This is a genomic window from Cellulosimicrobium composti, from assembly GCF_010287905.1.
Classification (GTDB): domain Bacteria; phylum Actinomycetota; class Actinomycetes; order Actinomycetales; family Cellulomonadaceae; genus Cellulosimicrobium; species Cellulosimicrobium composti.
Genome location: NZ_JAAFAN010000005.1, coordinates 55755 through 111431, shown reverse-complemented (window position 1 = coordinate 111431; position 55677 = coordinate 55755). Strand labels below are relative to the sequence as shown.

52 protein-coding genes and 1 pseudogene (2 of these 53 running past the window's edge) are annotated in these 55677 nt (G+C 76.3%); 27 read left to right on the top strand and 26 right to left on the bottom strand.

Annotation, left to right across the window (positions count from 1 at the left end):
* Nucleotides 1-56 carry the end of a group I intron-associated PD-(D/E)XK endonuclease gene (locus GYH36_RS02655; protein ID WP_162289019.1) on the top strand. The gene continues 682 nt to the left of window position 1, outside the view, so the window shows 56 of its 738 coding nt (coding positions 683-738); the start codon falls outside the window, past its left edge; its stop codon occupies nucleotides 54-56.
* Nucleotides 57-206: 150 nt separating this feature from the next.
* Here the strand turns inward: GYH36_RS02655 and GYH36_RS02650 are convergent, their stop codons facing one another.
* Nucleotides 207-1217 (bottom strand): NAD(P)-dependent alcohol dehydrogenase, encoded by a 1011-nt coding sequence (locus GYH36_RS02650; protein WP_246209129.1) that lies wholly within the window; start codon nucleotides 1215-1217, stop codon nucleotides 207-209.
* Between the two features lie 129 nt (nucleotides 1218-1346).
* On the opposite strand from GYH36_RS02650, the gene GYH36_RS02645 reads away from it, so the two are divergent.
* The 6 genes from GYH36_RS02645 to GYH36_RS02620 all read left to right on the top strand — a co-directional run bounded on the left by GYH36_RS02645 (nucleotide 1347) and on the right by GYH36_RS02620 (nucleotide 5676).
* Complete coding sequence (locus GYH36_RS02645) at nucleotides 1347-1928, top strand: TetR/AcrR family transcriptional regulator (protein ID WP_162289018.1); 582 nt, start codon at nucleotides 1347-1349, stop codon at nucleotides 1926-1928.
* A gap of 75 nt (nucleotides 1929-2003) precedes the next feature.
* The gene (locus GYH36_RS02640) at nucleotides 2004-2723 is read left to right on the top strand and encodes an Rv2135c family putative phosphatase (protein ID WP_162289017.1); all 720 of its coding nucleotides are present in this window, start codon (nucleotides 2004-2006) and stop codon (nucleotides 2721-2723) included.
* A gap of 55 nt (nucleotides 2724-2778) precedes the next feature.
* The gene (locus GYH36_RS02635) at nucleotides 2779-3327 is read left to right on the top strand and encodes an Rv2134c family protein (protein WP_024839751.1); all 549 of its coding nucleotides are present in this window, start codon (nucleotides 2779-2781) and stop codon (nucleotides 3325-3327) included.
* Nucleotides 3324-4109 carry an Rv2133c family protein gene (locus GYH36_RS02630; protein WP_162289016.1) on the top strand — a complete coding sequence of 262 codons (786 nt, stop codon included), beginning with the start codon at nucleotides 3324-3326 and terminating at the stop codon, nucleotides 4107-4109. Before GYH36_RS02635 ends, GYH36_RS02630 begins: the two co-directional genes overlap by 4 nt.
* Nucleotides 4110-4174: 65 nt before the next feature.
* On the top strand, nucleotides 4175-5152 hold the full coding sequence (gene glsA / locus GYH36_RS02625) for a glutaminase A (protein ID WP_162289015.1): 978 nt from the start codon (nucleotides 4175-4177) through the stop codon (nucleotides 5150-5152).
* Nucleotides 5149-5676, top strand: a complete 528-nt coding sequence (locus GYH36_RS02620; protein ID WP_162289014.1) for a GNAT family N-acetyltransferase — start codon at nucleotides 5149-5151, stop codon at nucleotides 5674-5676. The genes glsA and GYH36_RS02620 overlap by 4 nt, the downstream gene beginning before the upstream one ends.
* Here the strand turns inward: GYH36_RS02620 and GYH36_RS02615 are convergent.
* Complete coding sequence (locus GYH36_RS02615; RefSeq protein WP_162289013.1) at nucleotides 5624-7009, bottom strand: MFS transporter; 1386 nt, start codon at nucleotides 7007-7009, stop codon at nucleotides 5624-5626. The two genes, GYH36_RS02620 and GYH36_RS02615, sit on opposite strands and share 53 nt — an antisense overlap.
* 110 nt (nucleotides 7010-7119) lie before the next feature.
* Between GYH36_RS02615 and GYH36_RS02610 the strand changes: the two genes are divergently transcribed.
* The 5 genes from GYH36_RS02610 to GYH36_RS02590 all read left to right on the top strand — a co-directional run bounded on the left by GYH36_RS02610 (nucleotide 7120) and on the right by GYH36_RS02590 (nucleotide 11045).
* A complete protein-coding gene (locus GYH36_RS02610) occupies nucleotides 7120-7752 on the top strand; it encodes a TetR/AcrR family transcriptional regulator (protein WP_162289012.1) in 633 nt (210 codons plus the stop codon).
* Nucleotides 7749-8390, top strand: coding sequence for a hypothetical protein (locus GYH36_RS02605; protein ID WP_162289011.1), 642 nt, complete (start codon nucleotides 7749-7751; stop codon nucleotides 8388-8390). The genes GYH36_RS02610 and GYH36_RS02605 overlap by 4 nt, the downstream gene beginning before the upstream one ends.
* A gap of 254 nt (nucleotides 8391-8644) precedes the next feature.
* On the top strand, nucleotides 8645-9046 hold the full coding sequence (locus GYH36_RS02600) for a dihydrofolate reductase family protein (RefSeq protein ID WP_203231495.1): 402 nt from the start codon (nucleotides 8645-8647) through the stop codon (nucleotides 9044-9046).
* Between the two features lie 107 nt (nucleotides 9047-9153).
* Entirely contained in the window at nucleotides 9154-10425 is a 1272-nt protein-coding gene (locus GYH36_RS02595) for an AI-2E family transporter (protein ID WP_246209128.1), read from the top strand.
* Nucleotides 10422-11045, top strand: coding sequence for a DUF4334 domain-containing protein (locus tag GYH36_RS02590; protein ID WP_312028476.1), 624 nt, complete (start codon nucleotides 10422-10424; stop codon nucleotides 11043-11045). Before GYH36_RS02595 ends, GYH36_RS02590 begins: the two co-directional genes overlap by 4 nt.
* Here the strand turns inward: GYH36_RS02590 and GYH36_RS02585 are convergent.
* The 3 genes from GYH36_RS02585 to GYH36_RS02575 form a co-directional block, all read right to left on the bottom strand.
* Entirely contained in the window at nucleotides 11009-12202 is a 1194-nt protein-coding gene (locus GYH36_RS02585; protein ID WP_115942585.1) for an NAD(P)/FAD-dependent oxidoreductase, read from the bottom strand. The genes GYH36_RS02590 and GYH36_RS02585 overlap by 37 nt on opposite strands.
* A gap of 80 nt (nucleotides 12203-12282) precedes the next feature.
* On the bottom strand, nucleotides 12283-13797 hold the full coding sequence (locus GYH36_RS02580) for an FAD-dependent monooxygenase (protein ID WP_081772215.1): 1515 nt from the start codon (nucleotides 13795-13797) through the stop codon (nucleotides 12283-12285).
* 30 nt (nucleotides 13798-13827) lie between these two features.
* Complete coding sequence (locus GYH36_RS02575) at nucleotides 13828-14913, bottom strand: helix-turn-helix transcriptional regulator (RefSeq protein ID WP_162289010.1); 1086 nt, start codon at nucleotides 14911-14913, stop codon at nucleotides 13828-13830.
* A 145-nt stretch (nucleotides 14914-15058) separates the two neighbouring features.
* On the opposite strand from GYH36_RS02575, the gene GYH36_RS02570 reads away from it, so the two are divergent.
* From GYH36_RS02570 to GYH36_RS02560, 3 genes are all read left to right on the top strand, one after another.
* Nucleotides 15059-15475 (top strand): VOC family protein, encoded by a 417-nt coding sequence (locus GYH36_RS02570; RefSeq protein WP_024839740.1) that lies wholly within the window; start codon nucleotides 15059-15061, stop codon nucleotides 15473-15475.
* A 153-nt stretch (nucleotides 15476-15628) separates the two neighbouring features.
* Entirely contained in the window at nucleotides 15629-17110 is a 1482-nt protein-coding gene (locus GYH36_RS02565; RefSeq protein WP_162289009.1) for a trypsin-like serine peptidase, read from the top strand.
* A 40-nt stretch (nucleotides 17111-17150) separates the two neighbouring features.
* Entirely contained in the window at nucleotides 17151-18152 is a 1002-nt protein-coding gene (locus GYH36_RS02560) for an MvdC/MvdD family ATP grasp protein (protein WP_162289008.1), read from the top strand.
* Nucleotides 18153-18158: 6 nt separating this feature from the next.
* On the opposite strand, the gene GYH36_RS02555 is transcribed toward GYH36_RS02560, so the two are convergent.
* The 3 genes from GYH36_RS02555 to GYH36_RS02545 all read right to left on the bottom strand — a co-directional run bounded on the left by GYH36_RS02555 (nucleotide 18159) and on the right by GYH36_RS02545 (nucleotide 20260).
* Nucleotides 18159-18863, bottom strand: coding sequence for a glycosyltransferase family A protein (locus GYH36_RS02555; RefSeq protein ID WP_312028475.1), 705 nt, complete (start codon nucleotides 18861-18863; stop codon nucleotides 18159-18161).
* Nucleotides 18864-18907: 44 nt separating this feature from the next.
* Complete coding sequence (locus GYH36_RS02550; RefSeq protein ID WP_203231494.1) at nucleotides 18908-19516, bottom strand: DUF2238 domain-containing protein; 609 nt, start codon at nucleotides 19514-19516, stop codon at nucleotides 18908-18910.
* A gap of 150 nt (nucleotides 19517-19666) precedes the next feature.
* Nucleotides 19667-20260 carry a GNAT family N-acetyltransferase gene (locus GYH36_RS02545; protein WP_024839736.1) on the bottom strand — a complete coding sequence of 198 codons (594 nt, stop codon included), beginning with the start codon at nucleotides 20258-20260 and terminating at the stop codon, nucleotides 19667-19669.
* Nucleotides 20261-20474: 214 nt separating this feature from the next.
* On the opposite strand from GYH36_RS02545, the gene GYH36_RS02540 reads away from it, so the two are divergent.
* Nucleotides 20475-22118 (top strand): NB-ARC domain-containing protein, encoded by a 1644-nt coding sequence (locus tag GYH36_RS02540; RefSeq protein ID WP_024839735.1) that lies wholly within the window; start codon nucleotides 20475-20477, stop codon nucleotides 22116-22118.
* Here the strand turns inward: GYH36_RS02540 and GYH36_RS02535 are convergent.
* The gene (locus tag GYH36_RS02535) at nucleotides 22090-22809 is read right to left on the bottom strand and encodes an alpha/beta fold hydrolase (RefSeq protein ID WP_024839734.1); all 720 of its coding nucleotides are present in this window, start codon (nucleotides 22807-22809) and stop codon (nucleotides 22090-22092) included. The two genes, GYH36_RS02540 and GYH36_RS02535, sit on opposite strands and share 29 nt — an antisense overlap.
* A gap of 89 nt (nucleotides 22810-22898) precedes the next feature.
* The gene (locus tag GYH36_RS02530) at nucleotides 22899-23849 is read right to left on the bottom strand and encodes an alpha/beta hydrolase (protein ID WP_024839733.1); all 951 of its coding nucleotides are present in this window, start codon (nucleotides 23847-23849) and stop codon (nucleotides 22899-22901) included.
* 391 nt (nucleotides 23850-24240) lie between these two features.
* On the opposite strand from GYH36_RS02530, the gene GYH36_RS02525 reads away from it, so the two are divergent.
* Both GYH36_RS02525 and GYH36_RS02520 read left to right on the top strand, forming a co-directional pair.
* Complete coding sequence (locus GYH36_RS02525; RefSeq protein ID WP_024839732.1) at nucleotides 24241-25119, top strand: RNA polymerase sigma-70 factor; 879 nt, start codon at nucleotides 24241-24243, stop codon at nucleotides 25117-25119.
* 7 nt (nucleotides 25120-25126) lie between these two features.
* Complete coding sequence (locus GYH36_RS02520; protein WP_024839731.1) at nucleotides 25127-25579, top strand: sigma-70 family RNA polymerase sigma factor family protein; 453 nt, start codon at nucleotides 25127-25129, stop codon at nucleotides 25577-25579.
* Between the two features lie 58 nt (nucleotides 25580-25637).
* Here the strand turns inward: GYH36_RS02520 and GYH36_RS02515 are convergent, their stop codons facing one another.
* The 5 genes from GYH36_RS02515 to GYH36_RS02495 form a co-directional block, all read right to left on the bottom strand.
* The gene (locus tag GYH36_RS02515; protein ID WP_203231493.1) at nucleotides 25638-26792 is read right to left on the bottom strand and encodes an endonuclease/exonuclease/phosphatase family protein; all 1155 of its coding nucleotides are present in this window, start codon (nucleotides 26790-26792) and stop codon (nucleotides 25638-25640) included.
* A gap of 158 nt (nucleotides 26793-26950) precedes the next feature.
* Nucleotides 26951-27424, bottom strand: a complete 474-nt coding sequence (locus GYH36_RS02510) for an HNH endonuclease (protein WP_024839729.1) — start codon at nucleotides 27422-27424, stop codon at nucleotides 26951-26953.
* A 292-nt stretch (nucleotides 27425-27716) separates the two neighbouring features.
* Nucleotides 27717-28025, bottom strand: coding sequence for a hypothetical protein (locus GYH36_RS02505; RefSeq protein WP_115942579.1), 309 nt, complete (start codon nucleotides 28023-28025; stop codon nucleotides 27717-27719).
* A 19-nt stretch (nucleotides 28026-28044) separates the two neighbouring features.
* Entirely contained in the window at nucleotides 28045-29562 is a 1518-nt protein-coding gene (locus GYH36_RS02500; RefSeq protein ID WP_312028474.1) for an ATP-binding protein, read from the bottom strand.
* A gap of 54 nt (nucleotides 29563-29616) precedes the next feature.
* On the bottom strand, nucleotides 29617-31293 hold the full coding sequence (locus GYH36_RS02495) for an NAD(P)/FAD-dependent oxidoreductase (protein WP_162289006.1): 1677 nt from the start codon (nucleotides 31291-31293) through the stop codon (nucleotides 29617-29619).
* A 188-nt stretch (nucleotides 31294-31481) separates the two neighbouring features.
* On the opposite strand from GYH36_RS02495, the gene GYH36_RS02490 reads away from it, so the two are divergent.
* From GYH36_RS02490 to GYH36_RS02470, 5 genes and pseudogenes are all read left to right on the top strand, one after another.
* A complete protein-coding gene (locus tag GYH36_RS02490; protein WP_162289005.1) occupies nucleotides 31482-33062 on the top strand; it encodes a pyridoxal phosphate-dependent decarboxylase family protein in 1581 nt (526 codons plus the stop codon).
* Complete coding sequence (locus GYH36_RS02485; protein WP_162289004.1) at nucleotides 33059-34525, top strand: lysine N(6)-hydroxylase/L-ornithine N(5)-oxygenase family protein; 1467 nt, start codon at nucleotides 33059-33061, stop codon at nucleotides 34523-34525. The genes GYH36_RS02490 and GYH36_RS02485 overlap by 4 nt, the downstream gene beginning before the upstream one ends.
* Nucleotides 34522-36957, top strand: coding sequence for a GNAT family N-acetyltransferase (locus tag GYH36_RS02480; protein ID WP_162289003.1), 2436 nt, complete (start codon nucleotides 34522-34524; stop codon nucleotides 36955-36957). The genes GYH36_RS02485 and GYH36_RS02480 overlap by 4 nt, the downstream gene beginning before the upstream one ends.
* A gap of 1 nt (nucleotide 36958) precedes the next feature.
* Nucleotides 36959-39223: pseudogene (locus GYH36_RS02475) on the top strand (penicillin acylase family protein).
* Nucleotides 39220-39885: a GNAT family N-acetyltransferase gene (locus GYH36_RS02470; protein WP_162289002.1), complete on the top strand. Its 666-nt coding sequence runs from the start codon at nucleotides 39220-39222 to the stop codon at nucleotides 39883-39885. Before GYH36_RS02475 ends, GYH36_RS02470 begins: the two are co-directional and overlap by 4 nt.
* A 70-nt stretch (nucleotides 39886-39955) precedes the next feature.
* Here GYH36_RS02470 and GYH36_RS02465 read toward each other — a convergent pair whose 3' ends face one another.
* Genes GYH36_RS02465 through GYH36_RS02450 form a run of 4 tightly spaced genes read right to left on the bottom strand, consistent with a single transcriptional unit; the run spans nucleotide 39956 to nucleotide 43163 of the window.
* Nucleotides 39956-40318, bottom strand: coding sequence for an ACT domain-containing protein (locus GYH36_RS02465; RefSeq protein WP_024839720.1), 363 nt, complete (start codon nucleotides 40316-40318; stop codon nucleotides 39956-39958).
* A gap of 60 nt (nucleotides 40319-40378) precedes the next feature.
* Nucleotides 40379-41467 carry an NAD(P)/FAD-dependent oxidoreductase gene (locus GYH36_RS02460; protein WP_162289001.1) on the bottom strand — a complete coding sequence of 363 codons (1089 nt, stop codon included), beginning with the start codon at nucleotides 41465-41467 and terminating at the stop codon, nucleotides 40379-40381.
* Entirely contained in the window at nucleotides 41464-42027 is a 564-nt protein-coding gene (locus GYH36_RS02455; RefSeq protein WP_162289000.1) for an isoprenylcysteine carboxyl methyltransferase family protein, read from the bottom strand. Before GYH36_RS02455 ends, GYH36_RS02460 begins: the two co-directional genes overlap by 4 nt.
* Nucleotides 42024-43163: a type III polyketide synthase gene (locus GYH36_RS02450; RefSeq protein ID WP_162288999.1), complete on the bottom strand. Its 1140-nt coding sequence runs from the start codon at nucleotides 43161-43163 to the stop codon at nucleotides 42024-42026. Before GYH36_RS02450 ends, GYH36_RS02455 begins: the two co-directional genes overlap by 4 nt.
* 97 nt (nucleotides 43164-43260) lie before the next feature.
* Between GYH36_RS02450 and GYH36_RS02445 the strand changes: the two genes are divergently transcribed.
* Complete coding sequence (locus GYH36_RS02445) at nucleotides 43261-44115, top strand: UbiA family prenyltransferase (RefSeq protein ID WP_162288998.1); 855 nt, start codon at nucleotides 43261-43263, stop codon at nucleotides 44113-44115.
* Nucleotides 44116-44128: 13 nt separating this feature from the next.
* Here GYH36_RS02445 and GYH36_RS02440 read toward each other — a convergent pair whose 3' ends face one another.
* From GYH36_RS02440 to GYH36_RS02430, 3 genes are read right to left on the bottom strand one after another with little or no spacing between them, the layout of a single operon-like run.
* Entirely contained in the window at nucleotides 44129-44989 is an 861-nt protein-coding gene (locus GYH36_RS02440; protein WP_024839715.1) for a family 1 encapsulin nanocompartment shell protein, read from the bottom strand.
* Nucleotides 44986-46128, bottom strand: a complete 1143-nt coding sequence (locus tag GYH36_RS02435; RefSeq protein WP_312028473.1) for a Dyp-type peroxidase — start codon at nucleotides 46126-46128, stop codon at nucleotides 44986-44988. The genes GYH36_RS02440 and GYH36_RS02435 overlap by 4 nt, the downstream gene beginning before the upstream one ends.
* A gap of 50 nt (nucleotides 46129-46178) precedes the next feature.
* Nucleotides 46179-47111: a LysR family transcriptional regulator gene (locus tag GYH36_RS02430; protein WP_312028472.1), complete on the bottom strand. Its 933-nt coding sequence runs from the start codon at nucleotides 47109-47111 to the stop codon at nucleotides 46179-46181.
* Between the two features lie 95 nt (nucleotides 47112-47206).
* Between GYH36_RS02430 and GYH36_RS02425 the strand changes: the two genes are divergently transcribed.
* Together GYH36_RS02425 and GYH36_RS02420 are read left to right on the top strand one after the other, a co-directional pair.
* Nucleotides 47207-48187: a threonine ammonia-lyase gene (locus GYH36_RS02425; RefSeq protein WP_162288996.1), complete on the top strand. Its 981-nt coding sequence runs from the start codon at nucleotides 47207-47209 to the stop codon at nucleotides 48185-48187.
* Between the two features lie 90 nt (nucleotides 48188-48277).
* Complete coding sequence (locus GYH36_RS02420; RefSeq protein WP_162288995.1) at nucleotides 48278-48898, top strand: L-threonylcarbamoyladenylate synthase; 621 nt, start codon at nucleotides 48278-48280, stop codon at nucleotides 48896-48898.
* 154 nt (nucleotides 48899-49052) lie between these two features.
* Here the strand turns inward: GYH36_RS02420 and GYH36_RS02415 are convergent, their stop codons facing one another.
* Complete coding sequence (locus GYH36_RS02415; RefSeq protein WP_162288994.1) at nucleotides 49053-50591, bottom strand: lipase maturation factor family protein; 1539 nt, start codon at nucleotides 50589-50591, stop codon at nucleotides 49053-49055.
* 94 nt (nucleotides 50592-50685) lie between these two features.
* Here GYH36_RS02415 and GYH36_RS02410 point away from each other — a divergent pair, with 94 nt between their 5' ends.
* Nucleotides 50686-52107 carry a UTP--glucose-1-phosphate uridylyltransferase gene (locus GYH36_RS02410; RefSeq protein ID WP_162288993.1) on the top strand — a complete coding sequence of 474 codons (1422 nt, stop codon included), beginning with the start codon at nucleotides 50686-50688 and terminating at the stop codon, nucleotides 52105-52107.
* A 76-nt stretch (nucleotides 52108-52183) separates the two neighbouring features.
* Here GYH36_RS02410 and GYH36_RS02405 read toward each other — a convergent pair whose 3' ends face one another.
* The 3 genes from GYH36_RS02405 to GYH36_RS02390 all read right to left on the bottom strand — a co-directional run.
* Entirely contained in the window at nucleotides 52184-52840 is a 657-nt protein-coding gene (locus GYH36_RS02405) for a YigZ family protein (RefSeq protein ID WP_162288992.1), read from the bottom strand.
* Between the two features lie 218 nt (nucleotides 52841-53058).
* The gene (gene argG / locus GYH36_RS02400) at nucleotides 53059-54507 is read right to left on the bottom strand and encodes an argininosuccinate synthase (protein ID WP_162288991.1); all 1449 of its coding nucleotides are present in this window, start codon (nucleotides 54505-54507) and stop codon (nucleotides 53059-53061) included.
* 809 nt (nucleotides 54508-55316) lie between these two features.
* On the bottom strand, nucleotides 55317-55677 hold the 3' portion of the coding sequence (locus GYH36_RS02390; protein WP_162288990.1) for a VOC family protein. 128 nt of this gene lie beyond the right edge of the window; 361 of the gene's 489 nt are visible here — the last part of the coding sequence; its start codon lies off the right edge, out of view; its stop codon occupies nucleotides 55317-55319.

Sequence of the window (55677 nt, the reverse complement as noted above, 5' to 3'; positions counted from 1 at the left end):
ACCTGAGTGCTTATGAGCGCTTCCGGGTGCTGACGTGTCCCGCGACGCGGGAGTGAGCCGTGCTCTGCTCTAGCGCGGAGTGTCGCTGTCGAGGATGCCAGTGCGGATGCCCCCGCGTGCCGGGTCACCCTCACGACGGGTACGGGTCCAGGCCGGAGACCGGTGCCGGGGGGCGCGGCCTCCGGCTCCGGTCGGCGTACGGACCGTCACGCGCCCCTGGGGTCGACCGCCGCCGTCGACGAGACCCCAGGTGCCACGACAATCTTGCCATGCACGCCCCCCGCCTCGGCGTGGGCGTGGGCGTCCTGGATGCGCTCGAGGGGATAGACCCGGTCGGCGACGGAACGCAGTGACCCGTCCTCGGCGTAGCGTCGCAGCTCGTCGAACAGGTCGGGCACGGGGCGGCCCAGGAAGAACCGGATGCGTCGCGGGCCGAACACGGCGGACGCGGCGATGGTCGCGAGGCTGCGCCGCGGACGGTCGACGTCGAACGCGATCGCGACCATGCGTCCCGAGCGTTCCAGCTTCCGGCGCAGGCGCCACAGCTCGGTGCCACGCGTGTCGAGGATCACGTCGAAGCGGTCGAGGTCGGACAACGGTCGTCGGTAGTCGATCACCTCGTCCGCGCCGAGAGAGCGGACGAACGGGAAGCTGCGCGGGTGGGCCAGCGCGGTGACGTGCGCTCCCCAGGCCTTCCCCACCTGCACCGCGACGCTGCCGACCCCTCCTGCCGCGCCTCGAACGAGCAGCCGTTCCCCGGGCTGCAGGCGTGCCTTGTCCCGCAGGCCGATGAGCGCGGTCGCGCCGCCGGCCACGAGGGAGACCGCGTCCTGCGGTGTCCATCCCTGAGGCATCCGCGCGAGACGTCCGGCGGGGACGGCGACGTACTCGGCCGCCGTCCCGTCGGGACCGCGTTCGTCGACCGTCCCCCAGACGAGCTCGCCGGGTCGGAACGTGGTCGCACCGGGTCCCGTCTCGACGATCTCGCCGGCCAGGTCGACGCCGGGGTAGGCGGGGAGGGCGGTGCGCACGATCCATTGCAGCTTCCCGCGCCGTTGGGCGATCTCGCCGCCGTTCACCGTCGTGGCGTCGACGCGGACGACGACCTCGCCCGCGCCCGCCCGGGGGCGGTGCCGCTCCACGACGTCCAGGACGTCGGGTGCGCCGAATCGCGCGAACGAGGCGGCCTTCATCGGGTCTGCGGACGTGTCGGTCATCGAGGGCTCCTTGGGTGCCGTGGTCGTGCGTGTCTCGGCGACGCTAGGACGGAAAGTGGGCACCATCGCCCGTTTCGCGGTGAACTGAGAGGCCGAGCCTCGTGATCCTCTCGGATGGGAGCACCTGCCATGCCTGGTCCGTCGCGACGGGACGTCGTCCGCAACCGCGCTCGGCTCCTCGCCGCGGCCCGTGAGCTCTTCGTCGCCGAGGGGTTCGACGTGCCCGCGGCGGCGATCGCGCGCCGCGCGCACGTGGGCACCGCGACGCTGTACCGCCACTTCGCGACGCGGAGCGATCTCGTGGACGCCGTCTTCGACGCCGAGGTGCGTCACTGCCTCGCGCTGCTCGAGGAGGCGGTCGAGGTCGACGCGCCGTGGGACGGCGTGCGCCGGGCGCTCGAGGCGGTGGCCGAGCTCGAGGTCGCGGCGCCGGGGTTCGCCGGGTCGTTGCTCGCCGAGAACCGCGAGACACCCCTCATGACGACGTTCCAGCGCGCGGTGCGCACGCACCTGTCGACGCTCGCGGAGCGGCTCCGGGGCGAGTCCGACGCCCGCCCCGACCTGGGCGGCAGCGACCTGCTCCTGGCGCTGACCGCCGTGCGCGCCGTCGCGGTCGCCGACCGCCCGGAGGCCGTCCGGCACGCGCGACGGTTCGTCGACCTGATCGTCGAGGGGATGCGGACGAGCAGCGCGGGTGGGGCATCGGGCTGACAGCGGCGCTCGCGCCGTCCAGGAACCCGTCACGCCGGCCCGCGCCCGCCGTCGACGGGCGACTACGCTCGGGCCATGCCGACCGTCCTCCTCGTCCGTCATGGCCGCACGACCGCGAACGCGGGCGGGATCCTCGCCGGCCGCGCGGGCGGGGTGCGGCTCGACGCCACGGGCGAGGACCAGGCGGTCCGGGCTGCGAGGCGTGTCGCGGCCATCCCCCTCTCACGCGTCGTGACGAGCCCGCTGGAGCGGTGCCGCCAGACCGCGCAGGCGCTGGTCGAGCAGCAGCCGGACGTCCCGGAGACGACGACCGAGCACGGCATCACCGAGTGCGACTACGGGAAGTGGCAGGGGCGCGCGCTGAAGGACCTGGCCGCCGAGCCGTTGTGGTCGGTCGTGCAGACGCAGCCGTCGGCGGCGGTCTTCCCGGGCGGTGAGTCGCTGGCCGCGATGCAGGCCCGGGGCGTGGAGGCCGTGCGGCGCCACGACGCGGAGGTCGCGGAGCGGTTCGGGGCGGACGCGGTGTGGGCGGCGGTGTCGCACGGCGACGTCATCAAGTCCGTCCTCGCGGACGCGCTCGGCATGCACCTCGACCTGTTCCAGCGCATCGTCGTCGGCCCGGCCTCGATCTCCATCGTTCGGTACGGGCCGCACCGCCCCGAGGTCGTGGCGGTGAACACCGACGCGGGCGATCTCTCGTGGCTGCGCGGCGCCGCACCGGTCGGCGACGCCCCGGTCGGGGGCGGCGCCGGACCGGCCCCCGCCGACGACCCGACGGAGATGCGCCCCTCCTGACGTCCGACCCGTGACCACCCTCCACGGGCGGCGGCGCCGCTCGTAGAGTGAGGACATGCCCACTCTCGTGCACGAGTACGACTGGCCGGACCGCGTCGTCGTGGGGACCGTCGGCATGCCGGGGTCCCGCACCTTCTACCTCCAGGCCCGCGCGGGGACGCGGACGACGAGCGTCGCCCTGGAGAAGGAGCAGTCCGCCGTCCTGGCCGAGACCATCCAGCGCCTCCTCGACGAGCTGATGGAGGCGCCCGACAACCGGTACAGCGTCCCCGCGGACGTGCCGGCCGAGCTCGTCGACGACGACCCGCTGGACCTCCCGCTCGAGGAGGAGTTCCGCACGGGCTCGATGCGCCTCTCGTGGGACCCGCGCACGGCGCAGGTCGTCGTCGAGGCGTTCCCGCTCGTCGACGACGACGACCTCGACCCCGAGGCGGACGAGCCGGAGCCGGAGGAGGCGCTCGTCGTCCGGATGCCCGTCGGCACGGCGCGCGCGTTCGCGCAGCGCACGCGCGCCGTCGTGCGCGCCGGACGCCCCGCCTGCCCCCGGTGCGGCCTGCCCGTCGACCCCGACGGGCACGAGTGCGTGCTCCCCGACGAGGAGTGACGGTCCCGCACGCCGACCTCGACGCCGCGCCGCTCGAGGTCGTCGGCCGCATCCGCGCCGCGTCCAACGCGACGTTCCTCGCGCGCGTCGGCGACGTCCCCGTCGTCTACAAGCCCGTCGCGGGCGAGCGGCCGCTGTGGGACTTCCCCGACGGCACGCTTGCGGGACGCGAGGTCGCGGCGTACCTCGTCTCGGAGTCGACCGGCTGGGGGATCGTGCCGCGCACGTGGCTGCGCGACGGGCCGCACGGGCCCGGCATGGTGCAGCTCTGGCAGGAGGTCGACGCCGCGCAGTCGCCGGTGGACGTCGTCCCCACCGGCGAGGTGCCGGCCGAGGGCGTGCGCACGGTCCTCGAGGGCGTCGACGACGCCGACCGGCCCGTCACCCTGGTGCACGAGGACTCCGCGGCGCTGCGCCGCATGGCCGTGTTCGACGCCGTCGTCAACAACGCCGACCGCAAGGGCGGGCACGTGCTGCCGCTCGCCGACGGCCGCCGCCTCGGCGTGGATCACGGCGTCACGTTCCACGTCGAGCCCAAGCTCCGCACGGTCCTGTGGGGCTGGCTCGGGGCGAGCCTCGACGACGACGAGCGCGCCGGCGTGGCCCGGGTCCGCACCGACCTGGGCCCGGACCTCGACGGCGACCTGGCGCGCCGCCTCGCCGGGCTGCTCACGCCCGACGAGGTCGCGGAGCTCGCGCGACGCTGCGAGCGGCTGCTCTCCGCGGCCCGGTTCCCGCACCCGGAGGGGGACATGCCCGCCGTCCCCTGGCCGCTCTTCTAGGCCCCGGGGGACGGCACGCGCCGGTCCCGCGCGAGGCCGCAGGTCCGCGGGTAGCGTCGCTGAGGATGAGCCACGACACCCCCACCACGGTCTCGACCGGGTCCCTGCCCGGGCACGACGACGTCGAGGCGGCGCTCGACGCCGCCTACGAGCGGTTCCGCGACCTCGACGACGGCGTGGTCGTCGAGGACGTCCCGGCGCTCGCGGACGCAGACCCCGACCTCTTCGGCGTCGCGCTCGTGGACACCGCCGGCGCCGAGCACGTACGGGGCGACGCCCGGCACCGGTTCACGATCCAGTCGATCTCGAAGGCGTTCGTCTACGCGCTCGTGTGCCAGGAGATCGGCCACGACGCCGTGCTCGAGCGCGTCGGCGTGGACAACACGGGCGTGCCGTTCGACTCCGTCCTGGCGATCGAGCACGACGAGGGCCACCCCATGAACCCGATGGTGAACGCGGGCGCGATCGCCGCGACCGGCCTCGCGCCGGGGGAGTCGCGCGCGGAGCGGTGGGACTTCCTGGTCCGCGGGCTGTCGCGGTTCGCCGGTCGCGACCTCGCGGTCGACGACGCGGTGTACCGGTCGGAGTCGCAGGCGAACCAGCGCAACGAGGGGCTCGCGCTGCTCCTCGAGGGGCACGGGCGGCTGAGCGGTGACGCGCTGGGCGTCGTCGACGCGTACACCCGGCAGTGCTCCCTGCTCGTGGACGCGCGCGACCTCGCCGTCATGGGTGTCACGCTCGCGAACGGCGGGGTCAACCCGCTCACGCGCGAGCAGGTCGTCGACGCGCCCATCGCGCGGGACACCGTCAGCGTCCTCACGTCGACCGGGATGTACGAGCGGTCGGGCGAGTGGCTGTTCGAGGTGGGGGTGCCCGCCAAGAGCGGCATCTCCGGGGGCATCGTCATGGTCTCGCCCGGCAAGGGCGCGGTCGGGACGTTCTCCCCGCGCCTCGACGACGCGGGGAACTCCGTGCGGGGCCGGAGGGCGTGCTCGCACCTCGCGCGGTCGCTGGGTCTCGACCTCTTCGCGTCCCGGCCGTGACCGCCGTCCGGGTGCGCCGCGCGTCGCTCGACGACGCCGACGCGATCGCGCGCATCTGGCACGACGGCTGGGCCGACGGCCACGCGGGCCACGTGCCCGACGAGTTCTACCGGCACCGGACCGCGGCGAGCTACCCGCCGCGCGTGCGCGCCCGCCTCGCGAGCACGTGGGTCGCGGAGGCGGGCGGCGCGGTGCGCGGGTTCGTGGTCGTCGTCGACGCCGAGGTCGAGCAGGTGTACGTCGACGCCGCGGCGCGGGGGAGCGGCGTGGCGGCGGCGCTCCTGGCCCGCGCCGAGAGCGTCGTCGCGGACGCCGGTCACGACCGGGCGTGGCTCGCGGTCGTGGCGGGCAACGCGCGCGCCCGCCGGTTCTACGAGCGCTCCGGGTGGGTCGACGCCGGCCCTCTCGACTACGCGGCCGAGGTCGCCGGGGGCGTCGTCGTGGTCCCGTGCCGCCGCTACGAGAAGCCGGTCACCGGCGCGGGAGCAGGAGGACCGCGATCACGCCCGCCACGAGCGCGGTGAGGGCCGCGAACCCGAACCCGGCCTCGATGCCGCTCGCCGCGCCGCCGGCGACCCCGGCCGCCGCGACGCTCGACACGACGGCGGCACCGAGCGCCGCGCCGAACTCGTGGAACGTGCTGACGATCCCTGACGCGATCCCCGCCTCGTGCGGCGCCACCCGGCCGAGCGCCGTCGCGGACGCGACGACGAACAGCGCGCCGATCCCCGCGGCCGCGACCGCCATGCCCACCACGGAGACGAGCGTGCCGTCGAGGGTCGCGGGGAGCGCGAGCCCGCCCGCGACGACGACGGCGGCGACGAGCGCGAGCGGTCGCCCGCCCGTGCGGCCGAGCACGGTGCCCGCGAGCTGCGACCCCGCCATGGTCGCGAGCGCGACGGGCAGGAAGAGCAGGCCGGTCGCCACCGGCCCGAGGCCGTGCACGCGCTGCAGCAGGAACGAGCCGAGGAAGAACACCGCGATCATGAGCGCCGTCGCCACCAGGACGAGGAACGTGCCCGCGCGCACGGCGCGCCGCGCGAGCAGGCGCAGGTCCATGAGCGGCTCCGCGGCCGTGCGCTGCCGCCTCGCGAACGCGACGTACAGCAGCACGCCGACGCCGACCCGCACGAGGGTCGCGGCGTCCGTCCAGCCGCGGTCGCCCGCCCCGACGAGCGCGGAGATCACCGCGCCGGTGGCGGCCGTGACGAGTACCGCGCCGAGCAGGTCGAGCCGACGCCGGTCCGCGCCGACGACGCCGGCGGGCAGGAGGCGCACGAGCGCGACGAGGAGCGCCGCGCCGACCGGCACGTTGATGAAGAAGATCCACGGCCAGCCCGGGCCCCCCGTCAGGAGACCGCCGAGGAGCACGCCGATCGCGGCGCCGCCGCCGCTGAGCGCCGACCACACGCCGAGGGCGCGGTTGCGCTCGTCGCCGTCGAACGTCGTGACGACCGCGGACAGGGCCGCGGGTGAGAGCAGGGCCGCGCCGACGCCCTGTGCCACGCGCCCGGCGAGCAGGAGCCCGGGGCTGCCCGCGAGCCCGGCGAGGAGCGACGCAAGCGTGAAGACGGCGAGCCCGGTCAGGACGAGGCGCCGGGACCCGAACCGGTCCGCGAGCCGTCCGCCGAGGAGCATGAGCCCGCCGAAGACGAGCGTGTAGGCGCTGACGACCCACGTCAGCGCGCCACGGTCGAGCGCGAGGTCGTTCCCGATCACGGGCAGCGCGACCGTCACGACCGTGACGTCGAGGACGAGCATGAGCTGCGCCGCCCCGAGGAGCGCGAGGATCCGCCAGCGTCTCGGGTACGGGGTGGTGCGCGGGGTGGTGGTGACGTGCACGTCGGGATCTGTCATGACCGCCTCCGAGGTGAACACCCGTGTTCGGGTTGAGAGTGCAGCACGCTAACGCGTACAGTGCTGTTCGACAAGAGCTCGTACAGTGCTGTTCGACAAAGGAGGTCGACATGCCGAGCCACGGGGGACAGCGCCAGGCCAAGCGCGCCGACGCGCGACGCAACGTCCGGGCGATCCTCGACGCCGCTGCCGTGTGCCTGAGCCGGGACCCGGACGCGAGCGTCGCGGAGATCGCGAGGACCGCGGGGGTCGGTCGGGTCACGCTCTACGGGCACTTCGCGAGCCGGGCCGAGCTCGTCGACGCCGTGGTCACCCGCGCGATCGAGGAGGGCGACGCCGCGCTCGACCAGGTCGACCTCTCGGGCGACGCGCGCGACGCCCTGGTCCGCCTCGTCGAGCAGAGCTGGCTGACGATCGTGCAGATCGGCTCGCTCGTCACCGCGGCGTTCGACGCGCTGTCGGAGGAGCGGATGCGCGAGCTGCACGCCCGGCCGATGCAGCGCGCCGAGGGTCTCGTCGAGCGCGGGCGCGCGGAGGGCGTGTTCCGCACGGACCTGTCCGCGACGTGGTTGGTCGGCACGCTGCACCGGCTCATGCACGGCGCCGCGGCCGAGATCGAGGCCGGTCGCCTCGCGCCCGCGGAGGCGGCGACGACCATCGCCGCGACCGCCCTCGCCGCGTTCACCCCGCCCGGCCGGCCGGTCCCGGAGGTCGGCGCGCTCGCGACCCGGGAGCGGTCGTGAGCGCCGCCGGCCGCGACGCCGCACGCGACGCCGCACGCGAGGCCGAGCGCGAGCCCGAGCGTGAGGCGGAGCGCGACCGCGACGGGCGGGCCGCGGGGCGCCCGCGGCTCTGGCCGCTCGCCGCCGGGGTCCTGTTCGGCGCGGCGCTCGCCGTCGCCCTGGCGGTCGGGGTCTCCGACCTCGACCAGGTCGCGCGCGTGCTCGTGGCCGCCGCCTTCGTGTACCTGGGCTCCGCCGCTCTCGGCCGGCGCTCCGCAGCGTGGCCGCTGTTCGGCCTGACGTTCGTGCTCATCGGTCTCGGGTACGCCCTGCCCGGCGTCGACCCGCTGTGGGCGATGGTCGCGCTCGTCGCGGTCCTCGCCGTGTACGGGCTCGCCCGGGGCGAGATCCGCCCCGCGTGGGGGCTGCCCCTGCAGCTCGTCGCCCTCGTCGCGGCGGTCGCCGTCGCCCTCGCGGTCGCCGCCCTCGGCCAGCCCTGGGCAGGGCTGCTCGTGGGCGCAGGGCTGCTCGGGCACGCCGCGTGGGACGTCCACCACCTGCGGACGCGACGCGTCGTCGCGCCCACGCTCGCAGAGTTCTGCTGCGCGCTCGACGCGGTCCTCGGCGTGGCCGTGATCGCCCTGTCCGTGACCGGCTGATCGCCTCCCCGGCAGGTGCGTCCCGACCGACGAGAACGGCGTCCGCCCGGAGTCAGGACCTCGTGCACCCGATCGGAGGAGACGACCCATGCGCGACGTGACCTACTCGATGAACGTCTCGGCGGACGGCTACGTCGCCGACCCCGAGGGTGGGATCGGCTGGAGCGACCCGGCGCCCGAGGTGTTCCGGTACTGGACGGACGAGATCCGCGGGGCCGGGGACCCACCTGCTCGGACGCCGGCTCTACGAGACGATGAGCTACTGGGAGGACCCCGAGGCGCAGGCCACGTTCGACGAGGCGGACCGCACCTGGGCCGAGCTCTGGAAGGCGCTGCCCAAGGTCGTCTTCTCCAGGACCCTCACGGACGTGACGGGCACGAACACCCGCCTCGCCACGGGCACCGTCGCCGACGAGATCGCGCGCCTGCGCGCCGAGCCCGGCGACGGCGAGATCGCGATCGGCGGGGCGATGCTCGCCGCCGAGGCCGCCCGGCACGACCTGATCGACGAGTACCGCGCGATCGTCCACCCCGTGCTCGTGGGGGGCGGCCTGCCGTTCTTCCCGCAGGAGGCGCGCCGCGTCGACCTCCGCCTCGTCGAGGCCCGCACGATCGTCGACACGGTCGTGCTCCTGCGCTACCGCGTCCAGCGCTAGCGGGGCGGCCCCTCACCTCGGGCGTCCTGTCACCGGCACGACGACGCCCGGCGGGTGAGCCGTGATCGTGCCACGCTGGCGGTCACGCGCCACGGGAAGGAGACGGGATGGGTCTGGGCAGACGCCGGTCGGGGGAGTCGGGGGGACGCGACGCGGACCGGGTCGACGACGCGGCCGGGACGCGCACCGCCGACGACGGGCCCGAGCCGTCCGAGCCCGGCGCGGGGGCGCCCGTGACGGACGCGCCCGACCCGGCCGCCCGGGCGCCGCGCCCGGCCGGTGCCTCTGCGCCGTGGTCCGACGGCCTCGGCCGCGCGGGCACGCGCTCGGTGCAGGTCCTCGCCGTCCTCGCGCTCGTGGCCGTCGCCGTGTTCGTCGTCACCCGGCTGACCCTCATCGTCATCCCCGTGCTCATCGCGCTCGTGCTCGCCGCGGCCATCTCGCCCCTCGTCGGACTCCTGCGGCGCCGCGGCGTGCCGTCGTTCCTCGCGACGGTCGTCGCGCTTCTCGCGCTCGTCGCCGTGCTCGCCGGGGTGCTCTGGCTCGTCGTCGCGGCCGTCGTCAGCCAGTGGCCCGCGCTGCGCGACCAGGCCGTCGAGGGCTTCGACGAGCTCCAGACGTACGTGCAGGACCTGCCGTTCGACATCACCGAGGAGCAGATCGCCTCCGTGCGCGACTCCCTCGTGGGCCTCCTCCAGTCCGACGCCGTCGGCGCGGGGGCGCTCGCCGGGGCGTCCCAGACCGTCGACTTCGTCGCCGGGTTCTTCGTCATGGTCGTCGTGCTGTTCTTCTTCCTCAAGGACGGGCCCGCGATCTGGGAGTTCCTCCTGCGCCCGTTCGAGGGCCACCGGTACGAGCGCGGCCGACGCATCGGCGAGACGACGGTCCGCACGCTCGGCGGCTACGTGCGCGGCACCGCGATCGTCGCGGCGGTCGACGCCGTCGCGATCGGCATCGGCCTCGCGCTCGTCGGCGTCCCGCTCGTCGTGCCGCTGTCCGTCCTCGTGTTCCTCCTCGCGTTCATCCCGCTCGTCGGGGCCACGCTCGCGGGGGTCTTGTGCGCGCTCGTCGCGCTCGTGGCCGTGGGGCCGGTCGAGGCGCTCGTCGTCGTCGCGATCGTCATCGGCGTGAACCAGCTCGAGGGCGACCTGCTGCAGCCCGTCGTCATGGGCCGCACGCTGCGCCTGCACCCGCTCGTCATCCTCGTCGCGCTCACCGCGGGCACCGTGCTCGCCGGGCTCACCGGCGCGGTGCTCGCCGTGCCGATCGCCGCGTCGATCTGGCGCGCGATCCAGGTGTGGGACGGGCCGGACCTCCCGGCACGGTTCGCGCGCCAGAAGCGGCACGAGACCGTCGACGGCGCACCCGCGTCCACGTGACCGACGCCGCGGAGGAGCCGATGACCGACCCGGACGACGCCCCCGCGGCACGCCGCGCCCGCCTCGCCGCGCTCGAGCGCGGCACCTCGCTCGCCGCGGCGCTCGCGTTCTTCGACGCCCTGCCGCCCGCCGACCCGGCCGGGCTCGCCGGGCGCTGGCGCGGCTCCGGCGTGCCCACGGGCCACCCGCTCGACGGCACCCTCGAGGCGCTGGGCTGGCTCGGCAAGCGGTTCGAGCCCACCGGCGACGCGCACCCGCTCCTGCTCGCCGGGCCGCGCGGCGTCGTCGTCGACCTCGACCCCCGGGTCGTGCCGCTCCGGCTCGCCCTGCGGTGCGCGCCGCTGCTGCGCCGTGGGCCGGTCGCACGGGCCGTGCGCGCGCTCCTGCCGCTCGCCGGGACCCGCGGGCCCCGGGCGCGGGTGCGCGCCGTCGTGCACCGCGGCGTCACGACGGCCGCCATGACCTACGACGCGCTGCCCGTCGAGGACGCGTTCCGCGCCGTCGACGACGACACGCTGCTCGGCCTCATGGAGGCCAGGGGCATGGACCGCCCGTACCTGTTCGTGCTGCGCCGGGTCCCGGCTCAGGACACCTTGCCCTGCAGCAGCCGGCGCCAGTAGATCTCCGGCTGCAGGTAGCGGTCGAACAGGAGCAGGCTCCGCCGGGGCCGGGCAAGGTCCACCACGGGGAAGCCCGGGTCAGGACGGCGCTCGCGGTCGAACTCGGCGAGCAGCAGCGCGTCCCGACCCGTCGTCACGGGTGCGACGGAGTAGCCGTCGTACCGCTGCATCGACCGGCCCGTCCGGCGCGCCTGGACGTTGCGCGCCACGACGGGCACCTGACGGCGCAGCGCCCCGCCCGACGGCATCGCCTCGGCCGCGGCCGCGTCGCCGAGACCCCACACGCGCGGGTACGCGACGTGCTGCAGCGTGCCCGGGTCCACCGCGACGAAGCCGTCGCTGCCGGGCGTCGCGAGGCCGCTCTCGGCGATCCACGCGGGGGCGCGGTGCGGCGGGGCGAGGTACAGGGCGTCGTAGGCGACGTCGTCCGTGCCGTGCGGACCGCGCAGCCGCGCCGTGCGGCCCGCGGCGTCGACGGACTCGAGCGTCGTGCTCGTGCGCACGCGCACCCCGTAGCGCCGGGCCGCGGCGCGCAGCGCGGGCTCGGCGCGCGGGTCGTCCACGAGCCGCGGCGACGCGACGGCGAGCTCGACCCGGATCGCGTCGAGCACGCCGGTACGACGCCAGTGGTCGGCGGCGAGGAAGAGCGGCTTGAGCCCGACGGGCGCGCACGGCACGTGCCGGTCGGAGATCGCGAACACCGCGGTGCCCGACGTGAGCGCCGACAGCATGTCCCACGTGCGGGGCGCGAGATCGGGCACGTAGCTCGTCGCGGCGTGCGGCGTGCGCACGGCCTCCGCGGCGCCCGGCACCGCGTCCCAGTCGACCTCCGAGCCCGGGCACACCGCGAGGTCTGCGTACCCGAGCGTCTCGCCGCCCGCGAGGTGCACGAGCGAGCGCTCGGGGTCGACCGCGACGACCCGGTCGGCGTACCGGCGCACGCCGTCCGGCACGACGTCGTCCTGAGGTCGGGTGAGGTCGTCGAGCGTCGCGGTGCCGCCCGCCACGTAGGACAGCAGCGGCCGGTACCGGTGGACGGGGCTGGGCTCCACGACGGCGACGTCGCGGCAGCCGTCGCGGCGCAGGCGCCCCGCGAGCGACAGCCCGGCGTTGCCGCCGCCGAGGACGAGGACGTCATGGAGCACGGGCGTGGTCATGGCGGGCCGATCTGCCGGGGACGGGAACGACCCACGCTACGGCCGGCCGTCGCCGCACGCCGCCCGGGCGCCGTGCGGGCTCAGCCGTCGAGGAGGGCGAGGTACTGCGCGACGCCCGTCTTCGGGTCGTCCCCGACCAGGCCCACGTAGCCGTCCGGGCGCACGACGACGATCCCGCCGTGCGTGAGCCCCGTCGCCTCGGTGAGCGCGTCCTCGTCCTCCTCGGTGACGACGAGCTCGGTGACGCCCTCGGCCAGGTGGCGCGGCCAGCCGCGCGGGAGCACGACCGCGAGGTGCCCGGGCGTGCGCGCGAGCGCGTCGGCGACCTGCGTGCGCGGCAGGCGGAGGAAGTCGCCCGGGTGGACGGTGCGCCCGTGCCCGGCGACGACGGGGCTCCCGGCGTACCGGACGCGCTGCTGCTCGACCCGTGCGGCGAGGCGCTCGTCGAGCGACGTCGACTCGAGGCCCAGGTGCAGGACAAGGTTGCGCACGCGCTGCGCGACGGGGTTGCGCAGCGTGCCGAGGCGCGTGAGCCGGGTCGAGAGCGCGATGACGTCCGCACCCACGGGGTGCCGCTCGGCCTCGTAGCTGTCGAGGAGCGCGCCCGTGCGGCCCGACGCGACCGCGAGCGCGAGCTTCCAGCCGAGGTTCACCGCGTCGTGGATGCCGGTGTTCATGCCGAGGCCGCCCGCCGGGCTGTGGATATGGGCGGCGTCGCCCGCGAGGAAGACGCGGCCGACGCGGTAGCGGGGCACCTGCCCGTGCTTGAGCCGCAGCCGCGTGAGCCAGTGGGCCTCACGGACCCGCAGACGCACGCCGCGCTCGTCGAGCGCCTCCTGCAGCCACTCGACGGTGACGGGGCGGTCCGGGTCGACGCCGGGCGGCAGCTGGGCGAAGACGCGCGCCCGGTCTCCCGGCAGGGGGAACAGCAGGCCCGTCGCCTCGCCGGGGGAGAAGAACGTGTGGAAGCACGACGGGTCGTAGTCGTGGTCGCCGTCGACGTCGCCGAGGAGGAAGTCCTCGCCCGCGAACGACCCCTCGAGGCGCAGGCCGAGGAGGTGGCGGACGGTGCTGCGCGCCCCGTCGGTGCCGACGACGAACGCCGCCTCGATCGTCGCGCCCGTCCCGTCGGGCGCGGTCACGGTCGCGACCACGCCGTCGTCGCGCGCGTCGAGCGCCGTGAGCGTCGTCGACCGCTCGACGTGGACGCCGAGCTCGGCGAGGCGCGCGGTGAGCACGGCCTCGGTGTCCGTCTGCAGGAGCGACACCGAGTACGGGTGGACGGCGTCGATCCCGTCGAACCCCACGTGCGCGAGGCGGCGGCCGTCCGCGTAGAGCTCCATGCCGCGCGACACGACGGCGCGTTCCAGCACCGCGTCGAGCACGCCGAGCGCCTGGAGGTGGTCGAGCGTGCGCGAGTGCACGACGATCGCGCGCGACTCGGTGGTGGGCGCCGCGAGCGTGTCGACGACGCGGACGGCGACGCCCCGGCGGGCGAGGTCGACCGCGAGCGCGAGGCCGACGGGCCCGGCGCCCACGACGAGCACGTCGGGCGTCGGGGCGGGGGTCGGCAGGGCGGCGGGCTGCTCGGGCATCGGGACCGTCCCGGGGTCGGAGGTCGGACGCTACGACGGTAGGGGCTCGGGGGTCGTGCCGCGACCGGGTGCCCCCGCGTCCGGGCGGGCGCTCGCGGGCACGGCGCCCAGGCGCCGGGCGACGGCGGCGCACGCCGCGATCAGCTCGGCCGGGCCGGCGGCGAGCACGTCCGCGTCGAACGCGGCGACGCGCGCCGCGAGCCCCGCCCACGACCACGACCCGAGGCCGATCCGGCACCGGTCCGGGCCGAGCGCCTCGACCGTGCCGTCCTCGACGAACGGCGCGACGGCCGTCGCGGGCGCGGCGAGCTCGACCCAGCCGGTGCAGGGCCACGCCGCGCGGTCGGGACCCGCACCCGCGGACCCCGGGTCGCCGTCGGGCACCGCCGCCCCGGCGAAGCGCGCCGCGACGAACGCGCGCACGTCGCCGCCGGGCAGCGTGCGGGGCGTGAACCGGGGCCCCGCCGGGGTCCGCGGCGTCATCCGGTCGAGGCGGAACGTGCGCCAGTCCTCGCGGTCCAGGTCCCACGCGAGGACGTACCAGCGCCGGTCGCGCACCACGACGTGGTGCGGCTCCGCCCGCCGGGGCGGTGCGACGTCCCGCGCCGCGTGGTGCGTCCCGTCCTGCGCGTAGTCGAAGCGCAGCACCTCGTGACGGCGTGCGGCCGCGCTCACCGCGAGCAGCGCGTCGAGGTCGACGGGCGCGGGCGAGCCGCCCGGTGCCGAGGAGACAGGCGTGACGTCGACGGCGTCGACGCGGTGCCGCAGGCGCGCGGGCAGCACCTGACGCACGGTCGTCAGCGCCCGCGCGGACGCCTCCTCGATCGCGTCGCCCGCGCCGGCCGCCGCGGCGGTGCGCAGGGCGAGCGCGAGCGCGACCACCTGCTCGTCGTCGAACAGCAGGGGCGGGAGCTCCGCGCCGGCGTCGAGACGGTAGCCGCCGTCGCGACCGCGCGTCGCGACGACCCGGTACCCGAGGTCGCGCAGGCGCTCCACGTCGCGGCGCACCGTGCGGGGGTCGACGCCGAGGCGGGCCGCGAGCTCGCGGCCCGTGCGGTCGGGGCGCGCCTGGAGCAGCGCGAGGAGCAGAAGCGTCCGGCGCGACGTCTCGGTCATGGACCCATCCTCGCGCGCAATGCGGACACCATCCGTCCTCATCGAGGGAGAGGGTCGAGGGGCGCTCGGGTCACCGGCCCGTGCGCCGCGGCGCTCCGGGGAACCGGGCGTCCACCACGACCACCACGACCTCAGGGAGACCACCATGTCCGTCCGGACCACCCCGCACCTCAACTTCCGCGGCGACGCGCGCGCCGCGCTCGAGCACTACCGCGCCGTGTTCGGCGGCGACCTCGTCGTCACGACCTACGGCGACCTGGGGCAGGCGGGAGACCCCGCCGAGGCCGACCTCGTGGTCTGGGGCCAGGTCGCCGCGCCGAGCGGCTTCCGCGTCATGGCGTACGACGTCCCGGCCGACCGCCCCTGGAGCCCGGGCGAGGCGCCGTTCTTCGTGTCCGTGCGCGGGGACGACGTCGAGGAGGTCCGGGGGTACTGGGACGCGCTCGTCGAGGGCTCGACCGTCGTCGCGCCCCTCGCGTCGTCGGCCTGGGCGCCGCTGTACGGGATGCTCACGGACCGCTTCGGCGTGACCTGGGTGCTCGACGTCGCGGCGGCCCGCTGACCCGCTGGCCGGTGCGCGCCGCCCGCCGCGGCGCGCACCGGCCGGCGACCGGCCGCGCCGCAACTCACCCGTTCCGGGACCCGCGATCACGGCACGGGCGCCTCCTCGCGCGCTCCCTCCAGGTGCAGGGGGACCGATCCGAGGGGGGAACCCATGCCTGGAACCAGGAAGCCGTCGTCCAGGAAGCCGGCGCGCCGCGAGGTGCCGGTGACTCCGGACACCGTCGACGCGCTCTTCCCGCCGCTGCCCGAGCGGATCCCGCTGACGCTGGAGTCCGTCGCGGGCGACGAGCCCACGTACGCCGAGATGCTCGAGTCCATCTGCGGCGCGACCGACGACTCCCAGCCCGTCGAGCAGTACGACGGCACGCTGGGCGTCACGCAGGCGTTCGTCGCCGCCCACCAGAAGCAGGCCGTGCAGGTCCAGTGGAACAGCGGGCTGGGCGGCGTCTTCACCAACCCCGGGAACGTCGACGGCGTGCGGTGGGGCAGCGGGACGCTCATCGCCCCGGACCTCGTCCTCACGTGCGGGCACCTGTTCGACCAGAGCGCCGACGGGTGGGTCCTGCCGCGGCAGAACGGGTCCATGCAGGTCATCACGCCGCAGCAGATCGCGACGAGCATGCACGTCAACGTGCTGTACCAGGTGGACCCGAGCGGCACCCTGCGTGCCGAGCAGAGCTTCCCGATCGTCGCGCTCGTCGAGTACCGACTGGGCGGGCTCGACATGGCGGTCGTGCGGGTGGGCGGGAACCCAGGGGACACCTACGGGTTCACGGCCGTCGCGACCGCCAACCCGAGCGTGGGGGACATGCTCGCGATCATCGGTCACCCGGCCGGGATGCCGAAGCGGGTCGAGGCCGGTCCCGCGACGGTCGTGACGACGAACCAGATCCGCTACGACGACATCGACACGCTCGGCGGCAACTCGGGCTCGGGCATCCTCGGGCCCGCGGGCGAGCTCGTCGGGGTGCACACGAACGGCGGCTGCAACGCGCAGGGGACCGGGTCGAACTTCGGCACGGCGATCGCCGGGATCCGCGCGGTGTCGCCCACGCTGCAGGCGCTGCCCCACGGGGCGCGCACCGCGACCGCCGACGACGGGTTCACCGACCTCGCGAAGGACGTCATCGCGACCGTCAGGGCCGCCGACCAGATCGGCACGCTCCTGGCCGCCGACACGGCGCGCGCCGTGGACGTCCTGACGATCCGGCAGGCGGACTCCCACACGGTCGCCGACCAGGTCGGGACCTCCTTCTTCCGGGACCAGCCCGGGACGCCGCGCGCGCTCGACTCGATCTTCCAGGCCGACACGCGGTTCGCCGCCGACGACCCGGTCGCGACCGGGTTCCTCGGCGACGCGGGGGGCACGGGACCGGCGGACACCCGGGTCGAGGGCGTGCTCGACCCGGGCGACCTGTTCGACCCCGTGGTGAACCCGGCGGTCGCGCGCCTCGCGCAGGCGGGCGCGCTCGTCGGTGCCCGGCCGTTCGTGCAGGGCGCGGAGTCGCTCGTCGACGAGGGCGAGGCCGCCGAGGGCGACGTGGTCGGAGCGCTCGTCGAGGCCGTCGCCGAGGCGCGCGCGACCCTGGAGGCGGTCGAGGCCACCCTCGCCCGGCTCCGGGCGGGGCGGTGAGCGCCGTGGACCGGACCGCGGACCGCGCCGGGAGCCTCCGATGATCGGCATCGTGTCCCACGCGGACGACCTCCACACCACGGAGGTCGTCCGCCACCTCGACGCGCTCGGCGCGTCGCACGTGCTCCTCGACACCGGCCACGCCCCGCGGTCGGTCTCGCTCACGTCCACGCAGGACTCGGGCGGGTGGCACGCCGACTGGGTCGACACGAGCCCGGACGGCGTGGCCGCCGTCGACGCGACGTCGCTGCGGGCCGTGTGGTGGCGACGCCCCCAGCCCTTCGTGGTGCACGACGACGTCCGCTCGCCCCAGGACCGCGGGTTCGCCGTGGGCGAGATCGCCGCCGCGGTGGCCGGGCTGTGGTCGTGCCTGCCCGCGACGTGGGTCAACGACCCGGACCGCGACGAGGCCGGCTCGCGCAAGATGTGGCAGCTCCAGGTCGCGGCGCGTCTCGGCCTGCGCGTGCCGCGCACGTGCATGACGAACGACCCGGCCCGGGCGCGCGAGTTCCTGCACCGGGAGCCGGGGCGGGTGATCTTCAAGCCCTTCGGCGGCACGCCCGCGACGTGGCGCGAGACCCGCCCCGTGCGGGAGGCGGACCTCGACCTGCTGGAGAGCGTGCGGTACGCGCCGGTGATCTTCCAGGAGGCGGTGGCCGGCTCCGACGTGCGCGTGACGATCGTCGGGACCCAGGTGTTCGCGGCGGAGCTGCGGACCGAGGAGTCGGGGTACGCCTACGACTTCCGCGTCGACACCCACCACTGCCCGACGGCGGCGCACGACCTCCCGGCGCCGGTGTCCGCGGGGCTCCTGCGCCTCATGGAGGTGCTCGGGCTCTGGTACGGGGCGGTGGACCTGCGCTGCACGCCCGAGGGCGACTACGTGTTCCTCGAGATCAACCCGGCCGGGCAGTGGCTGTTCGTCGAGTACGCGACGGGCCAGCCGATCGCGGCGGCGCTCGCCGCGCTGCTCGCACGGCTCGACCGCGAGGAGGACGCGGGCACGACGCGCCGCCGGGCGTGGCGGGCGGGCACCGGGTGAGCGGGCTCAGCGCCAGCGGTCGCGCCACCGTTCCCACGGTGGCGCGACCGTCCAGTTGAGGCGCAGGGTCCGCCACGCGCGGTCCATCCGCCGGCGGCGCTGGCGCCGCCCGCGCAGCGAGCGCGCCGACACGCCGACGCGCCACGACCGGTCGAGCACCGCGCGGCGGCGCGGGCCGAGCCGGAACGACAGGTCGAGGTCGTCGTGCACCTCGGGGTCGTCGCGCACGACGGCGTCGCGCACCGCCGCCCACGCGGTGCGGCGCAGCGCCATGCACGAGCCCCACAGCGCGGTGTGCCCGAGCGCGAGGTGGCACAGCACGTAGTACGCGCCGAGGTACGCGACCGCGACGGCGGTCCGGACGCCGCGCGGCAGGTCGTGGAAGACGCCCGTCCCCGTCATCGCGTCGAGCGACGGGTCGCCCGCCATCCGGTCCACGACGCGCTCGACCCACCGCGCGTCCGGCTGCGAGTCGGCGTCGAGCCGCGCGATCACGTCGCCGCGCGCGGCGTCGTACCCGGTCGCGGCCGCGGCGGGGATGCCCACGTGGTCCTCGTGGACGATGACGGCGCCCCACCGGCGCGCGACGAGCGCCGAGTCGTCGCGCGACGCGTTGTCGACGACGACCACCTCGAGCGGCGCGACCGTCTGGCGCGCGAGGAGGGCGAGACAGCGGTCGAGCGCCACGGCGTCGTCCCGGACGGGGACCACCACGGACACCGTGGGGACCGCCCCCGTCGCCCGCGCCGCGCGCGTCACGCGCGCACCCGGGCCCGCGTCCCCGCGAGCGCGAGGACCACGCCCGCGACCAGGGAGCCGAGCAGGCCCGCGGCGAGGTCGGTCACGGTGTCCGCGTACCCGACGCCGATGCGGTCGTCGAGGAACGTGTGCCCGGCCCACTCGCCGATCTCCCAGAGGATCGCGAGCACCGCGCCCGTGCCGGTCGTCGCCACGAGCACCCCGGCGCGGGCCCGCCCGGTCCGGGCGGCACGCGGGTCCGGGACGACCCGCGTGCGGACGAGGAGCACGCCCGCGAGCGCCGCGATCAGCCCCGTGCACGCGGCGTGCACGGCGAGGTCGAGCCAGGGGACGGCCTGGTACCAGTCGAGCTGCGCGGCCCAGGTGGCGACGACGAGCGTGCCCCCGTACGCGACGTCGAGGGGCGTCGCGACGCCGAGCGCGCGCGGCACCATGGTGCCGCCGAGCACGAGCAGGAAGAGGGCGACCGCGACCGGGTCGAGGCCCACGACGGCGAGCAGCAGGCTCGCCGCCGCACCGGCGCGCACCGCGTCCCCCGGCACGAGCGCGGCGCCGGGCGCCCGTACGTCCGCGCGCTCGGCCGTGCTCGGGGCGGTGTCGTGCATCCGTGACTCCTCGGCGGTCGTGCGGCGGGGCTCACAGCGTCACACCGGCAGACCGCGCTCGCACGCCCCGTCACGCCCCCCGCGCTGTCGCCCGCGTCACCGTCGGAGACTGCTCCCGCGCCGCCGGCGCGCTCCGACGCCGCGTCAGGGTCACGCCGCGCGCCACTCCTCGGCCAGGAGCGCGTACGTGACGCCGTCGACCCAGCCGAGGTCGCGGTGGAGCGAGTCCCGCACGCTCACGCCCTCGCGCCGCATGCCGACGCGCTCCATGAGGCGCCACGACGGCTGGTTGGCGAGGAACGCGTTCGCGACGACGCGCCGCAGGCCGAGGTCCTCGAAGCACACGCGCAGCAGCGCGCGCACCGCCTCGGTGGCGTACCCGTGGCCCTGGTGGGCGGGGGAGAGCGCCCAGCCGATCTCCGCCTCGTCGAGCCGGGGCCGGTCGGGGACGTCGCGCTGCGCCCACCCGTCGCGCACCGCGAGGTACAGGTCGCCGACGACCTCGCCGTCGTGCTCGACGACGAGGGTCGTGGCGAGCCGGTCCGGCTCCGCGTGGTGCTCGCGCCACTCGTCGACGTCGGCGAACCGCTGCGTGAGCCAGCGGTCGACGTCGGGCAGGCGGCGGTAGGCGAACAGGGCGTCGGCGTCGTCGGGGCGGGCGCGGCGCACGGACAGGCGCGGCGTCCCGACGGGCCAGGCGACCTGGCCGAGGACGTCCGGACGGGTCTCGGTGGTGTCGGCCATGGGCACCACCCTGGCACGCGCGGCGACGCGGATCGAGGGGTTTGCGCGCCGGACGTCCGTGCCCGCGCGTCACACGCCGGGCGGGCTCGCGGTCGACAGGGTGACAGGGGCAGGCGCCGGCCGCACGCAGCGGGGGCACCGCGAGAGACCGCCGAGACCCGGCGGCGCGGCCCGGCCGGCGCGCGACGACCACCCGAGACGACCCGAGGCGCGCATGGACACCGAAGCGCTCGGTCCGGCGGTGCGGCGGTTCCGGCTCGCCGCCGACCTCACGCTCGAACGGCTCTCCGAGCTGTCCGGGGTGAGCGACCGTGCTCTCAGCGACATCGAGCGTGGCGCGGCGCTCGGCCCGCAGCACCGGACGATGGTCGCCGTCGTCGACGCGCTCGGCCTCGACGACGAGGACCGGGCGCTCGTCCTGCGCGCGGCGCGCGAGGGCCGCCGCCGCTCCCGGCCGGAGCCGGGGTGGCGACTGCCGCTGCCGCGCGGGGCCGCGGACTTCACGGGTCGCGAGGCCGAGCTCGCGCGCGTCGCCGCGGCGCTGCGCGCCCGCCCGGGTGCCCCGCCGCCCGTCGTCCTCGTGACCGGGCCGCCCGGGTACGGCAAGACGAGCCTCGCCGTCCGCGCCGCGCAGCACCTCCAGGCGGAGTTCGACGACCTGCTCTTCCTCGACCTCGCGGGCACGACGCCCGACGCGACGACGCCCCGTGCCGTCGTCGCGCGGCTCGTGCGGGCCCTCGGCGGGACGGGGGCGCGCGCCGCGGACGACCCGGCGCGGCTGCGCGCTCTCCTCGGGCACCGGCGCGTCCTCGTCGTGCTCGACGACGCGCGCGACGAGGCGCAGGTGCGCGCGGCGCTGCCCGCGGACGGCCCCGCGGCGGTGCTCGTCACGAGCCGGCGGCACCTCGAGGGTCTTGAGGACGTCGTGCGCCTCGACCTGGAACGGCTGCGGCCCGCCGACTCGCGCGCGCTGCTCGAGCGCATCGTGCCGCGCCACCAGGCGTCCCGCGCCGACCTCGCGCGCCTCGCCGCGCTGTGCGACGACGTGCCCCTCGCGCTGCGGATCGCGGCGAACCGGCTCGCGAGCCGCCCCACGTGGACGGTCGACGGCCTCGCCGAGCGGCTCGCCGTCGCCGACCGCCGCCTCGACGCCCTGGCCGCGGGCGACCTGTCGGTGCGTGCCGCGATCGCGCTGTCGTTCGACCAGCTCGGGCCCGCCGCGCAGCGGCTGTTCCGCCGGCTCGCGCTCGCGGACGGGCTCGACGTCGGCGCCGGGCTCGCCGCGACGCTCGCCGAGGAGTCGTTGCGCACGACCGAGGAGCTGCTCGACGAGCTCGTCTCCCTCAGCCTGGTGCGCGCGGTCGAGCGCGACCGGTACGCGCTGCACGACCTGCTGCGCCTCTACGCGCTGGGCGAGCTCGCCGCGGCCGAGACCGCGCAGGAGAGCGCCGCGGCCCGTCGTCGCGCGGACGCCTGGCTCCTGCGCACCACGGCCCGTGCCGCGCGCTGGCTCGAGCCCGGTGACCCGGGCGAGGGTGCGGCGGACCCCGGTGACGTCGCGGTGCTCGCGACGCGCGAGGAGGCGCGCGCGTGGCTCGTCGACGAGGCGCCGAGCTGGTTCGCGGCGCTGCGGCGCGTGGCCCGTGGCGGCGACCCGGCGACCGTCGTCGAGGTCGCCCGGACCCTGCACCGGTTCCCGGGGCTGCGGCACGCCTGGGGCCGCGGTCCCGGCGCCGCGCGCGTCCTCGACGACCGCGCGACGCCCGCGCGCGCCGCGGACGACGGCGGCCCCCGTCGCCGGGACGACGGGGGCCGCGTGCGTCGGCGTGTCAGGCGACGGCCTCGACAGCCTCGATGATCGTCGCCGCGACCTCGGCGGGGTGGGAGACGGACAGCGCGTGCGAGCCGCCGGTGACGCCCGTCGTGCTGCGCGACCCGGCGCGCTCGGCCATGAAGCGCTCGAGCTCGGCGGGGATGTTCCTGTCCTCCTCGCCGTAGACGAACCACGACGGGACCCGGCGCCACGCCGCCTCCGCGCCGGGCAGGCCCTCGCTCAGGGCGAGCTCGGTGACCGGGCGCTGTTCGGCGGCCATGACGACCGCACGCTCGGTCGGCACGTCGGCCGCGAACTGGGTCGGGAACGCGTCGCCGCGGATCCGCAGCTCGTTGCCGCCGCTCGTGAGCGGGTAGCCGATCAGGGTCTCGCCGAGCGTGCTGCCGGGGAACTTCTGCGACAGCTGGAGCGCGGACTCGCCCGTGTCGGGCGCGAACGCCGCGACGTAGACGAGCGCCTTCACGGCGTCGTTGTCCGCGGCCGCGCCGGTGACGACGATGCCGCCGTAGGAGTGCCCGACGAGCACGACGGGACGGCCGATCGCCGCGATCACGTCGCGCACGTACTCGGCGTCGCCCGTGACGGAGCGCAGCGGGTTGGCGACGGCGACCACGTCGACCGACCGCGCGAGGAGGCGCTCGACGACGCCGTCCCAGCTGTCGGAGCCGGCGAACGCGCCGTGGACCAGGAGGACGATGGGCTGGGTGCTGGACATGAGGGTCCTTCTCTCTTCGGGATGGTGAGGGTGGTGCGGGCGCGGCGCCACGGCGGGCCCGCGGCACGGCGGCGCGGGTGCGCGGCCGGTCAGAGGGTGCCGAGCGCGGTGCGCAGCACGTGGACGGCCTGCTCGACGGCGGCCGTCGCGGCCTGCGTGGGGCGCAGCGGGTTGAGCATCATGAAGTCGTGGATCGTGCCGTTGTAGCGCAGGCTCGTCGTCGGGACGCCGGCCTGGAGCAGGCGGCGCGCGTACGCCTCGCCCTCGTCGCGCAGCACGTCGTTCTCGTCGACGACGACGAACGCGGGCGGGAGCCCGGCCAGGTCGTCGAGCGACGCGCGCAGCGGTGAGGCCGTGATCTCCTCGCGCCGGTCGCGGTCCGGCAGGTAGCTGTCCCAGAACCAGGCCATGGCCCGCGCGGTGAGGTGCGGGCCGTCCTTGAACTCCCGGTAGCTCGCCGTGTCCTGCGCGGCGTCCGTGACGGGGTAGTAGAGCGACTGGTGCACGAACGTCACGTCGCCGCGCTGCTTGGCCAGCAGCGTGAGCGCCGCCGTGAGGTTGCCGCCCACGGAGTCGCCCGCGACGGCGAGCCGCGACGCGTCGAGACCGAGCGCCGCGCCCTGGGTCGTGATCCAGCGCGCCGCGGCGTACCCCTGCTCGAGCGCCACCGGGTAGCGCGCCTCGGGGGAGCGGTCGTACTCGACGAACGCGACCGCGGCGCGCGCGCCCACGGCGAGCTCGCGCACGAGCCGGTCGTGCGTGACGGTGCCCCCGAGGACCCAGCCGCCGCCGTGCATGTAGAGCACGACGGGGAACGGGCCGCTCTCGCCGCGCGGCGTCAGCACGCGGACGCGCACCGACCCCTCGCCGGCCGGGACGGTCACCCAGGTCTCCTCGACCATCGCCTTCTCGACGAGCTGCGACTGCAGGTCGTCGAGCACCTTGCGGGCGCGCTCGGGGCCGAGCTCGTCGACGAACGGGGGCGTCGCGACGGCGTCGGCGAACGCCTGCGCCTGCGGCTCCAGGACTGGTTCGCTCATGGTTCTTCTCCTTCGGTGCGGTTGCGGTGATCCCCTGCTCCTCCAGCGTGGGGACGCCCGGCCGGGGGCACCACGAAGAACCCACGCAGGAGTCGGGGCCGGGCGGCGTCGTGTCACACACGCGCCGCGCGCGCGGTCGGACGGGGTGCGGCACGCGCGCCGGGCGGGTCCGGTCGAGTCGCGAGGCAAGAGCGGGAGCACCGGGTTTCAGGCGGCCCCACCCGGGGGTACGCGCCCAGCAGATCGCGGCTGGTCCCATACGCCGCCGGACCCGCCCGGCCGTCGCCGCGCCCGGCGCTGTCACAGATCGGGACGCTGCCCGGTCGCACGGGTGAGCCTCGTCCGTCCGGCCGGGGTGACGACGGCGCGAGGGGCGACGAGGATGACAGGCGTGGACGGACCGACGGCGGACCTCGCGACCGCGGAGCAGCAGTTCAGCGCCGCGCGGCGCCGCCTCTTCGGGATCGCGTACCGGATCCTCGGCAGCGCCGCCGAGGCGGACGACGTCCTGCAGGACGCGTGGCTGCGGTGGCAGACCTACGACCGCTCCACGGTGCGCAACCCCGACGCCTTCCTCACCACGACGACCACGCGTCTCGCGATCAACGTCGCCCAGTCCGCGAGGGTGCGCCGCGAGACGTACATCGGCCCGTGGCTGCCCGAGCCCGTCGACACGAGCGCCGACCCGACGCTCGGCGCCGAGCGCGGCGAGGCGCTCGAGGTCGCGCTCCTCATGCTGCTCGAGAAGCTCACCCCGACCGAGCGCGCCGCGTACGTGCTGCGGGAGGCGTTCGACTACCCGTACGAGCAGATCGCCGAGATCATCGGCCACACCCCGGCGAACGTGCGCCAGCTCGTCAGCCGTGCCCGCCGCCACCTCGGCGAGGAGCGCCGCGCGCCCGTCGCGCCCGAGGCGCAGCGCCGCCTCCTCACCGCGTTCGTCGCGGCCGCGAAGGCGGGCGACGTCGCCGTCCTCGAGCGGCTCTTCGCCGAGGACGTCATCTCCTACTCCGACGGAGGCGGCGTGGTCCGCGCCTCGAAGGTCCCCGTGGTGGGCCGACCGCGCGTGGCCAAGTACCACCACGCGTTCGCCGAGCGCTTCTGGGCGGGCGTGGACGTCGAGCCCGCGGACGTCAACGGCTACCCGGCCGTGCGGCTCTCGCGCGACGGCGAGCTGTTCGCGGTGCTCACGGTCCGCGCCACGACCGCGGGCATCGACCGCGTGCTGTGGATGATGAACCCGCGCAAGCTCGCGGCCCTGTCCGCGTAGGCGCGGCGTGAGCTCACGTCGCAGCGGACGAAGGGGTCGGCGCGACGCCGACCACGCGACGCACCAGCGCGTCGTCGAGGCGCTCGCGGCCGCGTCGCGCGCCCAGGACCGGGACGGGGTGCGCGGGCTGCTCGACGGCACGGCGACCCTGTGGGTCGACGCCACGGGGAGCGACGAGGCGACCCCGGGCGTCGTCGAGGGCGCCGACGAGACCGCGCGCGCCCTGTGCCGGGTGCTGCGCCCGGGCGAGGGCACGGACGTCGTCGTGCGCTCGGTCAACGGCGTCGCCGGGCTCGTGGTGCGCCACCACGGCCGCGTCACCGGCGTGGTCAGCGTCGCCGTGCGGTCCGGCCGCGTCGCCACGGCGTGGGCCGTGCTCAGCCCGGCCAAGCTCCGGGCCTGGAACCGCGGCGACCAGGGGCCGGGCGTCGCCGCGACGGGCGGCGACACCGCGGTCTAGGGTCGCGTGCCTCGACGTGCTCGGCGCGCTCGACGGCCCTGACGCCGCCCGCGCCGGCTCACACGAGGTCGACGTCCGCGAAGAGCGCGGCGTGGTCGGACGCGGCGTGCGAGGGCGCGGTCATCGTGTCGTAGTGCGGGAACAGGGTGCCGTGCGTGCCGCCCCACACGCCCTTGCGGAAGACCGACCCGCCGACGGTGCGCTCGAACAGCGCGGGGGAGAGCAGCACGTAGTCGATCTTCTGGCTCGCGGTGCCGTTGCCGTACGTGCCGGGCCGGCCGTCGCCGCGGAACGCGGGGTGCTCGCTGACGTCGCGCAGGTCCGTCCCCCGGAGCAGGGGGCGCAGCGGCGTCGAGCCGGGCGTGTCGTTGAGGTCGCCCACGACGACGACGTTCTCCTCGCCGCGCGCCCGCAGCGCGGCGTAGATCGCGGCGGTGCGCGTCGCCTGGCGGCGCCGGGTCGCGTCGGACTCGGACTGCGTCCCGTACCCCTTGGACTTGAAGTGGTTGACGAGCACGGTGAGCGTGCCGCCGCCCGGCAGCTCGACGACGTACTCGGGGCAGTCGCGGCCGAACACGAGGCGCCCGCGCGAGTCGCGGTCGTCGACGTGCGAGCGCACCGACCCGATCCGGTACGGGCGCGTGGTGAGGACGCCGACGTCGATGCCGCGGTCGTCGTTGCCGTCGATGACCATGACGTGGGGGTAGCGCGGACGCCCCGCCCGGGTGACGCCCGCGTCGGTGAAGTGCTTGAGCGCGACCCGGTTCTCGGCCTCGACGACGGCGAGGACGTCGGCGCGGACGTCGGTGACGACGCGCGCGGTGTGCACCATGGCGAGCTCGTCGACGCGGTCCTTGACGAGGTCCACCCAGCCGACCCAGTCGCCGCGCCCGTGCGCCACGACCTCGGTCCGCGCGGTGCCGGCGGCCACGGACCCGGTCCGCCGCACGAGCCGCCCCCGGACCTGCCGCAGCACGGCGAGCGCCGCGGCGTCGGAGCGCAGGAGGCCGAGGGTGCCCAGGTGCTCGAGGATCTCCGCACGCACCTCGGGCCCGTACGTCTCCTCGGCGAGGAGGGCGTTGACGCGCGCGTGCGCGGCGAGCACCGCGTTGCCGCCGGTGAGCGGTCCCGCCATCGCGCGGGGGCGCTCGAAGAGGTTCTCGACGTTGAACGTCCCGATCCGGACCGTCGCCATCGTGGTCTCCCGGTGCACGGCCCGGGCTCCCGGGTGGTCGCGGACGCGGGCCGGCTCTACCGGGAGGGAGGGCCGTGCGGCGCGGTCCGGGACACGCCGACGGCGGCGCCCGGCCGGTGTCACCGCCACCGGCGGGGCGGCTCGGGGCCGGGCCGGCGGACCGGCCCGGCAGCTCGTCAGCGTCGGCGCGGGGCGGGCGCCGACGGGTAGATGTCGCGGAACGCGGGCTCGAACGGGCGTCTGAGCAGGCGCAGACCGGCCTGCTCGGGCGTGCGTCCGCCCTTGGCGGCGTTGCACGGCTCGCACGCCGCGACGGCGTTGAGCCACGTCGTCGTGCCGCCCTGGCACCGCGGGACCACGTGGTCCATGGTCGTCGCGGTCCCGCCGCAGTACGCGCACCGGTACCGGTCGCGGCGCAGGAGCGCGGCGCGCGAGTACGGCACCCGGCCCTGGCGCTCGTACACCCAGCGCGCGTGCACGTACCGCACGAGGGCGACCGACCGCGGGCGCTGGTACGGACCGAACGTCTCGCCCTCGACCGCCTCGAGCACCTCGGCGACGCGCCGGTGGAGCATGCGGATGGCGTGACGCAACGACACGCGGCCGAGCTCCTGGCTCCCGCCGAGGTTGTAGATGACCACCTCGCTCATCGTCGCGCCTCCTGTCGTTCACGGGCCGGGACGACGAGAGCCGTCCCAGGACGGTGCCCCAGGACGGCTCAGCAGGTGGACGACGCGCGTCGTCTACCTGGAGAGCGGCCTTCGGGACGGGTCGACGGACCACGGGTTCCTCAACGGGTCCACCTTCCCTCACCGGTCGTCATGGTCGAGCGTCCGGGCGATGTCGACCGGACGCCATGAGGCTATGCCCGCGAGCGCGCGACGTCCACGGTTTTGCACCGGCACGTCGCGGGCGCGGCGGTGCCGGGTCGGTCCCGCCGGGTCAGGAGCGGCGGCCGCGCAGCGCGATCACCGGGCCGGAGAACAGCGCGATGCCGAGCACGAAGCCGACGTCGTACCAGTTCCCGTCGTTGTCGACCTCGTAGATGCTCACCGTGTCGGTGAAGAGCGACACGACGAAGCTGACCGGCAGGATGATGCCGTGCCACAGGCCCCACCAGAACCCGTAGCCGGCGGGGTTCTGGTCGGGGTTGGGCCCGGCGGCGCAGGCTCCCAGGAGCAGGAGCCCGCCGACCACGAGGGCGGCGACGGCGAGGCCGCGGGGTGCGCCGCGGCGCGCGGGTGCGTTCATCGGTGCCACGTCCTTCTCGTCAGTCGAGCGCGGGGGGTGCGGCGGCCGGCGGCGCCGGCTCGAGCGGGAGGTGCACGACGAACCGCGTGTCGCCCGGGACGGACGTCACGGTGAGGTCGCCGTGGTGCTTGTTCACGACGATCCGCCACGAGATGTCCAGGCCGAGCCCGGTGCCCTGCCCGACGGGCTTCGTCGTGAAGAAGGGCTCGAAGATGCGTGGCCGGACGTCGTCGGGGATGCCCGGCCCGGTGTCGGCGATCTCGACCTCGGCGTGGTCCTCGACGCGGCGCGTCGTGACCGTGAGCGTCCCGCTGCCGCCCATGGCCTGCGCGGCGTTCTCCACGAGGTTGGTCCACACCTGGTTGAGCTCGGCCGCGTACACCGGCACGGGCGGGAGCGTCGGGTCGTAGTGCCGCACGACGTCCACCCCGGTGAGCACCTGGTCGAGCATCGTCAGGGTCGAGTCGAGCAGCTCGTGCAGGTCGACGGGCCGGAACGGCGCGCGGTCGAGCTGGGAGTACTGCCGGGCGGCCCCGACGAGGGAGGAGATCCGCACGGTGGCGTCCTCGATCTCCGCCATGAGCTGCTCGGTCTCGATGGTGTACGCGATCCAGCTCACGGTCCCGGGGAGGGCGCCGGCGTCGACGCGCTCCGCCGCGCGGTCGAGCCACACCTCGTCGATCCCGGCCTGGACGAGCGCGGGCGAGACGCGCCAGCCCTCGGGCAGCCCGTGGTCGTCGAGCCAGTCGGTGAGGCGGTCCTCGAGATCGGACGTCTCGAGCGCGCCCACGGCGTCCGCGGTGCGCGTGTCCTGGTAGCGCTCGAGGGCGGCCTCCTGCAGGCGGATGACCTCGGCGAGCGTCGCCCGGTCGAACGGGCCGTCCGCGATGAGCGCGAGCTTGTGCCGCATCGCGGCGACGCGCTCGCGCAACGTCCCCGTCGCGCGCACGGCCGCGGCGGCGGGGTTGTTGAGCTCGTGCGTGAGGCCCGCGGACAGGGACCCGAGCGCGAGCAGCCGCTCGCGCTGCCCGACGACCTGCTGGGCGTCGCGCGTGCCCCAGAACACGCCCTCGAGCAGGTGGACCGCCATGGGGAACCACTCGGTCATGAGCTTGGCGAAGTCGTGCGCCTCGAGCACGAAGAACCGCGACGGCTCGAGCGCGCGGGCCGAGTGCAGGTAGGTCTGGGGGAGCCGGTCGCCGAGGTAGGCGTTCCACGCGCCCAGGTACACCCCGACCTGGCGGGTGCGCGAGACCTCGACCTCGTCCTGGCCCACGCGCCGGTAGAGCGCGACGCCCCCGTCGAGCATGACGTAGAACGCCTCGGCGGGCGCGCCCTCGTGGAAGAGCCAGCCGGCGTCGTGCCGCTCGACGTGCCCGGTCGCGCACAGCCACGCGAGCTGGTCGTCGGTGAGGTGCTCGAACAGGAACGTGGCGCGCAGCTCGTCGACGTCGCACGGCATCCAGCCCCGCGCGGCCGCGGCGGCGCGGGTGCCCGCGGCGGGCGGGGTGGTGGTCGGGTCCTCGGTGCTGGTCACGGTGCGCCTCCGGTGGTCGGGTGCGGGTCGCTCGAGGGTCGGTGCGGTCGGGGGTCAGAGCTGTTCGAGGTAGCGGTGCACGAGCATCACGGCCATGGCGCCCTCGCCCACGGCGGACGCGACGCGCTTGGCGGACTCCGAGCGCACGTCGCCCGCGGCGAACACGCCGGGCACGGACGTCTCGAGGTGGTACGGGGGACGGTCGAGCGTCCACCCCGACGGCGGGGCGCCGTCGTGCAGGAGGTCCGGCCCGGCGAGCACGTACCCGCGCGGGTCGCGCGCGACGACGCCGTCGAGCCAGTCGGTGCGGGGCGCGGCGCCGATGAAGACGAACGCCCAGCCGCACTCGACGAGCGTGGTCCGGCCGGTGTCGAGGTCGTGGAGCTCGAGATGCTCCAGGTGGTCGTCCCCGGACGCGGCGACGACCTCGGTGCGGGTGAGGACGCGCACGCGCGGGTGCGCCTCGACCTGCTCGACGAGGTACGACGACATGGAGCGCGCGAGGGTGCCGCCGCGCACGACGAGCGTGACGCGCTTGGCCTCGCGCGCGAGGTAGAGCGCCGCCTGGCCCGCGGAGTTCGCGCCCCCGACGACGTACACCTCCTGGTCGTGGCACGCCGTGGCCTCGGTGAGCGCCGACCCGTAGAACACGCCGCGCCCCACGAGGTCGCCGAGACCGGGACCGTCGAGCAGCCGGTAGGACACGCCGGAGGCGAGGATGACGGTGTGCGCGTCGATCGCCGTGCCGTCGGGGAAGCGCACGCTGCGCGCGGGCCCGTCGACGTCGAGCTCGACCGCGTCGCGCGTCGTGACGATCTCCGCGCCGAACCGCACCGCCTGGCGCCGGGCGCGCTCGGCGAGCTGGGCCCCCGAGATGCCGTCGGGGAAGCCGAGGTAGTTGTCGATGCGCGAGCTCTGCCCGGCCTGCCCGCCCGTCGCGGTGCGCTCGACGAGCACGGTGCGCAGGCCCTCCGACGCCCCGTACAGCGCCGCGCTGAGCCCGGCCGGCCCGCCGCCCACGACGACGAGGTCGTAGAAGTCGGCGGTCGGGCGGGTCGCGAGCCCGACGCGCTCGGCGAGCGTGGCGTCGTCGGGCGCGACGAGGGCCTCGCCGTCGGGCGTGACGACGAGGGGGAGCGTCGCGGGGTCCGCCTGCGCGGCGGCGAGCAGCCGCGCGCCCTCGGCCGACTCGGACGGGTACCAGCGGTAGGGCACGCGGTTGCGCGCGAGGAACTCGCGCACCTGCGACGAGCGGGCCGACCACCGGTGCCCCACGACGACGGTCTCCGCGGGCCGGCGCCGGTCCGTGGCCGACCACGCCTCGAGCTGGGCGTCGACGACCGGGTAGAGCTTCTCCTCGGGCGGGTCCCACGGCTTGAGCAGGTAGTAGTCGAGGTCGACGACGTTGATCGCCTCGATCGCCGCCTCGGTGTCCGCGTAGGCGGTGAGCAGGACGCGGCGCGCGGCGGGGAAGAGGTCCATCGCCTGCTCGAGGAGCTCGACGCCCGTCATGCCGGGCATCCGGTGGTCGGCGAGCACGAGGGCCACGTCCTCGCCGCGCAGCGCGAGCTCGCGCAGGGCGTCGAGCGTTGCGGGGCCGGACTCGGCGCGCACGATCCGGTAGCGGTCCCCGTAGCGGCGGCGCAGGTCCCGCGCGACCGCGCGCGACACCCCGGGGTCGTCGTCGACGGTGACGATCGCGGGGCGGGTCGTCGCGACGGTGGGTTCCACTCGGCCTCCTCGGCAGCCACGGACGGGCGAGTGCCATCCTCCCGCCGCGGGGCCGCCGCGTCCACGGGCGGCGTGGCGCAGGTCACTCTTGACGCCGGGGCACTCTCCGCTAGGTTAGGTGAGGCAAACCTCAGGTCTGCCCCGTCGCGCTCTGCGGCGGTCCTCTCCCCGTCCCTGGAGCCTTCGTCATGCTCTCAGCACGCCCCGTCGCGCCCGCGACCGCCCGCCCGACCGCCGCCCCGCCCGTCGAGGCGCTCCTCACGAGCGCGACCGCGGACGCCTACGCGAGCGCCGTGCACGCCGTGGTGGACGACGTCGCGGCGCGGCTCGGGGCCGTGCGCCAACCCTGGTCGGGCGCGAGCCGCGCGCACCTCGCGGAGCTCGTCGACGCCGTCGACCTCGACGCGCCCGGCGTCGGGACGGACGCGGCGCTGCGCGAGTCGGGCGACCTGTACGCGACCCACGCGGTGTGGTTCCACGACCGCGCCTACGCGGCGCACCTCAACTGCCCGGTCGCGCTCCCGGCCGTGGGTGCCGAGGCGATGCTCGCGGCCGTCAACACGTCCGTCGACACGTACGACCAGTCGACGGTCGCGACGCTCATGGAGCGGCGCGTCGTCGCGTGGACCGCGCGCCGCGTCGGGTACGCCGCGGGCGACGGCGTCCTCACGTCGGGCGGCACCCAGTCCAACCTGCACGCGCTCTTCCTCGCCCGGGAGCGCGCCGTCGAGCGCGCGGCCCGCGCGGGCGGACCCGGGCGGGCCGCCGTGCTGCCCCGCCTGCGCGTCCTCGCGGCCGCGTCGAGCCACTTCAGCGTGGCCCGCTCGGCCCTGCTGCTCGGCCTGGCCGACGACGCCGTGGTCCACGTCGGGGCGGACGCCGACGGCCGCCTCGACCCCGCGGCGCTCGCGGCAGCGGTCGGCGCGGTGCGCGCGGCCGGCGACGTGGTCATGGCGGTCGTCGCGACCGCGGGCACCACGGACCGCGGCTGCGTGGACCCCCTCGCGGCGGTCGCGGACGTGTGCGACGCGACGGACGTGTGGCTGCACGTCGACGCGGCGTACGGCTGCGGCCTGCTCGTGTCGCCCACGCGCCGGCACCTGCTCGACGGGATCGAGCGCTCCCGCTCCGTCACCGTCGACTACCACAAGGCGTTCTTCCAGCCCGTGTCCGCGAGCGCCCTCCTCGTGCGCGAGCGCGCCGACCTCGAGCGCGCCGCCCACCACGCGGACTACCTCAACCCGCGCGAGAACGCTGAGCCCAACCAGGTCGACGTGTCGCTGCAGACGACGCGCCGCTTCGACGCGCTCAAGGTCTGGGCGACGCTGCGCGCGCTCGGCCCCGACGGCGTCGGGCGCCTCGTCGACGCCGTGTGCGACCTCGCCGCGGCCGTCCACGCCGACCTCGCGGACGACCCGGACCTGCGCGTCCTGGCCCGCACGGACCTGTCGACGGTCCTGTTCCGGTACGAGCCGCCGGGCCTCGCGCCCGAGCGCGCGGACCGGCTCGTCCCGCTCGTGCGGCGCGTGCTGTTCGAGTCCGGGCGCGCGGTCGTGGCCAGGACCGTGCTCGACGGCGTGCCCTGCCTCAAGCTCACGCTGCTCAACCCGGCCGTCACGCTCGCGAACGTGCGCCGCGTGCTCGACCTCGTGCGCACGACCGCGCAGGCCCTCGTCGAGCGCGACGAGCTCCTCCACGACGACGACGTCGCGACGCACGCCGCGGACCTCGTGGCGTCCCTCGCGACCGCCGGGGCGGTGACCCGATGACCGCGACCGCTCCCACGACGGGCGGCCCCGCCCCGGCGCCCCACGACCCGGAGCACGTGCGCGACGTCGTCGGCGTCGGGATCGGGCCGTTCAACCTCGGCCTCGCCGCGCTGTCCGCGCCGCTCGACGACGTCGACGCCGTGTTCCTCGACGCGGCCCCCGAGTTCCGCTGGCACCCCGGCATGATGATCGAGGGCGCGACGATCCAGGTCCCGTTCCTCGCCGACCTCGTGACGATGGCGGACCCGACGTCGCCGTACTCGTTCCTCGCGTTCCTCAAGGCCACGGGCCGGCTGTACCCGTTCTACATCCGCGAGTCCTTCTACCCGCTGCGCGCCGAGTACGACGCGTACTGCCGCTGGGTCGTGGCCCGCCTGGGCTCGCTGCGCTGGTCGCGGCGCGTCGTCGCCGTCGAGCACGACCCGGCCGCCGACGCGTTCGTCGTGCGGGCCGAGGTGCTCGCCGCCGACGGCACCGTGACGGGCACCGAGGAGCACCGGGGCCGCCACCTCGTGCTCGGCGTCGGCACCGCGCCGGTGCTGCCGCCCGCGCTGCGGGCGCTCGCGGACGAGGCCGCGCGCGGCGAGCACCGGGGTGCCGGGCCGCTCGTGCACAGCGCGCAGTACGTGCCGCACCGCGACGCGCTCGCCGCCTCCGGGTCCGTGACGGTCGTCGGCAGCGGGCAGTCGGCCGCGGAGGTGTACCGCGACCTGCTGGACGGCGTGCACGGCGACGACGACCGGCCCGGGTACCGGCTCGACTGGGTGACGCGCTCGCCGCGGTTCTTCCCCATGGAGTACACGAAGCTCACGCTGGAGATGACGTCGCCGGAGTACACCGACCACTTCCACGGCCTGCCGCTCGAGCTGCGCCAGCTCCTCGGGCGCGAGCAGCGCGGCCTGTACAAGGGGATCAGCGGCGACCTCGTGGACGAGATCTACGACGCGCTGTACCGCCTGAGCCTCGACCGGCCGGTGCCGACGACGCTCCTCACGGACACCGAGGTCGTCGCGGCCCGGTACGAGCCGGGCGAGGCCGGGGACGCGGGGGAGTACGTGCTGCGCCTGCGCCACGCGCAGCTCGGGCGCGAGGTCGAGCGCCGCACGCGCGCGCTCGTCGTCGCGACGGGGTACGCGGCGTCGGTCCCCGCGTTCCTCGACCCGGTGCGTCACCTCCTGCGCTTCGACGAGCTCGGCCGGCTCGACGTCGCGCGCGACTACACGGTGGACGACGCGCGGCGCGTGCACGTGCTCAACGGCGAGGAGCACACGCACGGGGTCACGGCGCCGGACCTCGGGTTCGCCGCGTGGCGCAACTCCGTCGTGCTGCGCACGATCACGGGCCGCGAGGTGTACCCGGTGGAGGAGCGCATCGCGTTCCAGACGTTCGGGCTGCCCGACGACGCGGCGACCCGCCCGGCGCCCGTGCCCGCGGGCGAGCGCGCGGGAGGGGAGGCCCGATGACCGCCACGACGACCGTCCCGGTCTCGACCGCAGAGTTCGCGGTGCGGGTCCGGCTCGGCGCCGGGCGCGCGGACGTCTCCTTCGAGGCCGTCGACCCGGCGCGCGACGCCGCGCTCGTGCAGGGCTGGCTCGCCCACCCGCGCTCCGCGTACTGGCAGCTGGGCCACCTCGACGCCGACGGCGTGCGCGCCTACCTCGCGGGGGTCGGGTCCGACCCGCACCAGGACGCGTGGCTCGGCCGGGTCGACGGCGCGCCCGCGTTCCTCGTCGAGACGTACGACCCGGCGCGCGTCGCGCTCGCCGACGTCCCGGCCGCGGCGGCGCTGCTCGAGCCGGGTGACGTCGGGATGCACCTGCTCGTCGCGCCCCCGGACGGCCCGGCGCGCCGCGGCTTCACGTCCGCGGTCATGGGCGCCGTCGTGCGGTTCTGCCTCGACCCGGCCGGGCGCGGGGCGCGGCGCGTCGTCGTCGAGCCCGACGTGCGCAACACGGCGGTCGCGGCGAAGAACGCCGCGGCCGGGTTCCGCGTGCTGCGCGAGGTCGCGCTGCCGGGCAAGACGGCGCACCTCGCCGTCGCGACGCGCGCCGACCTCGACGCGAGCCCGCTGGGCGACGGCGTCGACCTCGCGCCGCACCTGCGCCCCGACCTCGCCGAGCGCGCGCACCGCCACCTCGTCGCGAAGACGATCGCGGAGCTCACGCACGAGCGGCTGCTCGCGCCGCGTGCCGTCACCCGGCCCGACGAGCCGAACGGGCGGGGCGAGTACGTGCTGCCCGTGGCTGGCGGCTCGGTGGAGTACCGGTTCGTGGCGCGGCGGTACGCGCTCGAGCACTGGGTGCTCGACGAGGCGTCGATCCGGCGCACCGGGCTGGCCCCGGGGTCGTCCGGGCGGGCAGGCGCACCACGCGGCCTGCCGGTCGACGCGCTCGACCTCGTCGTCGAGCTCCAGCCGGACCTGCGCATCCCCGACGACCTGCTCGCCACGTACCTCGAGGAGGTCTCCTCGACGCTCGCGAGCGCGACCGCGAAGCTCGAGCGGTACGAGCGCACCGGCGGCCCGAGCGCGACCGACCTCCTCGACGCGTCCTTCCAGCAGGTCGAGGCCGCCATGACGGAGGGGCACCCCGCGTTCGTCGCGAACAACGGGCGCCTCGGGTTCGGCCTCACCGAGTACCGCGCGTACGCGCCCGAGAACGGCGGCCGCGTGCGGCTCGTGTGGCTCGCCGCGCGGCGCGCGCACACCCACCTCGCGCTCGGCGCCGGTCTCGACGAGGCGACGCACTACGGCGCCGAGCTCTCCGACGACGAGCGCGCCGCGTTCGCGGACCGGCTCGCCGCGCGCGGCCTCGACCCGGCCGACTACCTCTACCTGCCCGTGCACCCGTGGCAGTGGGAGCACCGCGTGCCCATCACGTTCGCGGCCGACGTCGCGCGCGGCGACCTCGTCCCGGTCGGCCAGGGTGCCGACGAGTACCAGCCGCAGCAGTCGATCCGCACGCTGTTCAACCTCACCCGCCCGGGCCGCCACTACGTCAAGGTCGCGCTCGCGATCCAGAACATGGGGTTCCTCCGCGGGCTGTCGCCCGCGTACATGCGCGACACGCCCGCGATCAACGACTGGGTCGCCGACCTCGTCGCCGCCGACCCCGAGCTCGGCGGCCGCGGCTTCACCGTGCTGCGCGAGCTCGCCTCCGTCGGGTACACCGGCGACGTCTACCACCGCACCGCGACCCCGTCGGCACACCGCAAGATGCTCGCCGCGCTGTGGCGCGAGAGCCCCGTGCCGCGCATCGCGCCCGGGGAGCGCCTCGCGACCATGGCCTCGCTCTTGCACCGCGACCCCGACGGCGCCGCGCACGCGACCGCGCTCGTGCGCGCCTCCGGGCTCGACCCCGCCGACTGGGTGCGCGCCTACCTCGACGCCTACCTGCGTCCGCTCGCGCACGCCCTCCTCGCGCACGACCTCGCGTTCATGCCGCACGGCGAGAACCTCGTCCTCGTGCTCCGCGACCACGTCGTGGTCCGCGCGATCATGAAGGACGTCGGCGAGGAGGTCGCCGTCCTCGGCGACGCCCCGCTCCCGCCCGGCGTCGAGCGGGTGCGCGCCGTCGTCGACGACGACGAGAAGGCGCTCGCGATCTTCACCGACGTGTACGACGGCGTGCTGCGCCACCTCGCCGCGATCCTCGCCTCCGACGGCGTGCTGCCCGAGGACCGGTTCTGGCGCCTCGTCACGGAGTGCCTCGACGCCCACCGCGCGGACCACCCGGACCTGCGCGGCGGCGTCGACCTGCGCGCGCCCCGGTTCGCGCACTCGTGCCTCAACCGGCTCCAGCTGCGCAACACGCTCCAGATGGTCGACCTCGCCGACCAGTCCGCGTCCCTGCTGTACGCGGGCACGCTCGCCAACCCCGCGGGCCGGGGCGACTGACGTGCGCGCGCCCACCCCCGTCCCGCCGGGCGGGTTCGCCGTGCACCGCGACGCGTGGGGCGTGCCGCACGTGCGCGCCGCCGACGAGCTCGCGCTCGCGCGCGGCCAGGGGTACGTCACCGCGCTCGACCGCGGGTGGCAGATCGAGGTCGACCGGTGGCGCGCCGAGGGGCGCCTCGCCGAGCGGATCGGCGAACCGGGCCTCGCCTGGGACCGGTTCGCCCACCGCGTCCGCCTCGCCGACACCGCGCGCCGCGCCTACGCGGCGCTCGCGGACGACGACCGCGCCTGGGTCGACGCCTACACCGCGGGCGTCACCGAGGGCCTGGGACGCGGGCGCGACGTGCCCGAGATGCACGCCCTCGCCGACCCCGCGTGGCCCGGCGGGGGCGACCTGCCGCCGCACGAGCCCTGGCCCGTGTGGGCGCCCCTCGGCGTCTTCCTCGTCGCGCACGTCCTGTTCTCCGGCTTCCCGCACGTGCTGTGGCGCGACCACGTCGCGCGCACGCTCGGGTCCGCCGTCGCACGGTCGCGGCCCGACGTGCCGGTCACCGACGTGCTCGACCTGCTCGCCGTCGACGGCGGCCCCGGCTCGGGGTCGAACGCGTGGGCGCTCGCGGGCACCCGGACCCGTAGCGGGGCGCCGCTGCTCGCGGGGGACCCGCACCGCCTGCTCGAGCTGCCGGGCGTCTACCAGCAGGTGCGCCTCGCGTGCGACGCGTACGACGTCGTCGGTCTCGCGTTCCCCGGCGTGCCGGGCGTGCCGCACTTCGGGCACGCGGGTGCCGCGGCGTGGGGCGTGACGAACGCGATGGCGCACCACGTGGACGTCGTCGCGGAGCGCCTGCGCCGCACCCCCGACGGCGGTGTCGAGGCCCAGGGCCCGGACGGGCCGGAGCGCGCCGACGTCGTCGTCGCGACCGTGCGCGTGCGCGCGGCCGGCGGCCCGGTCGAGCACCGGGTCGAGACGGTCGAGACGGCGCGCGGCGTCGTCGTCACGGGAGGGCCCGACGAGCCCGACCGGACGTTCGCGGTGCGCCTGCCCGCGCGCGTGGACGCCGACCTCGGCGTCGCGGTGTGGCGGCGGCTGCTGCACGCCCGCTCGGCGCGCGACGTCACCGACGCCTTCGCGACCTGGGTGGACCCGGTCGACTGCGTCCTCGCGGCGGACCGCCACGAGGTGCTGTCGGTCACCGCGGGGCGCGTGCCGCGCCGGGACCGCGCCGAACGGGCCCTGCCGCTGCCGGGCTGGACGGACGCCGGGCGCGTTCGTCCATGGGTCGCGCTGCCCCCTCCCGTCGTCGTGCACGACGTCGCGGTCGACGCGAACGAGCGCCCCGAGCGACCCGGCACCGACCTCGGCCACACCTACGCGCCCCCGCACCGCGCGCGCCGCGTCCGCGCCCTGCTCGACGCGACCGGACCCGCCGCGGGCGGCCGGGCGGGGAGCCCGGCGGACGGCGCCGCGTACGCGGCGGACGGCGCCGCGACAGCCGCCGACCAGGCACGCGTGCACGCGGACACGCTGCTCGGCGGCGCGGACGACCTGCTGCGATGGCTCGACGACGACCCGCGCGAGGGCGGCCCGGCGAACGTCCGCCGCGGCGCCACCGTGCGGGCCGCGGCCCGGCTGCGCGCGTGGGACCGGCGCATGGACGCGGGCAGCACCGACGCGGCGCTGTTCGCCGCATGGAGGTCGGCCCTCGTGCGCCGGGTCGCGGCGCACCCGGCGCTCGCACCCCTGCACGCGCCGCACGGCCTCGACGAGGTGTTCGCGCCGTGACTGTCCGTCCCGGGGCGCGTCGCCGACGCCCTGCCCGCGCTGCTCGGCGCGGCGCGGCTCGGGATCGACGGCCCCGCCGAGGCGTGGGCCGCGCTGGCCGAGGTGGCCCACGCCGACGACGGCCGCACGGGACCGGCGCCGACGTGGGGCGACACGCACCGCGTGCTCGGACTGCACGTGCTCCTCGACGTCCCGGGCGCGCCCGCGCCGCGCGTGCCGGCCGTGCCGCTCGGCGGCGACACCGACACCGTGCGCTGCACCGCGAGCGCGCCCGGCACGACCGACACGTGCGTGCGCGGGTCGGTCGCGCGGTGGGTGTGGGACCTCGCCGACCGGGACGCGAGCCGCTGGGGCGTCCCGTTCGGCGCGAGCGGCGACCCGCGCTCGCCGCACTTCGCCGACCAGCTCCCCGCGTGGGCGGCTGCCGCGACCGTGCCCGTCGTGACCGACTGGACCCTGCTCACCCCGGAGGAGACCCGATGACCGCGCCCACCACGCGCGCCCCCGACCCGGCGCGCGGCCTGCCCGGCCCGGGGGAAAGCCCCCTGCGCACGGGCGCGCCCGGCGAGCTCCTGCGCACGCACGCCGCGCCCGACGGCGGCGAGCTCACGCTGCGCGTCCTCGACCCGGAGGCCGACCTCGACGTGCTGCACGCGTGGGTGGCCCGGCCGTCGGCACGGTTCTGGGGCCTCGGCGGACTGACGCGGTCCGAGCTGCGCGACCTCTATGCGCACGTCGGGTCGCTGCCCACGCACCACGTGTTCCTCGTGCGGTGGGACGCGGATCCCGTCGCGCTCCTGCAGACGTACGAGCCCGCGCACGACCCCGTCGCCGACGCCTACGCCGTGCGGCCGGGCGACGTCGGCGCGCACTTCCTCCTCGGCGGTCGCGGCCCGCGCGGGTCGCGCCTGTGGGACGCGCTCGGCCCGCTCGTCGTCGGGTTCTGCCTCGACGACCCGCGCGCCGACCGGGTCGTCGTCGAGCCCGACACGGCGAACGACCGCGCCCACGCCCGCATGCGCACGCTCGGGTTCGAGGTCGCCGAGCCCGTGCGCGTCGGCGACAAGGACGCACTGCTCGCGTTCCTCACGCGCGAGCGCGCCCGCCCCCTGCTCGACGCCGCCGCGGCCGCCGTGCGCGGCTGAGCGACGTCGGGGTCCCGGCGCCCGCCGCCGACCCGACCGAGCGTCTCGCGCCGCGCGGACCTCAGGGACCTCAGCGCGCGCCGGCGACCGCGTGCCCGGCGTCGCGCAGCGCGCGCGTCGCAGCCTCGAGCCGCCCCTCCGGGACGAGCACCAGGTCCGCGTGGAACGTGGACGCGACGAACACCGGCACCCCGGCCTCGGCGAGCGGCCCGACGACGGACGCGAGCACCCCCGTCGTCTCCAGCCCGTGCGCGGACCCGTAGAACCCCGCCCACCGCTCGGCCTCGTCGAACGGCGACGCGTGCCGCACCACCGTCAGCCCCTCGGGCGCGCGCACGAGGGCGACCCACTCATCGTCCTCCGGGAACGTGGCGCCCGGGACGTGGGCGAGCAGGAATCGGTCGGGGACGACGTGCAGGTCCAGCGAGGTCATGCGCCGCACCGTAGCGGTCCGCGCCCACACCCCGCCCGCGTCGTCGGGTGCGGAGGTCGATCACCGCGCCAGGCGCTCGACGACCGCCCCGTACAGCCACGGCGCGGCGCTCGCGGCGGGCACGATCGCGCGGCGCGCGGGGCTGCCCGCCCAGGCCAGGAGCCCTGCGGTGAGCACGCGGTAGTCGCGCGTGGCGCGCGCCCACGCGCGCTCGTACGCCGCCGCGTCGTCGAGGTGGCGCACCGCGGCCTGCGCCTGCGCGAGCCCGACGCGCACGCCCTCGCCCGTGAGCGCGTCGACGTACCCCGACGCGTCGCCGACGAGCCGTACGCGCCCGGCGGTGCGGCGCCGGGCGCGCTGGCGCAGCGGCCCGGCGCCGCGCACGCGCCCGAGGACGGGCACGTCCCGCACGCGGTCGGCGAGCCCTGGGAACGCGTCGAGGCCGGCCCGTGCGTCGCGCCCCGCGTTGCGCGACGCGTCGCGGTGGGTGAGGACGGCGACGCCGACGACATCGGGCGCGACCGGCGTCACGTACGCCTCGGCGTGCGGCGCCCAGTGCACCTCGACGAGGTCGGTCCAGGGCGCGACGCGGTAGTGAGTGCGCAGCCCGAACCGGGCGCGGCCGCGCGCGGGGGCGTCGAGACCGGCGAGGCGCCGCACGGTCGAGTGCAGCCCGTCGCACCCCAGGACCCAGTCGGCCCGCACGACGCGCGTCCCGTCGCCCTGGTCCGGGGTCGCGTCGTCGTGCGGGTCGAGCGTGACGTCGACGCCGCGGGCGTCCTGCGTGAGCGTGCGCAGCGTCGCGTGCTCGACGACCACGCCCTCGGCGAGCGCGCGCTCGCGCAGCGCCGCGTGCAGCGCGGTGCGCCGCACGCCCCGGCCCGGTCCCGCGGCGAACGGGTGGTCGGCGTGGCGCGTGGCGTCGCGGTAGCTGATGCCGGCGAGCGGGTGCCCGGGCGGGTCGACGCCCAGGTCGAGGACGGCGGCGAGCGCGCCGGGCAGCAGGCCCTCGCCGCACGCCTTGTCGATGACGCCCGCGCGGCGGTCGACGACGACGACGTCGTGCCCGGCGCGGCGCGCGTGCAGCGCGGCGGCGAGCCCGACGGGCCCGCCCCCGACGACGAGCACGTCGGTGCGCGTGCGGGTCACGGCGTGCCCGCTCCGGGTGCGTCGGCGCCGGGGCGGTCCGCGGTGGTCGCGAGCGTGAGGGCGCGCTCCTCGGCGGGGATGCGGAACCGGGCCAGCAGGACGGCGTTGAGCACGGTGAACGCGATCGCCGTCACCCAGCACGAGTGCACGAGCGGCAGGGCGAACCCCTCGACGACGACGGCGACGTAGTTGGGGTGGCGCAGCCACCGGTACGGCCCGCGCGCCACGAGCGGCAGGCCGGGCACGACGATGACGCGCGTGTTCCAGCGCGGACCGAGCGTCGCGATGCACCACCAGCGCAGGCCCTGGCTCGCGAGCACGAGGACGAGCATGGGCCACCCGAGCCACGGCAGGAACGGGCGGTCGGCGAGCCACGCCTCGGCGACGCACGCGAGGAGCAGGCCCGTGTGCAGGGCGACCATGGCGGGGAAGTGCCCGCGCCCGGACTCGACGCCGCCGCGCGCGAACGACCAGCGCGCGTTGCGGGCCGAGACGACGAGCTCGGCGACCCGTTCGAGCGCCGTCGCGCCGACGAGCGCGACGTACCACGCGAGGCTCATGCCCGTGCCCCCTGCCGCGCCGAGGGTGCGCTCCCGGGCGCGCGGCCGTCGAGGCGCAGCAGCACGAGCTCGGTGCTCACGCCCGGGCCGAACGCCATGAGGACCGCGGGGACGCCGGGCGGGGCGTCGGTGCGCGCGAGCGTCGCGGCGAGCACGTGCAGCACGGACGCCGACGACAGGTTGCCGGTCGTGCGCAGGGCGTCCCGGCTGGTCGCGAGGTCGTCGTCGTCGAGGCCGAGCGCGTCACGCACCGCGTCGAGGACGCGAGGGCCGCCCGCGTGCACGACCCACGCCCCGACGTCGGCCGGTTCGAGGTCGTGCTCGGCGAGCAGCGCCTTGACGTCGCCCAGCAGGTGCGCGCCGATGAGCTCCGGCAGGCGCGCGGACAGCACGATCTCGAACCCGGTGTCGCCGACGCGCCAGCCCAGGTCGCCCGTGGTGCCGGGGTGCAGGTGGGAGCGCGACCCGACGACGCGGGCGCCGGGGCGGCGGCGCGGCGCGCCGTACGCGCCGGGGCGCCGCGCGAGGCGGTGCTCGTCGCCCACGAGGACGGCGGCGGCGGCGCCGTCGCCGAACAGGCCGGACGCGACGAGGTTCGCCGTGGACGGGTCGCCGCGCTGCAGCGTGAGGGAGCACAGCTCGACCGCGACGAGGAGCGCGACGTCGCGCGGTCGCCCGCGCAGCAGGTCGTCGGCGCGCGCGAGCCCGGCCGCGCCGCCCGCGCACCCCCACCCGAACGAGGGCGTGCGCCGCACGTCGGCGCGCAGCCCGAGCCGGGCGGCCAGGAGCACGTCGAGCGTGGGCGCGCCCACCCCGGTGACGGTCGTCAGGACGACGTGGTCCACCTCGTCGGCGCGCAGCCCGGCGTCGTCCAGCGCGGCGCGGCACGCGCGCTCGGCGAGGTCGGTGCCGTGGGCGAGGAACGCGTCGTTGGCGGACCCGAACGACAGCCCGCCGTAGTCGGCGAGGGGCAGGGCGAGGTGACGGGTCTCGACGCCCGCGTGTGCGTGCAGGCGGCGCGTGAGCGCGCGGCGCACCGGGTCGTCCGTGAGCAGCTCGCTCGTGACCCGGGAGATCTCGTCCTGACGGTACGCGTGCTCGGGAAGCGAGGTCCCGACGGCGACGACTCGCGACATGCCCGCATCGTCGCACCGGCCCGGCCCGCCCGCGCGGGGTGCGGCGGGTCGCGCCGGTAGGCGGGCGCGCGGCGCCCGGTCGGGCTAGGTTGCGCCCATGGTGACCGGTCGCCCGGGCGGGCTCGTGCGGGCCCTCGTCGTCGCGAGCCACTTCCCGCCCACGGTGATGGTCACCGCGTTCGCGCTCGCGCTGAGCGCCGGCATCGGGGCCGGGGCGCGCACGACGACGCTCGTCGCCCTCGCCGTGCTCGCCGGCCAGCTCTCGGTCGGGTGGTGCAACGACTGGCTCGACGCGCGCCGCGACCTCGCTGTCGGGCGCGCGGACAAGCCGGTCGTGGCGGGCCTCGTGACGCCCGGGGTGCTGCGGGCCGCGGCGTTCGTCGCCCTCGGGGCGTGCGTGGTGCTGTCGTTCGCGACGGGCGTCGTGCCGGGGGCCGTGCACGTCGTCGCGGTCGCGAGCGCGTGGTCGTACAACGCGGTGCTCAAGGCGACGTGGTGGTCGTGGGCGCCGTACGCGCTGTCGTTCGGGCTCCTCGCGGTGTTCGTCGTGCTCGCGGCGCCCGGCGGCGGGCGGCCCGCGCCGTGGGCGGTCGCGGCGGCCGCGCTGCTCGGCGTCGGTGCGCACGTCGCGAACACGCTGCCGGACCTCGAGGACGACGCGGCTACGGGGGTGCGGGGACTGCCGCACCGCCTCGGCCGCCGGGCGAGCACGGTCCTCGCGCCCGTGCTGCTCGGCGCGGCGTCGGTGCTCGTCGTGCTCGCGCCGCCGGGCCCGCCCGGGGCGACGGGCTGGGCGCTGGGGGCGGTCGCCGTCGTGCTCGCCGTCGCGGCCGGGGGGAGCGGCGTCGCACGCCCGCGCAGCCGCGCGCCGTTCGCGCTGTCGATGGCGGTGGCCGGCGTGTGCGTCGTGCTGCTCGTGCTCGCCGCGCCCGCCGTCGTCCTCGCGGGCTGACCGGCACTGCGGGTCAGCGCGTGAGGTGGACGGACGCCTCGGCGGTGTACGTCTGGAAGGTGAGCGACGCGAGCAGGTAGAGGCGGACCTCGTCGGCGGTGTGGTCGAGGTACCCGATCGACACGTCCTGTCCGATCGTCAGCTCGTGGTCCCCGCCGCGCGTGGTGAGCAGGTAGCCGCCGCGCAGGGCGGGCGCCCAGACGATGTCGCGCTGCACCATGCGCTCGAGCTGCTCGCGGATCGGGTAGCCGTGGTCGCGCGTCTCGGACACGGCCGTGTACAGGTCGGCGTCGAGCACGAGCGCGTACGGGCCCTCGACGCCCGCGAGGCGCAGCTCGGTCTGCGCGGCGGCGACGGCGTCGGGCAGGTCGCGCGGGTCGCTCGGGACGGCGACCGGCGGGTTGTCCGACCCGGGCCCGATGCCGGTGATCCCGGCGGCGGCGTACCCCTCGAACACGGCGCGGTCCTCGGCGCGGGCGAGCGCCGTCGCGGCGTCCTTGACCGGCTGCCAGTCCGAGTCCTTCGAGCCGCGCGCGACGTCGTCGACCGCCTGGCGCGAGAGGGTGAACGGCACCTGGAGCTCGACGAGCGGGACGACGCCGCGCAGGCGCGCGCGGATGCCGTCGTGGGGCGCCTCGACGTCGGTGACGTGGCCCGTGCGGGCCGCGGCGGTGCCGAAGCCGAGCGGCCCCGTCACGTCGACGACGCGCCGCCCCGCGACGTTGCGCACGAACGTGCGCCGCGCCTCGTCGGCGATCTCGGCCCACGCGGCGTCCGTGACGGGCGCGAGCCAGCGGTGCAGCGTCGAGTCGCCGGGCGCACCCGCGCCGCTCGTGGGGGCGACCGAGCCCGGGTCCGGTTCCGTGACGCTCACGACGGTTCTCCTCTCAGCGACCCGATCGCGAGCGACCCGACGGGCGCGGCGGTGGCGGGTGCGGTGGCGGGTGAGGCGGTGGGTGCGGCGGCGGGCGGGGGCGTCGCGTCGGCCGGCGGGGGGCCGGGGTCGGCCGCGTCGAGCGCGTCCGGGGCGTCGGCGGCGAGCGACTCGAGCAGGTCGAGCGACGGGACGAAGAACGACGTGCCCGTCAGGGGCGTCGACACGTCGAGGATGCGGTCGTAGCGGCCGGGCGGGCTGCCGACGAACATGCGGTCGAGCATGCGCTCGACGACGCCCACGTCGGCCGCGTACGCGATGTAGTACGTGCCGAGCACGCCCGCGGCGGGGTCGCCGAACGCCATGTTGTCGCGCAGCACGTCCCGCTCGGTGCCGTCCTCCTCGACGATCGTGTTGAGCGAGACGTGCGAGTCCGGGGGCTGCACGTCGTCGGGCAGCTCGACGTCGTCGAGCTTCGTGCGCCCGATGACGCGCTCCTGCGCCTCGACGGGCAGCGCGCCCCACGCCGCGAGGTCGTGCACGTACTTCTGCACCACGACGTGGCTGCCCCCGGCGAACGGGCCGTCCGGGATGATCGCGGCGCCCACGGCGGCCCGGCCCGTGGGGTTCTCCGTCCCGTCGACGAACCCGAGCAGGTCGCGGGAGTCGAAGTACCGGAACCCCGTGACGTGGTCCTCGACGCGCACCGCGTCGCCGAGCGCCGCCATGAGCTGGCGCGTGAGCTCGAACGTCAGGTCCGCCCGGTCGGCGCGCACGTGGAACAGGACGTCGCCCGGGGTCGACGGGGCGTCGTGCACCGCGCCGTGCACCGCACGGAACGGGTGCAGCCCCTCGGGCCGCGGTGCGCCCGGCGGGCGGACCGCGTCCCAGAACGACGACCCGAGGCCGACGACGCACGTCAGGCCCGCCGCGGCCTGGCGGAAGCCGACCGCGCGCACGAGGTCGTTCACGGACGACGCGACGTCGAGCAGCCGGGCGCGCGACCCGGGCACGCCCGACGCGGACACGACGAGGAACACCGCCGACTCGGTCAGGCCGCCCAGCACCGCCTGGGGCTCGGGCACGCCCGCCGGGACGGCGACGCTCGCACCGGTTCCCTGGGTCGTGTTCTGCGGCACGAGGCGAGCGTCCCACGCACGCCCGCCGAGCGCACGCGCGCCGTGGCGGCTCAGCGCGCGGCCGCGACGAGCCCGTCCACGACGGCCGCCGCACCCGGGGCCGGACGCTCTCCGTACGTGACGGCGAGCACCCGGCGCGCCGCGCCGGGCAGCGCGTGCGCGACCACCCGCGGGTCCCGGTGCGCGCGCAGCGCCAGGGCCGGCAGGAGCGAGACGCCGACCCCCGACGCCACGAGCGCCTGCACCGCGACGTAGTCGTCCGTCTCGAACGCGACGCGCGGCGTGAACCCGGCGCGCTCGCACCGCCCCACGAGGTCGGCCCGGCAGCGCTCGCACCCGGCGATCCACGCGGCGTCGGCGAGCGGCGCGAGGTCCGCGGGCGCGTCGTCCGTGTCGCGGCCCGGCACCGCGTCGTCCCCGGCGCCCGGGCGGTCGACCGTGCCGGCGTCGCCGGGGCCCGCCGGGCGCACGAGGAACAGCTCCTCGGCCAGCACCGGCACGGCGCGCAGGCCCTCGACGTCGACGGGGGAGCGGTCGTGCTCGAACACCAGCGCCACGTCCACCGCGCCGCGCCGCAGCGCGTCGAGCGCCTCCGGCGGCTCTGCCTCGACCAGCCCCACGCCCAGGCCCGGGTGGTCGCGCGCGAGCCGCCCCACGACGTCGGGCACGAGCGTCGCCAGCGCCGACGGGAACGCCGCGAGCCGCACCCGCCCTGCCGAGAGCGACACGAGCGCGTCCAGCTCCTCGCGCGCCGCGCCCACGCGCCCCAGGATCTCCTCCGCGCGTGCCGCGAGCAGCCGGCCCGCCGCCGTCAGGCGCACGCCCCGCCCGTGCCGCTCCAGCAGCGGCACCCCCACCTCCGCCTCCAGGCGCGCCAGGTGGTGGCTCACCGACGGCTGGGCGTAGTGCAGCGATCGCGCCGCCGCCGTCACCGAGCCCTCGCGCGCGACCGCCGCCAGCACCCGCAGCCGCGTCAGGTCCACGTCCCCGCCCTCATGGGACGAATCATAGGCCGCGTCGATCGGTCCAGTCGGAACAGGCATTGGACCGATGAGTCGGCGCGCGGCACCGTGGACACATGGCCCCCGCAGACCTCGCCCCGCCCACGATGCGCGACGTCCTCGACGCCCGCCGGCTCCTCGCTCCGCACCTCGACCCGACGCCCGCGCGCACCTACCCGGCGCTCGACCGCGCCACCGGGGTGCGCGTCGTCGTCAAGCACGAGAACCTCCAGCCCACCGGCGCGTTCAAGGTCCGCGGCGCCCTCAACCTCCTGCTGCGCCTCACCCCCGAGGACCGCGCCCGCGGCGTCACCGCGTTCTCCACCGGCAACCACGCCCAGGCCGTCGCGCACGCCGCCCGCACCGCCCGCGCCGCGTGCACCGTCGTCATGCCCACCGACCCCAACCCCACCAAGGCCGCCGCCGTGCGCGACCTCGGCGCCCGCCTCGTCCTCGCCGGCACCACGTTCGACGACGCGCGCGAGCACGCCACCGCGCTCGCCGCCGACGACGGGTCGCGCCTCGTCAGCGCCGCGAACGAGCCGCTCCTCGTCGCGGGCGTCGCCACCGCGTACGTCGAGCTGCTCGAGCACGCCCCCGACCTCGACGTCCTCGTCGTCCCCGTGGGCGGCGGCAGCGGCGCCGCGGCCGCGTGCCTCGTCGCCCGCGCGGTCGCCCCCGGCCTCGAGGTCGTCGCCGTCCAGTCCTCCGCGTCACCCGCCGCGCACGACTCGTGGCGCGCCGGGCAGCCCGTGTCCCGCCCGAACACGTCCCGCGCCGAGGGCCTGGCCACCGGCACCGGGTTCGACCTCACCCAGGCCGTGCTGCGCGAGCACCTCGACGACTTCGTCCTCGTCGACGACGACGCGATCGACCGCGCCGCCGCCCTCTACCTCACCGCGGTCCGCACCGTCGCCGAGGGCGCGGGCGCCGCAGCGCTCGCCGCCGTCCTGGCCGACCCCGCCCGGTTCGCCGGGCGGCGCGTCGGCGTCGTGTGCTCGGGCGGCAACGCGAGTCCCGCGGAGCTGCGGCGCGTGTGCGCGCACCTGCCGCGCTGAGCGCACCCACCGCCGCCGCGACGTCGGGGCGCACGGGCGCGGTGCGCCGCACCACCTGCCCGCAGCGGCGGCCGGGCCTAGGCTCGGGCCATGGCCCGCTACCTCGACGTGCACCCCGACAACCCGCAGCCGCGCGCGACCGCGCAGGTCGTCGCGCTCCTCGAGGACGACGGCCTCGTCGTCTACCCGACCGACTCCGGGTACGCGCTCGGGTGCCGCATGGACGCGCGCGACGCCGCCGAGCGCATCCGCCGCATCCGCCACCTCGACGACCGCCACCACTTCACGCTCGTGTGCGCCGACTTCGCCCAGCTCGGCCACTTCGTCATGGTCGACAACGCGGTGTTCCGCTCCATCAAGGCCGCGACGCCCGGCCCCTACACGTTCATCCTGCGCGCCACCTCCGAGGTGCCGCGCCGCCTCGCCCACCCCAAGAAGAAGACCGTCGGCGTCCGCATCCCCGACGACACCGTCGCGCAGGCGATCGTCGCCGCCCTCGGCGAGCCGATCCTGTCGAGCTCGCTCATCCTCCCCGGCTCGACCGAGGCGCTCACCGACGGGTGGGCCATCAAGGAGGAGCTCGACCACGTCGTCGACGCCGTCGTCGACGGCGGCGAGCGCGGCAGCGAGCCCACGACCGTCGTCGACGTGTCCGACGGCGTCCCCGAGGTCGTGCGCGTCGGCGCGGGCGACCCCGCGCGCTTCGAGTAGCCCCACCGCGCACCTCCTCCCCACCGGAACCGGCCCACCCCGGCCCGAAGGGCTGCGCCCGGCGACGCGCGCCGAGAACGACCCTGCTCGCCGTCCGAGCACGTGGTTGCTGCCGGAAAGCACCTGATGACGGCAGCAACCCCGTGCTCGGCGCTCACCCGGGCGGGCCCAGCAGACGACGCAGGCGCACCAGGTCCACCGGGTCGACGAGCGTCCCGCGCTCCTCGCGCACCCACCAGTCGCCCGAGCGCCGCCGCTCCGCGCGCGTCGTGAACCGGTACCGGAACACGCGCGCCCGTACCCACCGCGGCGCCGGGCCCTCCGGGTCGTGCGCGAACGGGTCCGCCCCGAGCAGGCGCAACGTCGGCCCGTCCGCCTCGAGCAGCCGCAGCAGCAGCACCTCGAACCAGCGCGTCCCCGGCGACCCCAACGCCAGGAACCACATCTGCCAGTCCAGCCGCAGGTGGTACGGCGCCACCTGCGGCGGACGCCGCGACACGTCACCCGGCTTGCCGCGGAACGCGTACTCCACCCAGTCGTCCGGACCGGGCGACCGCGCCGTCGACCCCTCCACCACCACCTCGTCCCTACGCCGCGACACCGACCCGAACGCCCCGTACGCGTTGACCAGCCGGAACGGCTCGAAGCTCGCGTTCATCAGCTGGCGACGCGACACCAGGTTCCGCGCCGGGCGCACGCTCAGCACGAGCAGCAGCACCGACACCGCCACCACCGCCACCACCAGCGCGACCGGACCGCCCAGCCCCGACCCGCCGCCGTCCGGCACCGACCCCGCACCCAGCGCCGGCACCAGCCACGACCCCAGCGCCGCCCACGCGCCGTCGCTCACCACGCCCAGCCCCAGCACGACCGTCAACCAGTTCAGCCACGCGAAGTTCCCCGTCACCAGCAACCACGCCTGCGTCAGCACCACCACCCCGCCCGCCACGCTCGCCACCGGCTGCGGCGCGAACAACGCGAACGGCACCACCAGCTGCGTCACGTGGTTGCCCGCCACCTCCACCCGGTGCCACCACCGCGGCAGGTGGTGCGCGTGCCACGAGAACGGGCCCGGCAGCGGCTGCGTCTCGTGGTGGTAGTCCAGCGCCGTCAGGTCCCGCCACGCCCGGTCCCCGCGCAGCTTGATCAGCCCCGCACCCAGCTCGACCCGGAACAAGCACCACCGCGCCGCCAGCAGCACCAGCAGCGGGGGAGCGGCGCCCCCGCCCGACGATCCCAACCACCCCACGAGGAACGTCACCTCGCACAGCAACGACTCCCAGCCGAACCCGTAGAACCGCTGCCCCACGTTCACCACCGACAGGTACGCCGCCCACAGCAGCAGGAACGCGAGCGTCGTCAGCCACCACGGCCCCCGCTGCGGCACCCCCACCACCAGCAGCGCCGCCAGCACCGCCCCGCACCACCCCAGCCCCACGACGAACCCGTCCGAGCACCGCCACCGCAGCACGCTCGGCCCGTCCCGCCACGACGTGCGCGCCACGAACCCCGCCACCGGCAGCAGCCCCCGCTCGCCCAGCAGCGGGCGCCACTGCCGCACCACCACCACGAACGCCACCACCAGCACCGCCGCCGTACCCCGCTGCAGCACCTCGCGCGCCACGTCGTAGTCCGGCCCCCAGAACCACGACCCCCACCAGCCCGCCTCGCCCGGCGACCACCCGCCCGTCATCCCCTCACGGTAGGCACGTGATCCGCGTCTCACCCGCGCGCCGCCCACCCCCGCCACCAGGCCACCCGCCACACCCCGCCCCTACCATCGGGGCATGAGCAGCCAGGGCCTCGCCCAGTCCACCGACCGCATGCGCGACGCCGGCGTCGCACCCGCCGCCGTCGACGTCTTCGCCCGCTTCTACCGGCTCCTCGAGTCCGGCGCGACCGGCATGATCCCCGAGGCCGACGTCGAACCCCTCACCGACGTCACCCACCGCGACGACCTCCACGTCCCCGACGACACCGCGCGCGAGGCCCTGCGCCGCACCGCCGTCATCAAGCTCAACGGCGGGCTCGGCACCTCCATGGGCATGGACCGCGCCAAGTCGCTCCTCACCGTGCGCGACACCGACCCCCAGCGCCCCGACAGCGGCCCCCTCACCTTCCTCGACGTCATCGTCGCCCAGGTCCGCGCCGCCCGGCACACCACCGGAGCACCCCTGCCCCTGCTCCTCATGAACTCCTTCCGCACCCAGGACGACACCCTCGCCGCCCTCACCCCCCACGACGACCTCCCCGTCCCCGGGCTCCCGCTCGACTTCCTCCAGAACCGCGAGCCCAAGCTCCTCGCCACCGACCTCACCCCCGTCGACTGGCCCGCCGACCCCGAGCTCGAATGGTGCCCGCCCGGCCACGGAGACCTCTACACCGCCCTCCACGCCTCCGGCGCCCTCCGCGCCCTCCTCGACGCCGGCTACCGCTACGCCAGCGTCTCCAACTCCGACAACCTCGGCGCCGCCCCCGACGCCACCATGGCCGGCTGGTTCGCCACCAGCGGCGCCCCCTTCGCCGCCGAGGTCGCCCGCCGCACCCCCGCCGACCGCAAGGGCGGACACCTCGTCGTCCGCCGCAGCGACGGCCGCCTCGTCCTGCGCGAGACCGCCCAGACCCCGAAGGACGACCAGGACGCCGCCGCCGACATCTCGCGGCACCGGTACTTCAACACCAACAACCTCTGGCTCGACCTCGAGGCGCTCGCGGCCGAGCTCGACCGCACCGGTGGCGTGCTCGAGCTCCCGCTCATCAAGAACACGAAGACCGTGGACCCGACCGACCCGTCGTCGCCCGAGGTCGTGCAGATAGAGTCCGCCATGGGCGCGGCGGTCGAGGTGTTCGACGGCGCCGTCGCGATCGAGGTGGGCCGTGACCGGTTCCTGCCGGTCAAGACGACGAACGACCTGCTGGTGCTGCGCTCCGACGTCTACGACCTCGACGACGCCTACCGGTTCGTCGCGCGCACCGACGCGCCGCTCGTCGACCTCGACCCTGCGCACTACAAGACCATCGCCGCGTTCGACGCCCGGTTCGACGACGGCACGCCCTCCCTGCGCGCCGCGCGGTCGCTCACGGTCCGCGGCGACTGGGCCTTCGGCTCCGGCGTCACGGTCACCGGCGACGCCGTGCTGGCCGACCCGGGCGGCTCCGCCCGCGTGCCCGACGGCGCCGTCGTGGGCCCGGACGGCGTCAGCGACTGACCCTCCCCGCCGAGCATGCGGTTGCTGCCCAGGAGCGGCCCCGCACGGGGCACGACCGCATGGTCGGCGGGTGGGGTCAGGCCGGGAGGTCGACGACGTGGCTGTCGCCCCGGCGCGCGGTGAGGGCGCCGGACGACGCCGCGGCGAGGTCGGCGTCGAAGCGGTCGAGCTCGGCGGGCGGGACGAGCACGGTGAACGCGGCGACGGCTCCGTACGCGACGTCGTCGAGCGTCCCGTCGTGGTGGGCGCACCAGTCGCGCAGGACGCCGTGCAGTCGACCGGCGTCGGCGTGCGGGACGTCGACGTGCACGGCGGTGAGGACGGCGCGACGCACCGGGCGGGCCCGGTCGAGGGCCTCGCTCACGGCGGTCGAGTACGCGCGCACCAGGCCGCCCGCGCCGAGCAGCACCCCGCCGAAGTACCGCGTGACGACGGCGACGACGTCCGTGACCCTGCGGTGCCGCAGCACCTCGAGCATGGGGATCCCCGCCGTGCCCGAGGGCTCGCCGTCGTCCGTGGAGCGCTGCTGGTCGGCGTGCACGCCGACGACGAGCGCGACGCAGTGGTGCCGGGCGTCCCAGTGCTCCTTGCGCAGCCGCGCGACGACGGCGTCGGCCTCGGCGACGGTCGCGACGGGGGAGAGGTGCGCGAGGAACCGCGACTTCTTGACGACGAGCTCGTGGTCGACCGGACGGGCGATCGTGCCCCACAGCTCGCCGGTACCCGTGCTCATGCGAGCGAGCCTAGCCGCGTGGGAGGGGGCTCCGTCCGAGGCCCCGCCCGCGGGCGCGACGGAGCGCCTCGGCGCGCCCTGGCGCGGACCGCGCCGGTCCGGAGAGCACCGGTCCAGATGCGCCGGTCCGGACGCAGCCGTCTGGGCGTGCCGGCCCGGACGCAGCAGTGCCCGGGTCGAGGGCTCCGACCCGGGCACCGCTGCGCGAGGAGAGACGGTCAGTCCGTCCCGGACTCCATCGCGGCGCGGTCGAGGAGCGCGTCGTCCTCCTCGACCTTGCCGCGCGACGCGATGACCTCCGCGCCGCCCTCGGGCATGGCGCCGATGAGCTCGGTCGACGCGCCCTGCGCCGCGCCGATGAGCGCGGCGTGGGTCGTGCCGACGATGCCGATGCCCGCGTACTGCTCGAGCTTGGCGCGCGAGTCCGCGATATCGAGGTTGCGCATGGTGAGCTGGCCGATGCGGTCCATGGGACCGAACGCCGAGTCCTCGGTGCGCTCCATCGAGAGCTTGTCCGGGTGGTAGCTGAACGCGGGCCCCGTCGTGTCGAGGATCGAGTAGTCCTCGCCGCGGCGCAGGCGCAGCGTCACCTCGCCCGTCACGGCGGTGCTGACCCAGCGCTGCAGGGACTCGCGGATCATGAGGGCCTGCGGGTCGAGCCAGCGGCCCTCGTACATGAGCCGGCCGAGGCGGCGGCCCTCGGTGTGGTACTGCGCGAGCGTGTCCTCGTTGTGGATCGCGTTGACGAGGCGCTCGTACGCGGCGTGGAGCAGCGCCATGCCGGGGGCCTCGTAGATGCCGCGGCTCTTCGCCTCGATGATGCGGTTCTCGATCTGGTCCGACATGCCGAGCCCGTGACGACCGCCGATCGCGTTGGCCTCCTTGACGAGGTCGACCGCGGACTCGAACTCGCGCCCGTCGATCGTCACGGGGCGGCCCTGCACGAACCCGATCGTCACGTCCTCGGTCGCGATCTCGACCTCGGGGTCCCAGAACCGCACGCCCATGATCGGCTCGACCGTCTCGATGCCGGTGTCCAGGTGCTCGAGCGTCTTCGCCTCGTGCGTCGCGCCCCAGATGTTGGCGTCCGTGGAGTACGCCTTCTCGGTGCTGTCGCGGTAGGGGAGGTCGTGGGCGAGGAGCCACTCCGACATCTCCTTGCGGCCGCCGAGCTCGGCGACGAAGTTCGCGTCGAGCCACGGCTTGTAGATCCGCAGCGCGGGGTTGGCGAGCAGGCCGTAGCGGTAGAACCGCTCGATGTCGTTGCCCTTGAACGTCGAGCCGTCGCCCCAGATCTGGACGTCGTCCTCCTGCATTGCGCGCACCAGCAGGGTCCCGGTGACGGCGCGGCCCAGGGGAGTGGTGTTGAAGTACGCGCGGCCGCCCGAGCGGATGTGGAACGCGCCGCAGGCCAGGGCGGCGAGGCCCTCCTCGACGAGCGCGGCGCGGCAGTCGACGAGGCGCGCGATCTCGGCGCCGTACGCGGTCGCGCGGCCGGGCACCGACGCGATGTCGGGCTCGTCGTACTGGCCGATGTCGGCGGTGTAGGTGCACGGCACGGCGCCCTTGTCGCGCATCCAGGCGACGGCGACGGACGTGTCGAGGCCGCCGGAGAACGCGATGCCGACGCGCTCGCCCACGGGCAGGGAGGTGAGAACCTTGGACATAGTCAAAGTATGCGCGATTCTGCATAGGTATTCAATCTGAGGCCGCGCGCCGGGTTCCTCCCGGCGCGTCGCGGCGCGCCATCCGCACAAAAAGTGTGCCAAGCAGTACGGTCCTCACCATGCGCACCGACGATGTCGTCCCACCCGCCGGCCCCGACGGCCCGCCGCCGGACGGCGCGCCCCGCGAGGCCCCGGTGTCACCGGGCGGTGCCGACGCCGAGCCCGGGACGACGCGCGCCGTCGCGCCGGGCGCGCAGGGGAGGGCGTCCCGCTACCCGCGCCCGACGGTCACGCTCGCCGAGGCGGAGTGGGTGTGGCGCCTGCTCGCGACGGAGGCCATGGTCGAGTCGGCGAAGCCCGAGACGGTCCGCCTGGCCGTCGTCGCGGGGCTCACGCGCGCCACCGGCGCCCGGTACGGGGACCTCCTGCGCTGCACGACCGACGCGATCGACCTCGGCCCGTCGACGGCGCGGGCGGGGGAGGGGAGGGTCGTGCTGACGCACGGCAAGCACCGCACGGTCCGCGAGCACGTGCTCAGCGCGAGCGTCGTCGTCGTGCTGCGCCGCTGGATGGCCGTGCGCGAGGTGCTCGCAGCCGACCTGGAGGGCTCGGTGCCGCGCGCGCTGCTGCTCACGGTGCACCACACGCACGACAACGGCGTCACCGTGTCGAGCGGCCTGCCGATCACGAAGCAGGGTCTCGTGCTGTCGTGGCGGCGGTTCGTGCACCGGACGAACGCGCGCTACGGCGCGGTGCGCGCGCCGCTGCCGACGCGCTTCGAGCAGGTGCGGCGCGCGTGGGTCGAGGCGTCAGCCCCGGCGGGCAGCGGGATCGTCGCCGGCCCCGGACTCGGTGACGACGCCGGGCGGGACGCCCTCCTCGCCGTCGAGCTCCTGGAACAGCGTGACGTGGAGGCCCGCGGGGGCGTCGAGGCGTGAGTTGAGCGAGCGCCAGGGCGTGGTCGTCGGGGGAGCGACGAGCTCCGCCCCGGCCTCGACCGCGCGTCGCGTCGCCTCCTGGGCGTCGTCGACCTCGAACGCGACGCGTAGGTGCCCGGCCACCTGGCGCCCGACCTCCAGGTCGTCGATCGCCCGCTTGTGCGCGGGGTTCGCGATCTCGAGCGTCGCGCGCCCGACGTCGAGGATCGCCACGCGGTCGTCCTCGCCGTCG

Bases quoted from the DNA above. Each gene is read 5' to 3' on its own strand.
- GYH36_RS02485 (WP_162289004.1), top strand. From the start codon at position 33,059: ATGACCGCGACCGCTCCCACGACGGGCGGCCCCGCCCCGGCGCCCCAC.
- GYH36_RS02420 (WP_162288995.1), top strand. From the start codon at position 48,278: ATGGCCCGCTACCTCGACGTGCACCCCGACAACCCGCAGCCGCGCGCG.
- GYH36_RS02645 (WP_162289018.1), top strand. From the start codon at position 1,347: ATGCCTGGTCCGTCGCGACGGGACGTCGTCCGCAACCGCGCTCGGCTC.
- GYH36_RS02575 (WP_162289010.1), bottom strand. From the start codon at position 14,913: ATGACCGAGACGTCGCGCCGGACGCTTCTGCTCCTCGCGCTGCTCCAG.
- GYH36_RS02540 (WP_024839735.1), top strand. From the start codon at position 20,475: ATGGACACCGAAGCGCTCGGTCCGGCGGTGCGGCGGTTCCGGCTCGCC.
- GYH36_RS02505 (WP_115942579.1), bottom strand. From the start codon at position 28,025: ATGAACGCACCCGCGCGCCGCGGCGCACCCCGCGGCCTCGCCGTCGCC.
- GYH36_RS02615 (WP_162289013.1), bottom strand. From the start codon at position 7,009: ATGACAGATCCCGACGTGCACGTCACCACCACCCCGCGCACCACCCCG.
- GYH36_RS02445 (WP_162288998.1), top strand. From the start codon at position 43,261: ATGGTGACCGGTCGCCCGGGCGGGCTCGTGCGGGCCCTCGTCGTCGCG.
- GYH36_RS02410 (WP_162288993.1), top strand. From the start codon at position 50,686: ATGAGCAGCCAGGGCCTCGCCCAGTCCACCGACCGCATGCGCGACGCC.
- GYH36_RS02470 (WP_162289002.1), top strand. From the start codon at position 39,220: ATGACCGCGCCCACCACGCGCGCCCCCGACCCGGCGCGCGGCCTGCCC.
- GYH36_RS02610 (WP_162289012.1), top strand. From the start codon at position 7,120: ATGCCGAGCCACGGGGGACAGCGCCAGGCCAAGCGCGCCGACGCGCGA.
- GYH36_RS02600 (WP_203231495.1), top strand. From the start codon at position 8,645: ATGAGCTACTGGGAGGACCCCGAGGCGCAGGCCACGTTCGACGAGGCG.
- GYH36_RS02455 (WP_162289000.1), bottom strand. From the start codon at position 42,027: ATGAGCCTCGCGTGGTACGTCGCGCTCGTCGGCGCGACGGCGCTCGAA.
- GYH36_RS02530 (WP_024839733.1), bottom strand. From the start codon at position 23,849: ATGAGCGAACCAGTCCTGGAGCCGCAGGCGCAGGCGTTCGCCGACGCC.
- GYH36_RS02585 (WP_115942585.1), bottom strand. From the start codon at position 12,202: ATGACCACGCCCGTGCTCCATGACGTCCTCGTCCTCGGCGGCGGCAAC.
- GYH36_RS02465 (WP_024839720.1), bottom strand. From the start codon at position 40,318: ATGACCTCGCTGGACCTGCACGTCGTCCCCGACCGATTCCTGCTCGCC.
- GYH36_RS02550 (WP_203231494.1), bottom strand. From the start codon at position 19,516: ATGCACGACACCGCCCCGAGCACGGCCGAGCGCGCGGACGTACGGGCG.
- GYH36_RS02565 (WP_162289009.1), top strand. From the start codon at position 15,629: ATGCCTGGAACCAGGAAGCCGTCGTCCAGGAAGCCGGCGCGCCGCGAG.
- GYH36_RS02650 (WP_246209129.1), bottom strand. From the start codon at position 1,217: ATGACCGACACGTCCGCAGACCCGATGAAGGCCGCCTCGTTCGCGCGA.
- GYH36_RS02580 (WP_081772215.1), bottom strand. From the start codon at position 13,797: ATGCCCGAGCAGCCCGCCGCCCTGCCGACCCCCGCCCCGACGCCCGAC.
- GYH36_RS02635 (WP_024839751.1), top strand. From the start codon at position 2,779: ATGCCCACTCTCGTGCACGAGTACGACTGGCCGGACCGCGTCGTCGTG.
- GYH36_RS02545 (WP_024839736.1), bottom strand. From the start codon at position 20,260: ATGGCCGACACCACCGAGACCCGTCCGGACGTCCTCGGCCAGGTCGCC.
- GYH36_RS02480 (WP_162289003.1), top strand. From the start codon at position 34,522: ATGACCGCCACGACGACCGTCCCGGTCTCGACCGCAGAGTTCGCGGTG.
- GYH36_RS02405 (WP_162288992.1), bottom strand. From the start codon at position 52,840: ATGAGCACGGGTACCGGCGAGCTGTGGGGCACGATCGCCCGTCCGGTC.
- GYH36_RS02490 (WP_162289005.1), top strand. From the start codon at position 31,482: ATGCTCTCAGCACGCCCCGTCGCGCCCGCGACCGCCCGCCCGACCGCC.
- GYH36_RS02560 (WP_162289008.1), top strand. From the start codon at position 17,151: ATGATCGGCATCGTGTCCCACGCGGACGACCTCCACACCACGGAGGTC.
- glsA (WP_162289015.1), top strand. From the start codon at position 4,175: ATGAGCCACGACACCCCCACCACGGTCTCGACCGGGTCCCTGCCCGGG.
- GYH36_RS02595 (WP_246209128.1), top strand. From the start codon at position 9,154: ATGGGTCTGGGCAGACGCCGGTCGGGGGAGTCGGGGGGACGCGACGCG.
- GYH36_RS02570 (WP_024839740.1), top strand. From the start codon at position 15,059: ATGTCCGTCCGGACCACCCCGCACCTCAACTTCCGCGGCGACGCGCGC.
- GYH36_RS02640 (WP_162289017.1), top strand. From the start codon at position 2,004: ATGCCGACCGTCCTCCTCGTCCGTCATGGCCGCACGACCGCGAACGCG.
- GYH36_RS02415 (WP_162288994.1), bottom strand. From the start codon at position 50,591: ATGACGGGCGGGTGGTCGCCGGGCGAGGCGGGCTGGTGGGGGTCGTGG.
- GYH36_RS02510 (WP_024839729.1), bottom strand. From the start codon at position 27,424: ATGAGCGAGGTGGTCATCTACAACCTCGGCGGGAGCCAGGAGCTCGGC.
- GYH36_RS02450 (WP_162288999.1), bottom strand. From the start codon at position 43,163: ATGTCGCGAGTCGTCGCCGTCGGGACCTCGCTTCCCGAGCACGCGTAC.
- GYH36_RS02535 (WP_024839734.1), bottom strand. From the start codon at position 22,809: ATGTCCAGCACCCAGCCCATCGTCCTCCTGGTCCACGGCGCGTTCGCC.
- GYH36_RS02425 (WP_162288996.1), top strand. From the start codon at position 47,207: ATGGCCCCCGCAGACCTCGCCCCGCCCACGATGCGCGACGTCCTCGAC.
- argG (WP_162288991.1), bottom strand. From the start codon at position 54,507: ATGTCCAAGGTTCTCACCTCCCTGCCCGTGGGCGAGCGCGTCGGCATC.